Annotated in this window: 57 protein-coding genes and 2 pseudogenes (1 of these 59 running past the window's edge); 21 read left to right on the top strand and 38 right to left on the bottom strand. The window is 73.1% G+C overall.

The window, feature by feature from the left end:
• From JNW98_RS08600 to JNW98_RS08500, 21 genes are all read right to left on the bottom strand, one after another.
• Positions 1 to 121, bottom strand: partial view of a bifunctional DNA primase/polymerase gene (locus JNW98_RS08600; protein ID WP_223767507.1) — the start only. It extends 704 nt beyond the left edge of the window; the window shows 121 of its 825 coding nt (coding positions 1-121); it begins with the start codon at positions 119 to 121; the stop codon falls past the left edge of the window.
• 85 nt (positions 122 to 206) lie between these two features.
• Positions 207 to 674 (bottom strand): single-stranded DNA-binding protein, encoded by a 468-nt coding sequence (gene ssb, locus JNW98_RS08595; protein ID WP_223767506.1) that lies wholly within the window; start codon positions 672 to 674, stop codon positions 207 to 209.
• 19 nt (positions 675 to 693) lie between these two features.
• A complete protein-coding gene (locus JNW98_RS08590; RefSeq protein ID WP_223767505.1) occupies positions 694 to 2,118 on the bottom strand; it encodes a DNA cytosine methyltransferase in 1,425 nt (474 codons plus the stop codon).
• 122 nt (positions 2,119 to 2,240) lie between these two features.
• A complete protein-coding gene (locus JNW98_RS08585; protein WP_223767504.1) occupies positions 2,241 to 2,798 on the bottom strand; it encodes a hypothetical protein in 558 nt (185 codons plus the stop codon).
• A 14-nt stretch (positions 2,799 to 2,812) separates the two neighbouring features.
• Positions 2,813 to 3,154, bottom strand: a complete 342-nt coding sequence (locus JNW98_RS08580; protein WP_223767503.1) for a hypothetical protein — start codon at positions 3,152 to 3,154, stop codon at positions 2,813 to 2,815.
• Between the two features lie 89 nt (positions 3,155 to 3,243).
• Positions 3,244 to 3,414 carry a hypothetical protein gene (locus JNW98_RS08575; RefSeq protein ID WP_223767502.1) on the bottom strand — a complete coding sequence of 57 codons (171 nt, stop codon included), beginning with the start codon at positions 3,412 to 3,414 and terminating at the stop codon, positions 3,244 to 3,246.
• Entirely contained in the window at positions 3,411 to 3,740 is a 330-nt protein-coding gene (locus JNW98_RS08570; RefSeq protein WP_223767501.1) for a hypothetical protein, read from the bottom strand. The genes JNW98_RS08575 and JNW98_RS08570 overlap by 4 nt, the downstream gene beginning before the upstream one ends.
• An 11-nt stretch (positions 3,741 to 3,751) precedes the next feature.
• A complete protein-coding gene (locus JNW98_RS08565; RefSeq protein WP_372459188.1) occupies positions 3,752 to 4,135 on the bottom strand; it encodes a hypothetical protein in 384 nt (127 codons plus the stop codon).
• A 119-nt stretch (positions 4,136 to 4,254) separates the two neighbouring features.
• The gene (locus JNW98_RS08560) at positions 4,255 to 4,458 is read right to left on the bottom strand and encodes a hypothetical protein (RefSeq protein WP_223767499.1); all 204 of its coding nucleotides are present in this window, start codon (positions 4,456 to 4,458) and stop codon (positions 4,255 to 4,257) included.
• 14 nt (positions 4,459 to 4,472) lie between these two features.
• Entirely contained in the window at positions 4,473 to 4,664 is a 192-nt protein-coding gene (locus JNW98_RS08555; protein ID WP_223767498.1) for a hypothetical protein, read from the bottom strand.
• A 234-nt stretch (positions 4,665 to 4,898) separates the two neighbouring features.
• Entirely contained in the window at positions 4,899 to 7,037 is a 2,139-nt protein-coding gene (locus JNW98_RS08550; RefSeq protein WP_223767497.1) for a hypothetical protein, read from the bottom strand.
• 1 nt (position 7,038) lies between these two features.
• On the bottom strand, positions 7,039 to 8,082 hold the full coding sequence (locus JNW98_RS08545) for a hypothetical protein (protein WP_223767496.1): 1,044 nt from the start codon (positions 8,080 to 8,082) through the stop codon (positions 7,039 to 7,041).
• An 882-nt stretch (positions 8,083 to 8,964) separates the two neighbouring features.
• Positions 8,965 to 9,270, bottom strand: a complete 306-nt coding sequence (locus tag JNW98_RS08540) for a hypothetical protein (protein WP_223767495.1) — start codon at positions 9,268 to 9,270, stop codon at positions 8,965 to 8,967.
• 16 nt (positions 9,271 to 9,286) lie between these two features.
• Complete coding sequence (locus JNW98_RS08535) at positions 9,287 to 9,826, bottom strand: hypothetical protein (protein ID WP_223767494.1); 540 nt, start codon at positions 9,824 to 9,826, stop codon at positions 9,287 to 9,289.
• 74 nt (positions 9,827 to 9,900) lie between these two features.
• A complete protein-coding gene (gene kilB / locus JNW98_RS08530; RefSeq protein ID WP_223767493.1) occupies positions 9,901 to 10,377 on the bottom strand; it encodes a plasmid transfer protein KilB in 477 nt (158 codons plus the stop codon).
• Between the two features lie 22 nt (positions 10,378 to 10,399).
• Complete coding sequence (locus JNW98_RS08525; protein ID WP_223767492.1) at positions 10,400 to 10,759, bottom strand: hypothetical protein; 360 nt, start codon at positions 10,757 to 10,759, stop codon at positions 10,400 to 10,402.
• Positions 10,760 to 10,884: 125 nt separating this feature from the next.
• Positions 10,885 to 11,913, bottom strand: a complete 1,029-nt coding sequence (locus JNW98_RS08520) for a conjugal transfer protein (RefSeq protein WP_223767538.1) — start codon at positions 11,911 to 11,913, stop codon at positions 10,885 to 10,887.
• Positions 11,914 to 11,990: 77 nt separating this feature from the next.
• Positions 11,991 to 12,185 carry a hypothetical protein gene (locus JNW98_RS08515; protein WP_223767491.1) on the bottom strand — a complete coding sequence of 65 codons (195 nt, stop codon included), beginning with the start codon at positions 12,183 to 12,185 and terminating at the stop codon, positions 11,991 to 11,993.
• On the bottom strand, positions 12,185 to 12,523 hold the full coding sequence (locus JNW98_RS08510) for a hypothetical protein (protein ID WP_223767490.1): 339 nt from the start codon (positions 12,521 to 12,523) through the stop codon (positions 12,185 to 12,187). The genes JNW98_RS08515 and JNW98_RS08510 overlap by 1 nt, the downstream gene beginning before the upstream one ends.
• On the bottom strand, positions 12,523 to 12,954 hold the full coding sequence (locus JNW98_RS08505; protein ID WP_223767489.1) for a WhiB family transcriptional regulator: 432 nt from the start codon (positions 12,952 to 12,954) through the stop codon (positions 12,523 to 12,525). The genes JNW98_RS08510 and JNW98_RS08505 overlap by 1 nt, the downstream gene beginning before the upstream one ends.
• A 106-nt stretch (positions 12,955 to 13,060) precedes the next feature.
• Positions 13,061 to 13,351, bottom strand: a complete 291-nt coding sequence (locus JNW98_RS08500) for a hypothetical protein (RefSeq protein ID WP_223767488.1) — start codon at positions 13,349 to 13,351, stop codon at positions 13,061 to 13,063.
• A gap of 795 nt (positions 13,352 to 14,146) precedes the next feature.
• On the opposite strand from JNW98_RS08500, the gene JNW98_RS08495 reads away from it, so the two are divergent.
• Positions 14,147 to 15,271 (top strand): NsdA family TPR-like regulatory protein, encoded by a 1,125-nt coding sequence (locus JNW98_RS08495; RefSeq protein WP_223767487.1) that lies wholly within the window; start codon positions 14,147 to 14,149, stop codon positions 15,269 to 15,271.
• On the opposite strand, the gene JNW98_RS36540 is transcribed toward JNW98_RS08495, so the two are convergent.
• Together JNW98_RS36540 and JNW98_RS08485 are read right to left on the bottom strand one after the other, a co-directional pair.
• Entirely contained in the window at positions 15,263 to 16,282 is a 1,020-nt protein-coding gene (locus JNW98_RS36540; RefSeq protein ID WP_223767486.1) for a GntR family transcriptional regulator, read from the bottom strand. The two genes, JNW98_RS08495 and JNW98_RS36540, sit on opposite strands and share 9 nt — an antisense overlap.
• A gap of 1,352 nt (positions 16,283 to 17,634) precedes the next feature.
• Positions 17,635 to 17,904 (bottom strand): hypothetical protein, encoded by a 270-nt coding sequence (locus tag JNW98_RS08485; protein WP_223767485.1) that lies wholly within the window; start codon positions 17,902 to 17,904, stop codon positions 17,635 to 17,637.
• A 2,247-nt stretch (positions 17,905 to 20,151) separates the two neighbouring features.
• On the opposite strand from JNW98_RS08485, the gene JNW98_RS08480 reads away from it, so the two are divergent.
• Positions 20,152 to 20,373, top strand: a complete 222-nt coding sequence (locus JNW98_RS08480; RefSeq protein ID WP_223767484.1) for a CarD family transcriptional regulator — start codon at positions 20,152 to 20,154, stop codon at positions 20,371 to 20,373.
• A 272-nt stretch (positions 20,374 to 20,645) separates the two neighbouring features.
• On the opposite strand, the gene JNW98_RS08475 is transcribed toward JNW98_RS08480, so the two are convergent.
• Positions 20,646 to 21,143 carry a DUF5994 family protein gene (locus JNW98_RS08475; protein WP_223767483.1) on the bottom strand — a complete coding sequence of 166 codons (498 nt, stop codon included), beginning with the start codon at positions 21,141 to 21,143 and terminating at the stop codon, positions 20,646 to 20,648.
• Positions 21,144 to 21,449: 306 nt separating this feature from the next.
• Here JNW98_RS08475 and JNW98_RS08470 point away from each other — a divergent pair, with 306 nt between their 5' ends.
• Positions 21,450 to 21,995, top strand: coding sequence for a DUF5994 family protein (locus JNW98_RS08470; RefSeq protein WP_223767482.1), 546 nt, complete (start codon positions 21,450 to 21,452; stop codon positions 21,993 to 21,995).
• A gap of 260 nt (positions 21,996 to 22,255) precedes the next feature.
• Positions 22,256 to 22,513: a hypothetical protein gene (locus JNW98_RS08465; RefSeq protein ID WP_223767537.1), complete on the top strand. Its 258-nt coding sequence runs from the start codon at positions 22,256 to 22,258 to the stop codon at positions 22,511 to 22,513.
• 84 nt (positions 22,514 to 22,597) lie between these two features.
• Here the strand turns inward: JNW98_RS08465 and JNW98_RS08460 are convergent, their stop codons facing one another.
• Positions 22,598 to 23,083, bottom strand: a complete 486-nt coding sequence (locus JNW98_RS08460) for a MarR family winged helix-turn-helix transcriptional regulator (protein ID WP_223767481.1) — start codon at positions 23,081 to 23,083, stop codon at positions 22,598 to 22,600.
• Between the two features lie 103 nt (positions 23,084 to 23,186).
• Between JNW98_RS08460 and JNW98_RS08455 the strand changes: the two genes are divergently transcribed.
• Positions 23,187 to 24,647, top strand: coding sequence for an MFS transporter (locus tag JNW98_RS08455; RefSeq protein ID WP_223767480.1), 1,461 nt, complete (start codon positions 23,187 to 23,189; stop codon positions 24,645 to 24,647).
• A 92-nt stretch (positions 24,648 to 24,739) separates the two neighbouring features.
• Here JNW98_RS08455 and JNW98_RS08450 read toward each other — a convergent pair whose 3' ends face one another.
• From JNW98_RS08450 to JNW98_RS08420, 7 genes are all read right to left on the bottom strand, one after another.
• Entirely contained in the window at positions 24,740 to 25,861 is a 1,122-nt protein-coding gene (locus tag JNW98_RS08450; protein ID WP_223767479.1) for an aromatic ring-hydroxylating oxygenase subunit alpha, read from the bottom strand.
• The gene (locus JNW98_RS08445; protein WP_223767478.1) at positions 25,858 to 27,054 is read right to left on the bottom strand and encodes a class I SAM-dependent methyltransferase; all 1,197 of its coding nucleotides are present in this window, start codon (positions 27,052 to 27,054) and stop codon (positions 25,858 to 25,860) included. Before JNW98_RS08445 ends, JNW98_RS08450 begins: the two co-directional genes overlap by 4 nt.
• Positions 27,055 to 27,189: 135 nt before the next feature.
• Positions 27,190 to 28,095 (bottom strand): dTDP-4-dehydrorhamnose reductase, encoded by a 906-nt coding sequence (gene rfbD / locus JNW98_RS08440; protein WP_223767477.1) that lies wholly within the window; start codon positions 28,093 to 28,095, stop codon positions 27,190 to 27,192.
• On the bottom strand, positions 28,092 to 29,207 hold the full coding sequence (gene rfbB / locus JNW98_RS08435; RefSeq protein WP_223767476.1) for a dTDP-glucose 4,6-dehydratase: 1,116 nt from the start codon (positions 29,205 to 29,207) through the stop codon (positions 28,092 to 28,094). Before rfbB ends, rfbD begins: the two co-directional genes overlap by 4 nt.
• A complete protein-coding gene (locus JNW98_RS08430) occupies positions 29,204 to 30,271 on the bottom strand; it encodes a glucose-1-phosphate thymidylyltransferase (protein ID WP_223767475.1) in 1,068 nt (355 codons plus the stop codon). Before JNW98_RS08430 ends, rfbB begins: the two co-directional genes overlap by 4 nt.
• Positions 30,272 to 30,373: 102 nt before the next feature.
• Positions 30,374 to 30,997: a dTDP-4-dehydrorhamnose 3,5-epimerase gene (rfbC, locus tag JNW98_RS08425; RefSeq protein WP_223767474.1), complete on the bottom strand. Its 624-nt coding sequence runs from the start codon at positions 30,995 to 30,997 to the stop codon at positions 30,374 to 30,376.
• 13 nt (positions 30,998 to 31,010) lie between these two features.
• Positions 31,011 to 31,847, bottom strand: coding sequence for an SDR family NAD(P)-dependent oxidoreductase (locus JNW98_RS08420; RefSeq protein ID WP_308015525.1), 837 nt, complete (start codon positions 31,845 to 31,847; stop codon positions 31,011 to 31,013).
• Between the two features lie 155 nt (positions 31,848 to 32,002).
• Here JNW98_RS08420 and JNW98_RS08415 point away from each other — a divergent pair, with 155 nt between their 5' ends.
• Entirely contained in the window at positions 32,003 to 33,523 is a 1,521-nt protein-coding gene (locus tag JNW98_RS08415; RefSeq protein WP_223767473.1) for an FAD-binding oxidoreductase, read from the top strand.
• A gap of 51 nt (positions 33,524 to 33,574) precedes the next feature.
• On the opposite strand, the gene JNW98_RS08410 is transcribed toward JNW98_RS08415, so the two are convergent.
• Positions 33,575 to 33,880, bottom strand: coding sequence for a muconolactone Delta-isomerase family protein (locus tag JNW98_RS08410; RefSeq protein WP_223767472.1), 306 nt, complete (start codon positions 33,878 to 33,880; stop codon positions 33,575 to 33,577).
• Between the two features lie 41 nt (positions 33,881 to 33,921).
• Entirely contained in the window at positions 33,922 to 35,205 is a 1,284-nt protein-coding gene (locus JNW98_RS08405; RefSeq protein WP_223767471.1) for an activator-dependent family glycosyltransferase, read from the bottom strand.
• A 461-nt stretch (positions 35,206 to 35,666) separates the two neighbouring features.
• Between JNW98_RS08405 and JNW98_RS08400 the strand changes: the two genes are divergently transcribed.
• From JNW98_RS08400 to JNW98_RS08385, 4 genes are all read left to right on the top strand, one after another.
• Entirely contained in the window at positions 35,667 to 36,857 is a 1,191-nt protein-coding gene (locus JNW98_RS08400; RefSeq protein WP_223767470.1) for a class I SAM-dependent methyltransferase, read from the top strand.
• Between the two features lie 153 nt (positions 36,858 to 37,010).
• Complete coding sequence (locus tag JNW98_RS08395; RefSeq protein ID WP_223767469.1) at positions 37,011 to 40,067, top strand: DEAD/DEAH box helicase; 3,057 nt, start codon at positions 37,011 to 37,013, stop codon at positions 40,065 to 40,067.
• Complete coding sequence (locus tag JNW98_RS08390; RefSeq protein WP_223767468.1) at positions 40,064 to 40,879, top strand: SWIM zinc finger family protein; 816 nt, start codon at positions 40,064 to 40,066, stop codon at positions 40,877 to 40,879. Before JNW98_RS08395 ends, JNW98_RS08390 begins: the two co-directional genes overlap by 4 nt.
• A 79-nt stretch (positions 40,880 to 40,958) precedes the next feature.
• Positions 40,959 to 41,252: an antibiotic biosynthesis monooxygenase family protein gene (locus JNW98_RS08385; protein WP_223767467.1), complete on the top strand. Its 294-nt coding sequence runs from the start codon at positions 40,959 to 40,961 to the stop codon at positions 41,250 to 41,252.
• A 121-nt stretch (positions 41,253 to 41,373) separates the two neighbouring features.
• Here JNW98_RS08385 and JNW98_RS08380 read toward each other — a convergent pair whose 3' ends face one another.
• Complete coding sequence (locus tag JNW98_RS08380) at positions 41,374 to 42,183, bottom strand: AfsR/SARP family transcriptional regulator (protein ID WP_308015524.1); 810 nt, start codon at positions 42,181 to 42,183, stop codon at positions 41,374 to 41,376.
• Positions 42,184 to 42,442: 259 nt separating this feature from the next.
• Here JNW98_RS08380 and JNW98_RS36535 point away from each other — a divergent pair.
• Positions 42,443 to 43,534: pseudogene (locus JNW98_RS36535) on the top strand (sensor histidine kinase); the annotation flags it as partial.
• A gap of 43 nt (positions 43,535 to 43,577) precedes the next feature.
• On the opposite strand, the gene JNW98_RS08370 reads toward JNW98_RS36535, so the two are convergent.
• Entirely contained in the window at positions 43,578 to 44,225 is a 648-nt protein-coding gene (locus JNW98_RS08370; protein ID WP_223767466.1) for a response regulator transcription factor, read from the bottom strand.
• A 242-nt stretch (positions 44,226 to 44,467) separates the two neighbouring features.
• Between JNW98_RS08370 and JNW98_RS08365 the strand changes: the two genes are divergently transcribed.
• The 5 genes from JNW98_RS08365 to JNW98_RS08345 all read left to right on the top strand — a co-directional run bounded on the left by JNW98_RS08365 (position 44,468) and on the right by JNW98_RS08345 (position 48,973).
• On the top strand, positions 44,468 to 45,238 hold the full coding sequence (locus JNW98_RS08365; protein ID WP_223767465.1) for a cyclase family protein: 771 nt from the start codon (positions 44,468 to 44,470) through the stop codon (positions 45,236 to 45,238).
• Positions 45,235 to 46,014: a thioesterase II family protein gene (locus JNW98_RS08360; RefSeq protein WP_223767464.1), complete on the top strand. Its 780-nt coding sequence runs from the start codon at positions 45,235 to 45,237 to the stop codon at positions 46,012 to 46,014. Before JNW98_RS08365 ends, JNW98_RS08360 begins: the two co-directional genes overlap by 4 nt.
• Before the next feature lie 133 nt (positions 46,015 to 46,147).
• Entirely contained in the window at positions 46,148 to 47,419 is a 1,272-nt protein-coding gene (locus JNW98_RS08355; protein ID WP_223767463.1) for a beta-ketoacyl-[acyl-carrier-protein] synthase family protein, read from the top strand.
• Positions 47,419 to 48,696, top strand: a complete 1,278-nt coding sequence (locus JNW98_RS08350) for a ketosynthase chain-length factor (protein WP_223767462.1) — start codon at positions 47,419 to 47,421, stop codon at positions 48,694 to 48,696. Before JNW98_RS08355 ends, JNW98_RS08350 begins: the two co-directional genes overlap by 1 nt.
• Before the next feature lie 13 nt (positions 48,697 to 48,709).
• Positions 48,710 to 48,973 carry an acyl carrier protein gene (locus tag JNW98_RS08345; RefSeq protein ID WP_223767461.1) on the top strand — a complete coding sequence of 88 codons (264 nt, stop codon included), beginning with the start codon at positions 48,710 to 48,712 and terminating at the stop codon, positions 48,971 to 48,973.
• A gap of 72 nt (positions 48,974 to 49,045) precedes the next feature.
• Here the strand turns inward: JNW98_RS08345 and JNW98_RS08340 are convergent, their stop codons facing one another.
• Positions 49,046 to 49,489 carry a nuclear transport factor 2 family protein gene (locus JNW98_RS08340; protein ID WP_223767460.1) on the bottom strand — a complete coding sequence of 148 codons (444 nt, stop codon included), beginning with the start codon at positions 49,487 to 49,489 and terminating at the stop codon, positions 49,046 to 49,048.
• Positions 49,490 to 49,687: 198 nt separating this feature from the next.
• Here JNW98_RS08340 and JNW98_RS08335 point away from each other — a divergent pair, with 198 nt between their 5' ends.
• From JNW98_RS08335 to JNW98_RS08325, 3 genes are all read left to right on the top strand, one after another.
• Complete coding sequence (locus JNW98_RS08335) at positions 49,688 to 50,473, top strand: SDR family NAD(P)-dependent oxidoreductase (protein WP_223767459.1); 786 nt, start codon at positions 49,688 to 49,690, stop codon at positions 50,471 to 50,473.
• Positions 50,474 to 50,526: 53 nt separating this feature from the next.
• A complete protein-coding gene (locus JNW98_RS08330; RefSeq protein WP_223767458.1) occupies positions 50,527 to 51,468 on the top strand; it encodes an aromatase/cyclase in 942 nt (313 codons plus the stop codon).
• Between the two features lie 68 nt (positions 51,469 to 51,536).
• Entirely contained in the window at positions 51,537 to 52,727 is a 1,191-nt protein-coding gene (locus tag JNW98_RS08325; protein WP_223767457.1) for a cytochrome P450, read from the top strand.
• 44 nt (positions 52,728 to 52,771) lie between these two features.
• Here JNW98_RS08325 and JNW98_RS08320 read toward each other — a convergent pair whose 3' ends face one another.
• Positions 52,772 to 54,469: a serine/threonine-protein kinase gene (locus tag JNW98_RS08320; protein ID WP_223767456.1), complete on the bottom strand. Its 1,698-nt coding sequence runs from the start codon at positions 54,467 to 54,469 to the stop codon at positions 52,772 to 52,774.
• A gap of 240 nt (positions 54,470 to 54,709) precedes the next feature.
• On the opposite strand from JNW98_RS08320, the gene JNW98_RS08315 reads away from it, so the two are divergent.
• Both JNW98_RS08315 and JNW98_RS08310 read left to right on the top strand, forming a co-directional pair.
• Positions 54,710 to 55,588: a metallophosphoesterase family protein gene (locus JNW98_RS08315; protein WP_223767455.1), complete on the top strand. Its 879-nt coding sequence runs from the start codon at positions 54,710 to 54,712 to the stop codon at positions 55,586 to 55,588.
• Positions 55,585 to 55,814 (top strand): annotated as a pseudogene (locus JNW98_RS08310) (4'-phosphopantetheinyl transferase); the annotation flags it as partial. The gene JNW98_RS08315 and the pseudogene JNW98_RS08310, both read left to right, overlap by 4 nt.

The raw sequence follows: 55,814 nt of genomic DNA, 5'->3' as shown, positions 1-55,814 counted from the left end.
ACCGGTTCGCGGTGTGGCCAGCGGGGAGGTCGGTGTCGGGGCGGAGGGGGAAGACGCGCCAGCCGCGCTCGGCCGCCGCGAGAGCCGCGGCCAGGAGCGCCGGGCCGTGGTCACGTGCCATGCTGGGTTCTCCTGTTCTGTGAGGACGGGAAGGGGGCGGCCTCGCGTCTTTGGCGAGAGGGAGGCCGCCCCCGCTCATCGGAGAGTCAGAACGGCGGTTCGTCGTCCGCGGCGGCCGTGGCCGGTCGCTGGGCGGGGCCCGAGGTGCTCCACTGGTCGACGGCGGGGGCGCTGCCGCGCTGGTTGCCCTGGGTGCGCTCCGGGGTGGCGGTGGCGAAGCGCAGGGACGGGCCGACCTCGTCGGCGTCCAGGACGAGCATCGAGCGGTTCTCTCCCTGGTCGGTCTGCCAGTCGAGCTGCCGCAGCCGGCCGGTGACGACCACGCGGTTGCCCTTGGCCAGGCTGGTGGCGACGTTCTCGGCGAGGGAGCGCCAAGCGGTGCAGCGCAGGAACATGGACGTGCCGTCCTTCCACTGCCCGCTGTCCTTGTCGTAGCTGCGCGGGGTGGAGGCGACGGTGAACCGCGCCATCGCGGCGCCGCCGGCCGTGTACTTCAGCTCGGGGTCGGCGGCGAGGTTGCCGACGACGGTGACGGGGGTCTCTCCCACGGACATGCGGTGTCCTTCCTGGTGGTCAGGCGGGGATGTTGGTGAGGTGAAGCTCGTCGCCGGTGATGGCCTCGGTGAGCATCGCGACGAGGTCGCGGGCGGCGGGCGGGGTGACGGCGTTGCCGAGCATGAGCACGCGGGTGCGCTTGTCGCGTGCCAGCAGCAGGTAGCCGTCGGGGAAGCTCATGGCGGCGGCGTACTCGTGGGGTTCGAGCATCCGGAACCGGCACTCCTCCACCGCCGTCACCGTGCCGCCGTAGAGGGCACCGTGGCGTTCGACGGTGGTGACGGTGGGCAGGGGCCGGTCGGCCGGGCGGGCGGTGCCGTTGCTGTAGTACGGCACGACCAGGTCGGGGGCGGTGACCACGCCGTGGTGGTTGCCGCCGGCGGTGACCGTGGCCAGGGGGCGGGTGATGGCCCGGTGGGATGAGCTGCCGCCGCGCAGCTCGACCATGTACGGCGGCAGGGCGAGGGCGGTTTCGTTGCGGGTGGTCACCGTGCGCAGGGGCAGCGAGGCGGGGGCGGCCTTCTTGCCGTCGCGGCCCTCCACCGGCACCGCCAGCGGCTCGGCGAAAGCGGCGAACCCGGCCCGGATGCGGCGCATGGTGTCCTTGGCCAGAGGGCGCTTGCGCTCCCCGATCAGGGCCGCGGGCAGGGACCAGTCGATGGCGTCGGCGGCCGGGCGGACGCCGGGTTCGACGATGGCGTGGCGGCACTGCGACTTCGGGCAGCGCCACACGTACTGGGCGCGGGCGCCATAGCGGCCCCAGCGCCGATCGGGGCGCTTGAACGCCTGCACCGCCCGCACCCGCCCGTGCACCGCGCACTCGGCTGCGGGGCGGGTCCACTTGTCGAAGTCCGGGCGGCGTTCCCCGCGCCGCCACAGCACGACGTACATGCGGTCGCGGGACTGCGGGGCGGGCGGGCCGTAGGCGGCGGCGTGCATGGAGTTCATCCATACGATCCGGTGCTCGTATCCCCAGGAGTCCAGCGCCGCCAGCCATGCCTGGAACGCCGCCCCGGGGGACTGCTCGGGGCCCCACCAGTAGGCGTCGACGACGTTCTCGACGACGATGCCGCGGTAGCGGTGGGCTTCGGCGAAGCGCACCACGTCCCACATCGTCGCCCGGGAGCGGATGGCGGCTTCGTCGGTACCGTCTTCGGCGAACAGCCCGTCCTGGTGCTCCCCATGGCCCCTGCGGCGCCCCTTGGCGATGGAGTGGTTGGTGCACTCCGGGGAGGCCCACAGGATGTCCGTGGCCGGGTAGCGGCGCGGCTCGACCTGGGAGAGGTCGGCGCAGTCGTGATCGGCAGTGGGGTGGTTGGCCTGGTGGGTGTCCACCGCGTGCCGGGCGTGGTTGGCGGCCATCCGCACGGCCACACCCGGGACGGCGACGGCGCCCGTGGAGGAGCCGCCGGCGCCGCAGAAGAGGTCGGTCATGGTCAGCATGCATCAACTCCGTGCTGTGAGCGGGAGCGAGGGATATCCGGGCCGCCGCGCGTCAGGCGAGAGGACGGCGGCCCGGCGGTGGTACCGGTGAGCGCGGCGCGCTCACGCGCTGCCGGGCAGACCTACCGGTCGTGACCCGAGGGGCGCGGGCAGGAGCACTTGCGGCCGGCGCGGACGCAGCCACATGCCATCGCGTACTGCTGGCGGACGTAGCCGCGCGGTTCGGCGTCGACCGCGTGGTCGTACGGTCCCTCCGGTCCGCCGGTGAACGACCCGTAGGTGCGGTCGATGTGGATGAGCCGGTAGGCGGCTTCGAGCGCGAACCGGTCGGCATCACCGAAAGAGCGGTCGTCGTCGGCCAGAGCGAGACGGTCCAGGGCAGCGGCCCTGCGCAGCCAGACGTCCCGCACGTCAGGCGAGAATGTTCCGAAACCGCTACCGATGACGGCTTTCGTCGTCCACTCGATCTCGCTGTGGGCGCTGGGTGCCAGGGCGTAGGCGTCTTCGGGCGTCGGCCAAGACATCGATTCCGGCCGGTGGTCAGCGGTGAGGTACAGCCGCTGGCCGTCGCGGTCACGGCAGGGTCGGCGCCGGACAGCGCTGACGTCGAACTCGTCCTTGAGCCGGGTGAGGACGCGGTCGGTGTCACCGGGGGCGCAGATGATGCGGATCTCGAACACGGTTTTCCTCCGCTTCAGAACGGCGGTTGGTCGTGGGTGTCGGCCGGACGAAAGCCCCCTCGACGTGCCGCGGGGGAGCGGAGGCGGCGCGTCCAGGCCGGGGGCTTGGGGAGCCAGATGTGGGCCAGGGGAAGGAACGGTGCGCAGTCGCAGTCGTCGTAGTCCGGCTCTTCCTGGCCGTAGACGCCGCACATGACCTCTCCTCGGCCGCCGCAGGTGCGGCAGTTCGGGTCGGGGAGTCGGTGCAGGGCGAGGATCGGGCGCGGGCCGGTGTGCCGGCCGGAGCTGCTGGTGGAGCTCCAGCTGGCCCAGTACCGGATGGTCAGGCGCCTGCGGGCGAGGAAGCGGTGGGTCATGCGCTGCCCTCCTCGTAGGCGGTTTCGGTCGCATCGGCCATCTCGTCGAAGTGGAGGAGGAGTTCGCCGAGCTGGCGGTGGGTGAGCAGTCAGGTGTAGTAGTGCTCCCATTCGAGGCGGTCCAGCTCGACGGTCACGACTTCGTCGTCCATGAGGGGCTCCTTGGCAACTGATGGTGTTGTTGACCTGCCCGAACGACGGTCGGCGCTGGGCGTCCGGGCGCTGCAAGCGCAGGCTTGAGCGAAGGACGAGGGATTCACAGGCGGAAGTCCTCGTCGGCCCGGACGGTGGCGAACTCCATGTGCATGGAGTCCGGCCCGAAGCCCGGGTCGAAGGCCGCGTCCATGTGCTTGCCCGCGGCTCGGTGGGCGGCCCTGTGGGCGATGTCGGTCAGGTCGTCGCAGACGAGCCACCCGTCACCGGTCAGGGCCCACCCAGCGGTGGAGTCTCCGTGGGCGGTGGCGTGGGCGATCGCTTCTGCCGCGGTGCCGAGGTGGGGGGCGAAGTCGTCGTCGCCCATGTCCTGCACCGTCCGGCCGCACAGATCACAGACGGCGATGAAACAGATGACTCGGCGGATGGCCATGGTGACCGCTCCTAGCGGTGGTTGATGGTGCCGTTGGCGCGGCCGAAAAGGCCGGTGGCGGTGATGTTCTGGGTGATCTGCGTCGGCTGCTCCTGGGCGGCCCGGCTGCGCGCGGTGCCGAGGAGGGCGGCCGCGGCGAGGGGGGCGGCGATGACGAGGGCGACGACGGCCCACAGGGCGTCACTCATGGCGATCAGTCCCGGTGCGGCGAGGGAGAGCCCGTAGCCGGCCGCGGCCACGCCGCCGCCGACCGTCGGGGCGAGCAGGGCGGTGGTCTTCGCCCAGCCCGGAACCTGCTGAGCGGCGGGGGCGGGCGGCGCGACGGGGGTCGTGGGGGTGGGGTGCTGGGGGTAGGCCAGGACCCGGTTGCCGCCGGGCAGCGTGACGATCTCCACGCCCGGCGGGATGTCGTAGGCGGGCTGCGACGGGCGCCTCGTCCCCGTGGCAGCCGCGTCCTCCGGCGCCGTGAGCCTGGTTAACGTGAACGCCGGTTCTCCATGTGCAGGGCGGGTGTTCATGCGGTGGCCTTGCGGACGTCGGCGAGCAGCTCGGGGAAGCCGCCGCCGAGGACGGCCGCGCGCTCCTCGATCACGCGCCAGGAGTCGGTGTCGATGCTCATCAGAGCGGCGATGACGGCGGGGATGTCGCCACGGCGGTGTGCGGTGAGGGCGTCGCGGAGGGCGCCGACGGCCATGAGGGTGGGGGCCTGCTGGGGCATGACGGTCCTCTCGGTCAGGTGATGTTGGTCAGGGCGTGTGCGACGGCGGTGCACAGGTTGCGGATGGGGCGGTCGGCGCCGGTTCCGGCGGCGAAGAAGCCGAGGAGGAAGAACAAGGTGGCCGCGCCGGCGCCGACGCGGCGGCTGCGCAGGGCGACGACGGCGGCGATCAGGAGCAGGACGACGGCGGAGACGGTGACGGTCACGGGCGGGCCTCCGGGCGGGTTGGGACGAAGGCGTGCGGGACACGTTCGAGGGCCCGCCGGGGCGGTCCCGGCGGGCTGGTGTCGATTACGAGGCGTGACCGTAGTGGTCACTGGCTAGTGGCTACCGGCAAGCAAAGAACGCCTGTTGAGAGGTTCTGCTGGGCGGCAGCGGGGTGTTCTACCGGCTAGTGGCAACTTTCCGGTAGCCAGTAGCCGGTAGCCCTGTGCGAGCGCTCAGGCGTGGTCGGGGTGGACGTAGACCGAGTGCGGACCGTTGTCCCGGTAGGTCAACTCATCCCGCTCGGCGGCGGCTTTGAGGGCGTCGCGGACGGCCTGCCGGCTGCGGCCGACGCGGTCGGCGACGGCGGAGGGTTTCATGCCCGCCGCTCCGGCCGCCTTGATCGCCGCGATGGCGTCCGGCAGCCAGTCCGGCCCGCCGCCGGCCGCGGGCGGCTGCGGCGTGGTCGGGGCGGGCGGGTCGTCGCGCAGGGCGCGCAGGTTCAACCCCGGGTGTCGGGGGCGCTCTTCGGGCGGGGAGGCGTCCGGCTCGGTGGTGGTGCCGAAGCGGGCGTCGATCTCGCGCATGAACTCGCGGGCGAGCCGGTCGGCGTCGCCGCCCTGCGGTTCGGCGGGGTCGCGAAGGGCGCGGAGGTTCAGCCCCGACTGCGTCCCCGGGCCCGCTTCGGCGTCCGGAGCCGGGGTGGTACCGGGATTGGCGAGGACGCCGTCGCGCATCCACCCGGTGCGGGCGGCGTTCCAGCGATCGGCGTAGTCGGGCCCGGCCGCCTCCCGCGAGACGTCGTCCAGAGGGGGGTGCAGGGCGGTGGTGGCGTGGACGATCTCGGTGATCTGGTTGGGCAGGATCCGCCAGGCCTTGAACAGACCCGGGGGCGATTCGGGGGTGCCGAGGAAGCCGGCGCCCTTGTACGGGGCCTGGTCGGTGCGCAGGCCGCGGGTGCCGGGGAACATTTTGCTCAGGTCCATGCCTTCGGTCTCGCCGCCGGTGAGGGCGGCGCGGGTCTTGGCTTCCCGGCGGATCATCAGGTTGCCCAGGACGGACCCGGTGGCTCCGAGGGCGGTGAGCACGGTGCGGATGCCCATGGAGCGCAGCAGCCGGATCACCTCCAGGATGAGGGCTGCCAGGACACGCATCTCCTTGTCGGTGCTGACCAGGATCTCGGCGCCCTCGTCGACCACGATCATGATCTGGGGGATCCTGGGACTGACGGGGAGCAGGTCGGTGTTGGCGTCGGCCATGAGCTGCTGGTAGGCCACCTTGCGGCGTTTGCCGATGGTCACGGCGGTCTCCAGCAGCAGCTTGGCCTCCTCGAAGGAAGAGGCCAGCCAGTCGATCCCGGGGCTGACCTTGTCGCTGAGCTGTCCGTCCGGGCCGAGGGCGGGGCGGACCCAGGGCAGGCCGGCCGAGCCGGCGTTGAGGTCGATGACCCAGGTCAGGACGTCGGTGGCACGGGCGAAGCCGGCCAGGATGGTGTGGAGCATGTTGGTCTTGCCCGAGCCGGTCGGGCCGACCAGCAGCGCGCACTGCTCCCGCAGGAACACCGGCACCTCGCGTCCGTCCGTCCGCAGCCCCCAGGGGATGCCGGTGAGCAGGGACAGCGGCGTGTAATCGGCGGGGTAGGGCTTCTCCTCGGCCAGGACGTTGGTGGTGGTGACGTCGACCAGGACGCGGCCCTGGTCGATGCCGGGCGAAGCGGCGACGGTGCAGCCGTGGGGCAGGCGGGCGTCGGCGGCCAGGCGCGGGCCCTCCTTGGCGATCCGGTCGTAGGTGACGCCTCCGCCGGGGAGTTCGGCGTCGAGGGTGAAGCCGGTGCCGGTGTCCCACTTCTCGACGGCGACGACGCGGGTCAGGCGGACGCCGCAGACCCGCTCGATCCGCTCGGCCCACTCGGCGGCGATGGCGCGGCGGTCGGCGGAAAGCTCCCGGGCGAGTTCCCGGGCGGCCGCGGCGAGGGTTTCCTCTTCGACGGCCTCTTCGTAGAGGGCGGTGGCGCGGGCGGCGGTGCCGTGGGCGATGCCGAGGGTGGCCAGGGAGCCGAGCGCGGTCCAGGACAGGGGGCCGTTGGCGATGGCCCAGGTGGTCCATCCGGCCCCCAGCAGCCAGGAGGCGGCGCGGGTGGCGATGGTGCGGCCCAGGGCGCGAGCCTTGAGTCCGGCGGCGGTGTGGCCGATGGCTCCGGCGGCGCCGGCGGCCAGGGCCCAGGCGGGCGGCATGCCGGTGGCCGCGCCGGTGGTGGCGACGGCGAGGGCGCCGGTGGTGGCGGACAGGGCGCCGGTCACGGGTCCGTGACCGGCCGCCCAGTCCCACGCCGGCCCCCGCTCCGCGGTCTTCTTCGCGGTAGGAGTGCTGGTCATCTCAGACGTTCCAGCCCTTCTCGGCCTCGGGGCCGTTGCGGGGCTCCTCGTGGCGGGCGATGTCGTGCTCGTGCACCTTGCGGAAGACCGGGCTGAGTTCCTCCGCGGCGGCCACGGCCAGGAGCACGGCCTCGTAGACCTGCTGGAAGCCGTCGGCGACCTCCTTCTCCAGCGGGAACTCGCCGTCGGAGCGCTCGGCGAGGATGCACATCACGTTGGCGATGGACTGCAAGGCGTCCGGCAGGGACTCGATCATCGCAAGGATCTCCATGCAGCCGTCGGGGTCGTAGGAGGCGGCGGCCTGTTCCATCTCGGCCGCGTGCTCGTCGAACTGGAACCCGGACACGGTCTCTCCCTCGGTGAAAGCGGGTGGAGGGGCGGGGGTGAGGTGCTGAGGGCGCGCGGCGGTGTCATCGATCTGCTCGGTGCCGTCTGCGTCCCGGTCGATGGCGGCTTCTTCTTCGGCCAGGGCGGCGCGGATGGCCGCGTCCCGCTTTGCGCGGGCGGCCGCGGCTCCTTCGACGATCCGCCGGTACAGCCGGCGGCCCGGATACATCAGCCAGGGCCAGTTCAGCTTGCGGCCCAGCGGAGTGAGCAGCAGACCGAGCAGCCCGACGGGCAGGGACAGCAGGGCGGCCAGGAGGCGGCGGCCGTGGAACCGGGCGGCGGAGCGCCGGAGCTGCCGGCGAGCGCGGCGGCGGGCGGGGGCCTTGCGCACCGTCATCCGCCGCGCCGCGACCGCCGCGTCCGTACGCCGGTCGCGGGTCTTGCGTAGACGACCTGCCATCGGGTCCCGCAGTCGGCCCAGCGCCCGGACGGCGCGGGCGGCCGCGCGCCGGGCCGGGCCCTTGTTGCTGGTGGCCGCGCTCAGGCGGCGGGCGGCACCGGCTCGCCGGGCGTCGGTTACCGCCCGCCGGGCCGCCGTCGTCTGCTGGCGTGCCTGGCGACGGGTAGGCGCCGCTGTCCGGGCCGCAGCTCGCAACGCCCGCACCTGCCCCAACCGGCCACCCGTACCGCCGCCGAGCCGACCGCCACCACCGAGCATGCTGCTTCCCGTTCGGCGGCCGCTCGACGCGCCCCCGGCGCGAGCGCTGCTGCCCCCCGCGTGGCGACCGCGCCCCGACGCCTTCCCCGGCGCCCCGGCCCGCGCCACTCCCCTGGTGGGGCCCGCAGACGGCTTGAGCAGCGACACCCCGCGCCCGCCACGTACCAGGCCAGGTGCTTTGCCTCCCCGGCTGTTTGCCCGGGACGGCGTGCTGCCCGACGCGCCGCCTGTGGAGGGGCCGTTCAGACGGTGGGCGGAGGCGCGGTGACGGGTCGCGGCCCGCACCCCCTTGCCGCTCTGAGTCAGGGAGCCGATGGCCGAGCGCAGCCGCCCGGCGTGACTCCGCCCGGCGCGGCCGCCGGACGACGCCACGCCCCGACCGCCAGTGCCGCCCGTCTTGCCCGACCGGCGCTGAGAGGGGATGCCCCCTGTGCCCCGGCCGGCCGGCATCCTGGCACCGGCGGTGCTGCGGCCGGTGGAGGCGGGCGCCTTGCCGCCGGACGAACGGCGCTCGACCGCACGTGAGCGGGTGGCGCGGGCCGCGGCTGCCGCTCCGGCGGCTGCGGCACCGGCGGCGGTGACAACGGCGGCTACCGGGCCGCCCGTCAGGGCGGCCGTGGACAAGAGGGTGACGGTGGCGTTGGCGCCGGTCAGGGCGAGCGGCACCGCCGGCAGCCCGCCGGGCATGTGCCGCACCTGCCGCTCCGGTTCCGGCACAGCCGCGGGCGACACGGGCGGGGGTCCGGTCGTGGCCTGTGGTAGGGCTACCGGCTCGGTCACGGTTTCCGTCATGCTGAGCTCACCTTCCTTTCTGGGGAGAGGCGCCCCGGCCGGGCCCTAGGAAAGCGGGCCGGGGCGTCGTGCTGGACAGGCGGTTCCTGGTCACGGGCGGACGAGCCGGTGGGTGGGGTGGGCGGCGGCCGTCTCCTGCCAGCGCCGGTTCTCCGCCGCGTTGACCCCCGTCACCCGCACCCGGAACGCGCATCCGGGCTCGGTGCAGCGGTAGGTGGTCCCGGACAAGAGGCAGGCCAGGTGCTCGGCGCCCAGGTGAACACAGGCGAAGACGGCGAACGCCGAGCTGACCGTCAGCGCCAGCGGCACGTCGTAGGAAGCGAGCTGCCAGCCGTTCGACGTACCCGCCGCCGCCCCGAGGGCGAGCGTCACGACGTGGCTGATCTTGTGTTTCACGTGCGGTTCCCCCAGGTCAGAGACGGTCGGCGAGCGGTTCGAGGGCATACGCCTCAACCTCGTCACGGTCGACGGCACGGTCGGCGGCGCGGCGCGCGGCACGGGACATGGGGACCAGGCCGTATTCGGCGCGGAGCTGGGCGATGCGCTTGGTGCGAGCTCCGGGTCGCGAGAGCTGGACAGCGTGGACGAACTCGTGCACCAGCGTTGTTGTCACCGCGGCCAGGTCGCCGTGGTGGGGGCGGGCGTTGATCAGGACGAGCAGGCCTCCGGGGGCAATGGCGGTGCGGCCGTAGAGTGGGCCGACCGGGCGGCGGGCGTGTGTGGTCAGCCGCCGCCACAGGGTGGGCACTACGTGCGCGGCCTCGCGCTCGGCCCGGGTGCCCATCCTCACGATGCCGAATGTGTCGGTGACGACCACGGACAGGACGCCCTTGATGCGGTGGTTCAGGGCGTCCTCGACCACCGCCAGCGCGTCCGGGGCGATGCGCGCGATGTGCTCGACGGCGGGCTGGTCGGAGATCGGACGGGTGCGGTAGGTGGTGACCTCCGTCAAGGAGTCGGCTCCTTCCAGGAGAAGATCCGGCCGCTTCGCGGGCGGCCGGGTCGTGGGCTGGATGGTGAGGCGCGTCAGCCGGTGGCCGGGGACTGGTGGCCGGCGACGGACCGGGCGGCGGCCTCGACAACGCGCTCGACGGCGGCAAGTGCGTCCTGGCGGCGGGCATCGAGGGTCGGTGCGTCGGGAGCACCTCGAAGAGCAAACGCGGCCTGTGCCGCTTCGCGGGCCGGAACCGCCAGCGCAGGGGCAAGGACGGACAGCCGGACGAGCGGGGCGGTGATCGCGGACCGCGTGGCATGCGATTCGGCTCGGGTCGTAGCGATCTCCTCGGCGGCAGCGCCGCGAAGACGGGCGTCTTCCCGGACCCACATGGCCCTGCGGTGGGCTGCCAAGGCGGTGGCCACGTCCGCGACGGCGTCTACGACGGCCTGATGGCGGGCCTCGGCGCGGTCTTCGGCGCGGGCGGCGGCGGTGACACGGTGTTGCATGACGCCCGTGACCAGACACCCGAGGAGGGTCCCAGCTACGGCAATGATGCTGGTCAACACAGCGAAGTTCCCCTTCCCTGGGTTACTTGCCGGTGGGCTGCTGGAACGCGCGCACGGCCTCAACCGCGGCCTCTTGGGGCACGTTGTGGTCCCACATCAGGGCCTTGACCGGGTCCACGCCGCGCGCGAGGGCCTTGTCGTAGGTGGCGCGGAAGCCCGGGACGCGCTTCTCCAGCGACTTGGTGACCAGCTCCGTGGCCCACTCCTCGCCGCGGACGAAAGACTCCTCGACGGTGCGCTCGTACTCCCTCTGGGCCTCGGCCTCGGGCATCGAGGCAGCGGTGACGAGGAAGATTTCCACGGCGCGGCGGGCGGTGCCTTCGCTGACGCCGTACTCCTTCGTGAAGTCCTTGACGATGTCGGCGAACGCGTCGGTCGACATGGGGCGTCTCCTTGGTTCGGATCGGTCGGGCTGTCCGGCCGCCGTGGCCCCGCACCGGACAGTGGCCGGTGCGGGGCACGGTGAGCGGGCAGAACCGACGAAGAGCGGAGCGGGGTGCGGTTCGATCACCCGGCGGCGGGGTGGCCATCGACGGCCCGCAGGTGCGGGCGGTGCGGTTCTTCCGTGCGGTCGCGGACGGCCAGGATCTGCTTGCGCCCCCAGGACTCGCTCATGCCGTACGCCTCGCCGAGCGCACGTGCGCTTAGCGTGCGGCCGGCCTGCGCGGATTCGAGGTAGGTCCGGCGTGCGTCCTGGCGCAGCCGCTCCCGCCGGGCTTCCTCGAACTGGTCCTCCCATGCCGCCTTCTCCGGCGCGACACGGGGGGCTGTGCGGGCAGTGTGCGGGTCCGTCTTGCGCACGCCGTCCGCACAGGGGGTGGCCTGCGCGGACGGCTTCTCAGCCGCCTCTTGTTCCAGGTGATCGACGGGCGTCCGTGCGGGCGGGAGTGCGGGCCGTGCGGAGCTGTGCGGGCCGAGTGCAGGCGGCGTGCCGTCAGGTTGGCCCGTCTGGCGTTCGTCAGTGACGGTGAACATGGCGAGCAGGGCGCCGTCCGCCCCGTCCATGAGACGTTCCCGCTGGACGTCCAGCAGCCGCGCGCCCAAGGACGCGTCGCCCGTCCCGATCTTCCGAGCCAGCTTCCAGGAGGTGAGTTCCGACTCCTTGCGGACCTTCTCGTCGGGGTGGTTGGCCGCGCGGGCCCGGTGATAGGCCAGCGCTTGGACCACGGCCGCCGCTCGGGCTTCGGCCTCCGCGTCACGGCCGTCGGTATGGACGACGATGCGGCGGGCCAGGAAGGCCATGCCCTCGGCCGCCACGCACATGCCCATCGGCGTCACCGCGTAGATCACGGTCCGGCCCGGGTCTTCTGCGGCCATGGCCGCCATGACCGACGCCGCGGCGGGTAGCAGCCACAGCCCGGCCCGGACCACCAGCGGGGAGGACTGGCCCAGCATGGTCAGGCCCAGGAGCACCAGCGCCAGCACGGCGGTCGCGCCTTCGCCGGCCGCCACCGCGCCGAGCGCGGTGCCGGTGCCGTAGGTCCCGCTGATGTTGCTGAAGGTCCCCAGGCCACCGGCCACGCCGATGGCCAGCATCGGTACGAAGGCCGACGTCAGGACGGTGCGCTGGGTGGAGGTGAGCGGTCGACCGCTAACCTTTGGCAGGCCGGAGGTCACGTCGCCTCCTCCGTGCTCGTCAGAGCGGCCGGGCGGGTGTAGTCGTCGCGAACCAGGTCCGGGTCGAGGTCGAGGAACTGGTGGCGCTGCTCCGCGAGTTCCGGGCCCGGCTGGCAGGCGCGCAGCTCGTCCAGGATCCCGTCCAGGGCCGGTCCGCCGGACGGTCGGGCGGCCATCAACCGTCGCCGCATCACGCCACCCCCTGCCTGGCCACGCCAACCTGGTCGTACACGGCATACACGTGGAACCACAGGCCGTAGGCCGCCGCCCGGAACTCCAACGAGGGCCGGTCCCCGAGGCGCCGCATGACGACCTCCTCGACGGGGACGTCAAGAGCTTCGCGCCACGCCTCCACCGCGACGGGGCCGTCGAGCTGGACGCTCAGCTCCCTGGGGCAGTGCCGGCTGATGCAGAAGTAGGCGCCGGGCAGGCTCGGGTAGCTCACGGCGAGTTCGGCCAGGCGTGCCAGCACGGGGGCCTGCATGGCCAGGGCCTGTCCCTGCTGCGATCCGCTGTCGGTCTGGAACATCACGCCGCCTCCTCCAACTGGCGGGCCAGCGACTTCGCCTTCGCGGCAGCGCGCAGGCGTCGCCGGTACATCCCGTAGCGCTCGGCCGGGGTGGCCCCGCCACGGATGCCGTAGCGGTCGGGGGTCTGGGCGCTGCCCTCCTGGGCCAGCGCCGTCACCAGGCACACCGTCTTCGCCGGACACCAGCCGCAGAAGTCCTTGGCCAAGGCCACCGCCTCGGCCAGGGCGCCCTCCTCGATGGCCTCGGGGTCCGGGAAGAAGACCTCCGGGTCGACGGCCCGGCACAGGGCACGGTGCATGCCCGGCGCCGGCGCCGGCTCGAAGCCCAGCTCGTCGCGGACCTGCGGCGGTACGTTCCGATAGGCCCGGCCGGACGGCGGCAGGGGAACGACTGTCGGCGGACGGCGGCCGCCGGTAACGTCGGGGAACACGGGAACCTCACTCTCTCGTGCAGGTCAGATGCATGCAGAGGGGGTGGAACTCGAAGGCCCCGCCGCCGGTCTCGTACACCGGCGCGGGGCCGTCTCGCGCAGACGGTCAGGCCGCCCGGCGGACGCGGCGGGACTCGGCCTTCGTCGGACGGGTCAGCTCCCGGACACCGAGCAGGTGCGGGGCGTAGGACTCGATCGCCTCCGCCGCGACCGCCGTGACGCGGTCGACCATCTGCGGGTCCTCGGCGAGGATGTCGCGCGCCGCGGCCAGCCGCGCGGCCTGGTCTTCCTCGCTCTCGCCATCCACGCCCAGCCAGAGCTCGGCCGGCGTGCCCAGGGCCAGTTCGAGGACGTCGGCCGCGGTGACGGCCCGACGGCTTCCGATGTACGTACGCACGTGCACTCTCCCGTCGTCAGGGGCGGCCGTCGGGCCGCGCACGAACCAGGAGCCTGATCTCCGGCTCCCCGCGCCCCACCCGTACGCCCTCGCAGCGCAAGGACGGACGGGCGGGAGAGGCAACCGACCGCGGCGTCACCGCCGCGGGGTCAGGAGGGGACCGAGTGGTGCGCTGGCGCTGCCGGCCGGTCCATCACGGCAGCGCCCAACTGCGTCGTCGGTTCACACCGACCTTCCGCAGATCGCAGGGACACGGCTTCGCCGGTACACCGTTGCCACGGCGCACCGGCCCCGAGCCAGGGACGTCGGGTGCGTCATCCTCACTGCTCTGACGCCAGCAGGACGGCGGCGAGCCAGGTGGCAGTCCGGGGTTGACCTCCAGCAATGAAGGGGTGATCCCCAGCACTGTTCTCCAGAGCTGACACGCGGGGCAGGACAGGTTCGCCTGCCGCGAAGGGGCCGTCGCGGCCATCACCCGGGCCGGTGCGGGGACAGGGACTCTCACCCCGCCGATTCGCGCTCTGTTGAGTTCTCAAGGAGCTCTCGCTTCCTTCGAGCCGCACAGGCCCTCCGGGCGCCGTCCGCTTGCATGTGGACGTCTACAGACAGATTACCGGCGACGGACTGCCCGTCAAGCGGTCCGCTGCTTTTTGCGGCGACTTCCTCTCGGCCGCAACACGAGGGTGCGCCTCAACCAGCAGGCGGCGGCAGAGGACTTGAGCGGACACAGGCGGACTGTCCGCCCGGTCTTGACGCACTGACGACAATGAGCAGAAGCGAGTTGGGGGTGCTGGTGTGACCGTGCTTGCCGATCTGAGAGCCGTCCAAGGTTGGAAGAAGATCCGCTTGATCAATGAGCTCAAGCGGGCGGCCCTGGAACGGGGCACAGCCATTGCAACGGACGCGAGCCTGGACCGGATGATCCGCGAATGGGAGACCGGCCGGCGGCCGCTGGTGGGTGACTATCTGACGCTCTTCTGCGATGTTTACGACTGCACACCGGCAGAGTTGGGGGTACTGCCCGAGGACGAGCAGCCCGATCCAGAAGAAGACGAAGCCGCAGCCCTGGCGCGGGAACTCCTGGTCGCGAGCGCCGCCGACGCCGGACTACTCGAACTACTGAAAGGACAAACGGAATACATCCGGCAGATGGACCGCAGGCTCGGTGCCGAAGCCTTACTTCCCCAGAGCAAGGCGCATATCGCACAGATGGAAACCCTGCTTCGACACGGCCTGTCCCCTGGGAGTCGGGAACCCGTCGCTCGCGTCCTGGCCGACGCCGCGGCGCTCGCAGGATGGCAGGCGCTCGATCTGGGGCACTATCGCGAGGCTTGGGCCCTTCACGAGACCGCCAAGGCAGCAGCACGCGAGGCAGACGACGCTGCACTGCTCGCCCATGCGACTGCTCAACAGGCGTACGCCCTCATAGACATCGGACAGCCGGACCAGGCGGTGAGACTGGTTCAGCACGCTCACGAGTCACCGGCCGACCAACTCCCCGCCCTGATGCGTACCTGGCTCTTCGCCGCGGAAGCTGAGGCACACGCGGCGGCAGGTGACGGAGACGCCTGCCGTGCAGCCCTGGATCGCGCCGACAGCCGGCTGCCTGCCGACGCGACGGATCCTGAGCTGCCTTTCCTCTTTCTGGCCGGAGCCCACCTTGCACGCTGGCGGGGGAACTGCCTCGCGCGACTCGGCGCCGAGGAGGCGGTGCTCGACCTCCGTGCCGCCCTGGCCTCTATGGAGAGCGGATTCAACCGCGCGGAGGCAGGTCTGCTCTGCGACCTCGCCCTGGCACTGACCGTGCGCGGAGAACACGAAGAGGCCCAGCAGCACGCCCGTCGAGCCCAGCAGCTGGCGGCGCTCACGAAGTCCCTCCGTCAGCGCCGCCGCATCGATCAACTGCTCCGCTCAGCCTGACTTCTCCGACCTGGTGGAGAGCAGGTAGAGAACCGCTACCAAGGTCCCGGAGTTTGCGATCTTGCCGCTCGCGATCAACTTGGGGATGATCTCCAAAGGGACCCAGGCCGTCCGCTGCGACTCGTTCTTCTCAGTCGGCTCGGTGACGTACTCGACCCCCCGGGCGACGAAGACGTGGTGGGGCGACCTGACGGTACCGATCATCGGCTCGAAGCTTGCGACGTGCTCCAACGCGCCCTTCGGCCGGTACCCGGTCTCCTCCAGGATTTCCCTGGCTGCCGTCTCGGCCGGGGCCTCGCCATCGTCCACGACTCCACCCGGCAGCTCCCAGTTCCAGGTGTCCGACACGAAACGGTGTCGCCACATCATGAACACCCGATCCTGATCGTCCACCATCGCCGTCATCGCAGCCGGCGGCAAGTAGACCTTGTGGTGCTCGAACCGCTCGCCATCGGGCGTCTGGATGTCTGCCAGTGTCACGGTGGCCCAGTAGTTCTCGTAGACACTCCGCTCTCCGAAGACCTTCCACGCCGTGGACCGGTTACCGTCGTCGTCAAAATCAGGCGGCACGGTGACGACCCGTCCACTGCCCTTCTCGGCTCGCGCCAGCCCCGCCCGCTCCAGCTCGGCAAAGGCCTGCCGCGCCGTCGACCGGGACACGTCGAACTCGGCGCACAGCTCCGACTCCGAGGGAAGCGAATCACCGGGCCTCAGCTTCCCGTCAGCGAGGCGCTGACGGAGGATGTCCGCCACACGCTTGTGCTTCGCGATGGCCGGCACCCCCTCGCCCGCGATGAACCGACCCCGACCTCGGACCGTCGTGACAAGGCCGTCCTTCTCCAAGGCCTCAACTGCCCGTCGTGCGGTACCGCGCGCCACGGAGAACTCCTCGGCAAGCGCCGATTCAGACGGAAGCACAGAACCGGGCCCAAAGGCCCCACTACGAATCCGAGATCTCAGCTCGTCCGCGATCTGGTGGTACCCGAAGTGACCGTTGTCCGTGTCGCGCACATGTCTCCTCCCACTGAGGCGGGCCCCGCAGCGGCCCCACCCTCACGTGCGCGGAAACCACAGATGCCCGCGGCAGAACGGCAGGTCCGGCCGGGACCACCCCCGCACGCGCGGGGACGACCCGCTCTCCAGCATGCCCAGCGTGAGCGGCTCGGGGCCACCCCCGCAGGCGCGGGGATGACAATCATCTACCTGGGGTCGGACCTTGCTCCGCAGATCCCCCCCGCGTGCGCGGGGACATGGTTGATCGTATCTGGCGTGCCCTTGTACGAATACGGACCACCCCCGCGTCCGCGGGACCACCGCGCGCAGGGCCCGCACCGGGCACGTGGCCGGGAGGCCACCCCCGCCTGCGCGGGGACCACCACCCCATCGGCATCCGGTTCGGCTGGCGCTGGGGACCACCCCCGCGTGCGCGGGGACCACCTTCCACTTCACGTACCACCGTGTCGCTGATGGGGACCACCCCCGCGTGCGCGGGGACCACTTCACTGCGTTGAGGCCCGCGCCGTACAGGGCGGGACCACCCCCGCGTTCGCGGGGACGACCAGTGGCTGGAGGGGGCCGGAGACGGCACCCGCGGACCACCCCCGCGCCAGCGGGGACGACTCGGACGCCGGCTCCATGGTCAACCACGCGCTCGGACCACCCCCACACGTGCGGGGACGACGTACCTGCCCGAGGCCGCGCCCGTTGACGTCCGGACCACCCCCGCGTGCGCGGAGACCACTTCAGGTCGACGCCGGACTCCAAGTTGAAGACGGGACCACCCCTGCGTGCGCGGGGACCACAGCGCCGCGTTCGCCAAGCGTGTGACCGTGTGGGGCCACCCCCGCGCGCAGGGACCACGAGGCGGTAGGCGCGGCAACCGACAACCCCGAGGGACCACCCCCGCACGCGCGGGGACCACTTTTTGCTGCCGAGCTTGGATTTGGAGCGGTCGGGACCACCCCCGCATGAGCGGGGACCACACGACGACGGTGCGGTGGGTCCACCACACCTCGGGACCACCCCCGCGCGCGGGGACCACTTCTCGATCCGGCGCAGAGTCCGGGGTGGGTCAGGGCCACCCCCGCGCGCACGGGGACCACCGGTCGCACTCCTTGACCCGGGTGTTCGCGACGGGACCACCCCCGCATGCGCGGAGACCACTCCTCGACGACCAGGAGCTCACCCTCGGACAGGGGACCACCCCGCGTGCGCGGGACCACGTGGTTCCGATCACTAAAGCTGTGCTCGTACCTAAGTGTCCCCGCATGCGCGGGGGACGACTGTCCTGCGCCATCGAACCTTGCGCGATGGCCGTCGAAGTTGAACGACGGGGGATGCCGCACCTTTGACGTTGTTCTTGGTCAGTGCCGGTGCTTCCCGTGGCCAGTGCCCAGTCCGGGGTCGTCGGACACGGCACGCAGCATCGCGGCGGTCTGGGCGTCGGTGAGTGCGGCACCGGCGGCGCGGCGGCGCATGTCACGGGCGAGGCCGAGCTCGGCGTCGAGTGCGACCATCGCCGCAGGTGTGTCAGTGGCGGGTGTGCCGTCGACTTTGTGGCCGAGGCAGATGAGCGGCTCCGGCAGGTCACCGCAGCGAGGGCATCGCAGATCGTCGGGGGTGGGCTCGGACATCGCGTCTCCTTGTCCTGCAGTGCTCAACCTTCGCTGACACTAACTCGCGCCCGTCCAGGTTCGTTGGCAAACGGTCAAGGTTCGGTGGCACTGGACAACGCCCGGCTGTCGCGGCTGTACTCCTCGCGGGGCGCGGACCATCCCCGCGTGCGCGGGGACCACAGCCGGGCGTGGACAACGTCCCGTGCTGGGCTGGGACCACCCCCGCGTGCGCGGGAACGACCAGGTCGCGGACCGCAAGAAGTCCCCGTCCGTGGGGACACCCCCGCGCGTGCGAGGACGACGCCGGGTCGCGGTACAGGACGTAGTCGCCGTCCGAACCACCCCCGCGTGCGCGGGGACCATCCGTCCACGTCCACGTCCCAGGCTTCGAAGACCGGGCCACCCCCGCATGCGCGGGGACGACGCCGTGGACGGCCGCGGCCTCGGCCGGGATCTCGGACCACCCACGTGCGGGGACGACGCGATCTGAACCCAGCGCATCGACCCCGCCACCGGATCACCCCCGCGCTTGCGGGGACGACATCTGCTCCAGCACCTCCACCCGGGACGAGAGGGGACCACCCCCGCGTGCGCGGGGACGACGCCGTGGACGGCCGCGGCCTCGGCCGGGATCTCGGACCACCCACGTGCGGGGACGTCGCGATCTGACCCCAGCGCATCGACCCCGCCTCCGGATCACCCCCGCGCGTGCGAGGACGACGTGAAGACGGAGGCGATCTTCCCGCCCACCATCGGACCACCCCCGCGTGCGCGGGGACCACGCGTCGGGCAGCTAGGCCCACTGCCCGTTCGGGGGACCACCCCCGCGTACGCGGGGACCACCTTTCTGTGCTAGCCGCTCGCCCGCCCGTCCGGGGGCCACCCCCGCGTGCGCGGGGACCACGCGTCGGGCAGCTAGGCCCACTGCCCGTTCGGGGGACCACCCCCGCGTACGCGGGGACCACCTTTCTCTGCTAGCCGCTCGCCCGCCCGTCCGGGGGCCACCCGCGCGTGCGCGGGGATCACCTCGGCAACGCCCCGAAGAACTACGAGAAGGCGGGACCACCCCCGCGTGCGCGGGGATCACGTGCAGATGCCGAAGGCCACGGTGATGGAGCGGGGACCACCCCCGCGTGCGCAGGGACCACGCGTGCGGCAAGTCAGACAAGTGGTACCGGATGGCCCCCCCGCGTGCGCGGGGACCACCCCCGCGTGCGCAGGGACCACGCGTGCGGCAAGTCAGACAAGTGCTACCGGTTGGCCCCCCCCGCGTGCGCGGGGACCACCCCCGCGTGCGCAGGGACCACGCGTGCGGCACGTCAGACAAGTGGTACCGGATGGCCCCCCCGCGTGCGCGGGGACCACCGCGGGGAGCTGGTACTGATACGAGCCGAGCATGGACCACCCCCGCGTGCGCGGGGACCACCCCCGCGTGCGCAGGGACCACGCGTGCGGCAAGTCAGACAAGTGCTACCGGTTGGCCCCCCCCGCGTGCGCGGGGACCACCCCCGCGTGCGCAGGGACCACGCGTGCGGCAAGTCAGACAAGTGGTACCGGATGGCCCCCCCGCGTGCGCGGGGACCACCCCCGCGTGCGCAGGGACCACGCGTGCGGCAAGTCAGACAAGTGGTACCGGATGGCCCCCCCGCGAGCGCGGGGACCACCACCTCGCTTTCGTGACCGCCGCGATCACCGCGGGACCACCCCCGCGTGCGCGGGGACCACCGCTGGCGGCCTTGGGGCGTGCGGAACATCCTGGGACCACCCCCGCGTGCGCGGGGATCACAGGCCGCGACCTGCACGTTTGCAAGCGCAGGACACGGTTTTTACTCACTTTCACGGAATCGGACATTTACCTCTCTAGCCACAGGCATGCACCGACCATCCGTCTCCGAACAACCGGACTATACGACCCGGCCCCCTTCGACACAGCAAGTCATGCGGATCACAGCGCGCGAGCCAAGGTGGCGGAATGTCGCCTTCCGGTGGATACGCGGTGGAGTCAATCCGCCCGAGGGGGAAGTGTCGAGAAACCGCCTGGTCAGCCAGTACGTCCAAGCGGACAGCACTGGCCTCTTCTAAGCGCTTGGCCGCAGGTTCGAGTCCTGCCGGGGGCGCATGGCGAGACCCTCCCGATGGGAGGGTCTTTTTGCTGGTCAGGGTGGGTGTGGCGGGGTGGGTGCGGGCCGTCCGTCCGGCGCCTGTGTCGTATCCGACGTGGACGGGCGCAGCGCGGGGGAGGCTCGCGGGCACATACTGGGGGCAATGACAAAGCCTGCTGCACTGAAACGTCATTTGCCCACCAGCCCCTTCGCGGCCCGGGTCACGCCGGTTCCGGAGCGCTTCGCCGTGGGCGACCAGGTGACACACGACATGTACGGCCTCGGCCGGGTGATCGGCATCGAGGACGGGATCGCGGTGCTCGTGGATTTCGGCTCGGCGCAAGAGCGGATCCTGAGCCCGTACGCCAAGATGACCAAGCTGTAGGACCTCTGTGCCCGGTTCGGGGCACACCAGGCCCCTCCGGGGACCTGCCACGAAAGGGAGTTCTCCCATCGATTCGACCTCGCTGTTCTCCGCCCCGGAAGGGGCCATCCGCAGCTCTGCCACGGCATCACCGCCTCCGGTGACCGACCCGTTCCAGGCCCCGGACTTCGGGGAGGAGGAGGGCGTCGCGGGCGAGGACGCCCCAGGGTCCGTTCCGGGCCGGGGTGCGCTCTGACCCCAGCGGTCTCGGGGCCGTCCGGCTCCGGGGCCGTTCAGCTCCGGCCGGTGGTGCCGGTGTCGATGCCGGTGGTGCCGGTGTCGATGAGGATCTGTTCGGCCTGGGCGGTGTTGTCGGCCCGTACCGCTCTGGCCATGGCGGCCCGTGCCGCCTCCGGTCCCATGTCGGGCGGTACCACCAGGAGGGCGAAGTGGTCGTTGTCGCCTCGGGTGATGAGGACCGTGTCGTCGCCGACCGGGAAGGAGTCGAGGTGCACCACCCGGTCGCCGACGGTCAGGCGGGTGGGGAGTTCTTCCCAGGCGGCCGCGTCCAGGCCGACGCGGGTGATGGGGCCGAGGTGCTCGGTCAAGGCGGCGACCAGCCCGGGCAGTTCGGCGGCGATGTCGCGGGAGCGCGGCCACCAGGCACCGTCGAGGATTCCCTCGCGGGTCCGGGTGGTCTCCAGCCGCAGTAGCGCCGTCCCGGGCCGCGCGGCGCGATGGGCCGCGTCCGGCAGGAGACCGGGTGTGCGTGCCGTGTCGGAATCGGCCATGGTGTTCAGCCCGTCTCTTGCGGATTCGGCTTCCTCCGTTCACCGTTCCGCCGTGCTCGGCGGCGGGGGGCGAAGCGTCCGCGATGATCCCAGCCTACTCCAGGCGGGTGACCCGCCGGCCTGCACGGAGGGTCACCGAACGTTCGTGCCCTGCGGCTCCTCGGCCGTTCCGGGCCCGGCCTTCCGGGGGCCGGAGTAGGCTGAGAGCACCGGGAGCACTTCGTACACCGGCCGCCACGCGGGTGTCGTTTCCGGTGAGTCACCATGCCGGGCCGTCGCAGACGAGCCCGGGGACAGGTCGGCATCATGACCGTGACCCTTGGCCGCACGACCGCCGATCCGCACGTCCCCCCACCGCCCGCCCGTCTCTCCCTGACACCGGGGGCGGCCCCCTGTCTGCTGGACGGCGCCTGGTGGCCCCGCTCGCGCGACCTCGGCCGGGAACTCCCCGCGCTGCTGGAACGGTTGGAGCGGCGCTGGGGGCGGATCGCCAGGGTGACGGTGCAGCCGGCCTTCTGGTCCGCCCTGCCCCGCGAGGTGCCCGTCGCCGCGCACGCGGTGCGCGTCGGACGGTTCGCCGCCGGGCGCGACCGGTACAAGCTGCTGCTCCTCTCCCCCGCGGGCCGCTGGGACCTGCTGATCGTCCCGCCGGAGACCGGTCCGGCCGCGGCCGGACGGCTGTTGTCCGCCGCGTCCCTCCCGGGGGGCCTGCTCACAGCGGGCGAGCTGATGGACGACGAGCGTGCGGCGGCCGACGTGGACCGGCCCGGGGCCGGTGAGGAGTCCTGGGAGTCGGAGGGCGGGGCACCGCCCGCCCCGGCCGGGCGTCCCGCCACCGCCCGAGGGAGGTGAGGGCCGTGGAGCTCGCCCTCGTCCTGGCCGCCGTCCTCGGGGTGCTCGCCGCGGGGGCCGTCCTGGCCGACCGGCTCACCGGACGCGTCGCGAGCCCTCGCGGCAGCGCGGCACCCGCCCGGTCCTCCGCCCGTACCGCCCTGGGCCGCTTCCGGCCGTCGGCCGCCGGGGCCCTCGTGCGCGACACCGTCCGCCCTCCGGCCGCCGGCCACCTCGCGGCATCCGCCGGTACGGCCCGTACGCCGGCCGCCCGCACCCCGGTGGAACCCACGCCCCCGCCGGGACGCGCCGACATCCGCATCGTCGCCGCGTCCCCGGAGACCGCCCGCCGCGTGGCGGAGGTTCTCCGACGCTGCTTCGACTCCACCGAGCAGCGCAGCTACCCGGCCGGCCGCGAGGGCGGCACCCGGTTGCACCTCGCCGTGGACACCACGCGACCCGCCGAGCCGGCCCGATCCTGGCTCGAGACCAGCCGGCCCCCGACACCGGACCACCGCCGACGGCACTCCGAGGGCTGAGCCCCGCGGGCTCACGCACGGACCCGGCGCCCCTTCCGATACCCGACGTCACGACGTCAACGGAGGGGGCGTTCCGCATCGTTCTCACTCCCTCAGCGCCTCCGACTCCGCCGACGCGTCGTCCCGGCTTGCCGTCAGGAAGCGGAGGATGGCGTCGAGTTCCGCGGGCGAGTAGCCCGAGAGCAGCGCGCGGCTGCGGGCGTCGAGGCCCTTGTAGTAGGCGGCGATGCGGTGGAGACCCTCGGGGGCCGCTTCGACGATGACGCGGCGGCGGTCGTCGGGGTGGGGGCGGCGGTGGACGTAGCCGCCCTTTTCGAGGCGGTCGAGCATGTGGGTGACCGCGCCGGTGGTGCGGCCCAGGCGGGTGCTGAGGGTGCCGGCCGTGGTGGGGCCCTCGCGGTTGAGGGTGTGGAGGCAGAGCAGGTCCGTGGGGGCCATGTTCAGCTGCTGGGCGATCTGGTCGTGGAGCCGGCCGAGGGCGCCGGCCAGGTCGGTCATGGCCAGCATGATGCGGTCCGCGAGCGCGTCCGTCATGACGTCCGCTTCCCCACCCGTCGGTTTGACACTCATCGCCGTCTCCCTTTAGCTTCGCAATTAAGATACTTAGTTATGCAGCTATTCTAGCCGTACCGCGCGTACCGCTTACTCCACGAACACGAACTGGAGGTTCCGGGTGTCCACCGACACGTCTGCTCCACCCGCCACCACCACCGCGTCCGGCCGGGCGCGGACGGTGGCGCTCGTCGTGATTCTCATCGCGAGCTTCATGGATCTGCTCGACGCCACCATCCTGAACGTCACCCTCCCCTCCATCCGGGAGGACCTGGACGCCTCCTCCGCGCAGTTGCAGTGGCTGCTGGCCGGGTACACGCTGGCGTTCGCGCTCGGCATCATCACCGGGGCGCGCCTCGGTGACCTGTACGGGTACCGGCGGGTGTTCCTCGTCGGCGTCGCCGGGTTCACCCTGGCCTCCGCGCTGTGCGCCGCCGCGCCCAACGCCGAGCTGCTGGTGGCGACCCGCGTGGTCCAGGGCGTCTTCGCCGCGGCGATGGTCCCGCAGGTGCTGTCGCAGATCCAGCTGATGTACGCGCCCCAGGAGCGCGGCGGTGCGATGGCCGCGTTCTCGTCGCTGAACGGGCTCGCCTCCGCCGTCGGCCCCATTCTCGGTGCCGCCCTGCTCGAAGCCGACCTGTTCGGGCAGAGCTGGCGGGTGGTCTTCTGGCTGAACGTTCCCATCGGTGTCGTGGCGCTCGTCGTCGCCTCCCGGGTGCTGCCCGAGGGGCGTGCCGAGCAGCGGCCCAGGCTGGACCCCATGGGCATGCTCATCTCCGGGGCCGGGCTCGTGCTGGTGCTGTACCCGCTGATCGCCGGGAGCGAGGAACGGCCCTGGCCCGCATGGACCTACGTCTGCCTCGGCCTCGGCGTCGTCGTCCTCTTCCTCTTCTACCGGTACGAGAAGGGGCTCTCCGGCTCCGGGAAGACGCCGCTCATCGAGATGTCGCTGTTCCGGCTGCGCTCCGTCGGCGGCGGGCTGCTGCTCCAGTTCCTGTTCTTCCTGCCGGTCATGGGCTTCTTCCTCACCTTCATGCAGATGCTCCAGGCCGGCCTGGACATGAGCCCGATGGCCGCCGGCGTCGCGATCCTGCCCTGGCCGATCGCCACCACCATCGGCGCCGGCCTCGGTGCCGCCGTCCTCCTGCCGAAGATCGGGCGCGCCACCGTGCAGCTCGGCCTCGTCGTGCTCGCCGTCGGCTTCCTGCTGCTCACCTTCACCGCCCGGTCGGCCGACCCCGACATGACCTGGCTCGACTTCCTGCCCGGCGTCGCCGTCGGCGGCCTCGGCCTCGGCCTCACCGTCGCGCCGCTCGCCGCGCTCACCCTGGAGAACATCCCCGGCGAGCACGCCAGCTCCGGATCCGGCCTGTTCAACACCGTCGCCCAGATCGCCGCCTCGGTCGGTGTCGCCGTCATGGGCACGATCTTCTTCGCCGTCCGCGACTCCCACGCCGACGGGCGCGCCCACGGCTTCGCCCCCGGTTTCATCACCACCATGTGGGCCAGCCTCGGCTTCGTCGCCGTCTGCTTCGTCGTCAGCTTCATGCTGCCGAAGAAGTCCGCGCCCAAGTCCTGGTAAGCCACAGGCCGAAGAAGCCTCCCGTCCCCGGGTTTCCGGGGCGGGAGGCTTCGGCGTGTACGGGAGAATCAGCGAGAGAATCAGCGGGAGAATCAGCCCAGCAGCGCGTGCGCCAGCGAGCGGTAGAACGCCAGCACTCCCTGCTCCTTCGGGCTCAGATGTCCCCGCCGCGTGTACCGCGACGTCACCGCGCGCTGCACCGCCTCCAGGCCCTCGCGGTCCTCGGTGTTCACCCGGGCCGTGAACCCCTCAAGACCCGGCCGGATGTTCTCCAGCCCCACCTGCTCCACCAGCCGCCGCGGCATCAGCGAGCCGCCGCGCACGATCGTCCGGTCGGCGGCGACCGGGACGAAGGTGAGCCAGGCGATCGTCTCGCCGAAGGTGGCCACGCTGCCGCCGGGGAAGACCCGGAAGCTGTACAGCACCTTGCACTCGTCCTCGGTGAGCGGCAGCACCGCCGGCTCGACCGGCTGACCGGCCGGGCTCAGCAGCCGGCACACCACCGGCGAGTCGTAGTGCACGTCCATGTCGATGCCGCCGGTCATCAGCGGACGCACGGTGTCGGGGTGGAAGCCGATGGCGTGGTAGTTCTCGTGGCCGTTCTCGACGGCCACCTTCCAGTTGCACGCCCAGTCCTCGGTCCAGCTCGACACCAGGACCATGTCGTCCAACTGGTAATTTGCCATCTCCCGCTCGACGACGGAGAGTTCCGGCGCCAGCGGGGACGGGTTCCCGGCCAGGCTGACGAAGACGAAGCCGTGCCACACCTCGACCGCGAAACCCGGCAGCCGGCACGTCGCCGGGTCGAACTCCGTGTTGCCGCGCATGTGCGTGGCCGCGATCAGCTTGCCGTCGAGCCCGTACCGCCAGAGGTGGTAGGGGCAGGTGAAGTCGGCGGTGTTGCCGGCGCCCTCGCCGACCAGGGGCATCATGCGGTGCCGGCAGACCGGCGACATGGCGTTCAGCGCGCCGTCACGGCCCCGGGTGACGACGACGGGCTCGCCCGCGATGTCCAGGGAGAGGTAGTCGCCGGGCTCGGCGAGCTGGTCGGCGTGGCAGACCAGCACCCAGCCGCGGTGGAAGATCCGCTCGCGCTCCAGCTCGTACACCTCGGGCGAGGCGAACAGGGCCGGCGGGAGGCTGAGCTGCGGCGGCGTCGGGGAGAGGTACGCCCGCAGTTCGTCCAGGAGCTCGGGAACGGTCGCCGTCGTCATCGGGCGTCGCCCTTCGCGCGGCCCTCTTCCGGCGTGATCGCGCCGAGCGCCTTCCACGCCTCGTCGTCCATCCAGGCGGGGATGCTGGTCTCCCCGTTGACGCCCTTCTCGATGAACGCGATGTTGTGGTAGGTGTGCACGCCGATGACCTCGCTCTGGGTGAGCGTCGGCTCGCCCGGCTTGGGGTCGAACTCCCGGTAGTGCAGGTCGTCCTGGAGCCGCTTGAGCAGCCCGACGGACGTGTCGGGGCCGGTCACCGGGCCCGACGTGCCGCCGAAGCGCGGCCAGTACGCCGTCTGGAGGTCCTCGATGACGTAGAGGCCGCCGGGGCGGACGTACGGGAAGAGGGCGTCGAAGGAGACGCGGACGTGCTCGTTCTCGTGGCTGCCGTCGTCGATGATGATGTCGAACGGGCCGTACTTCTCGGCCACTTCGCGCAGGGTCTCCGCGTTGCCCTGGTCGCCGGTGAGGGCGGTGAGGCGGTCCTGGTTCAGGGCGGACTTGTCGAAGAGGTCCAGGCCGTAGACCAGGCCGCGGTGGAAGTAGCGCTTCCACATCTTCAGGGACGGGCCGCCCAGGTCGCCCTCGTAGCCACCGATGCCGATCTCCAGGACGCGCACCGGGCGGTCGCGGTAGGCGGCGAAGTGCTTCTCGTAGTGCTGGGTGTACCAGTGGAAGCTCGCCCATTTGTCCGAGCCGTACTTCACGGACAGCGGGCCCAGCCCCGGGCCCTCCGCCGTGCAGCCGCTGAGCAGCGTCCCGCCGGCCTGGTGGGTGGCCTCCAGGATGCCCCGCAGCTCGCTCAGGTCGGCGGGCCGGTTGGGGAGGAAGACGTCGGTGAAGTCGCCGCTGTGCTGCGGCCGCAGCGGCCCGTACAGCCGACGGACCAGGTCGGTGAGGGATATCCGCAGGTGGCGGCGGATGGTCGGGGGGTCGACGTCGCCGTCGACGACCCGGACCGGCTCCCCGGCGGCCATCCACAGGACGGTGCGGTGCTCCTCCCCGCCGTGCAGCACCTCCAGCGCGACGTGGACGGGCGTGGTGTTCACGGGCGCGTCGCAGCGGAACAGCACCTCGTCGACCAGGACGGCGACGAGCCGTGCCAGCCCCGCCTCCTTGGCCAGGGCGGAGATCTCGGAGTCGGGTGCTGTGCCGCACAGGGTGAGGCGCTCGACAAGGCTGGCCTGGGTCATAGGGCGGTTACCTTCTCCTGCGGTGGGACGGGGTGGGACGGGGTCGGGGTGGGACGGGCGGATCCGGACGACCGCGACCGGTGCGGGCGGATCCAGCGTGTGCCGCGACCGTAGGAGCCGCGGCTAGAAGAGGGGTCAATCGGAACTCGGGCGCACCAGGACCCGTTCGGCCCGCAAAAGCGCCGGGACGGCCACCGCCAGCCGCTCCCGCCAGTCGCCGATCGGTCGGATCCCCGCCCGCCGCCAGCCGTCGTGCCCGAGCACGCTGTACGCGGGCCGGGGCGCGGGCCGGTCGAGGGCGGCGGAGGAGACCGGACGCACCCGGTCCGGGTCGGCGCCCAGCAGCCGGAACGTCTCGCGGGCCAGGCCGTACCAGCTCGTCGCGCCGGCGCTCGTGCCGTGGTAGACACCGGGCGGGGCGGTGCCCCGCTCGGCGGCCCGGCCCAGCCGGACGAGGAGTCCGGCCAGGTCGGCGGTCCAGGTCGGCTGGCCGTACTGGTCGTCGACGACGTCGACGGTCTCGCGCTCCCGCTCCAGGCCCGCCATCGTGCGGACGAAGCTGCGCCCGTGGGCCCCGTACAGCCAGGCCGTACGGACGACGTACCCGTGGCCGGGCAGCGCCGCCAGCACCGCCCGCTCCCCGGCGAGCTTCGAACGGCCGTACACGGTACGGGGACCCGTGAGGTCGTCCTCCGCGTACGGGGTCCGGCCGTCGCCCGGGAAGACGTAGTCGGTGGACGGCTGGAGGAGGCGGGCGCCCGCCGCGGCGCACGCCTCGGCCAGCAGGCGGGGGCCCTCCGCGTTGTGCAGGAAGGCCGCGGCGGGGTGCTCCTCGGCGGCGTCGACGGCCGTCCAGGCGGCGCAGTTGACGACGGTGGCGGGCCGGTGCGTGCGCACCGCGGCGCGCACGGCCGGCCCGTCGGTGACGTCCAGGTCCGCCCGGCGGAGCGCGACCGCCGGGACGCGGGCGGCGGCCAGCACGGCGAGCAGGTCGCGCGCCAGCATGCCGCCCGCGCCGGTGACCAGCCAGGGCCGGGTCACGCGGGCCCGTCCCCGGGCGGGGGCGGGAGCAGGGCCGCGCGCTGCTTGAGCGGCTCCCACCAGGCGCGGTTGTCCCGGTACCAGGCGACCGTCTCGGCCAGCGCCTCCTCGAAGCGGCGGACCGGCCGGTAGCCGAGCTCGTCGCGGATCTTGCTCCAGTCGAGGGAGTAGCGGCGGTCGTGGCCCTTGCGGTCCTCGACGTGCCGGACGAGCCTCGGGTCGGCGCCGACCGCCTCCACCAGCATCCCGGTGAGCTCGCGGTTGCTCAACTCCGCGCCGCCGCCGATGTGATAGACCTCGCCGGCCCGGCCGCCGGTGCGGACGAGTTCGATGCCGCGGATGTGGTCGTCGATGTGCAGCCAGTCGCGGATGTTGCCCCCGTCCCCGTAGAGCGGCACCTCCAGGCCGTCCATCAGGTTGGTGACGAACAGCGGTATCAGCTTCTCGGGGAAGTGGTGGTGGCCGTAGTTGTTGGAGCAGCGGGTGACGCGGACGTCGAGGCCGTGGGTGTGGTGGCAGGCGAGGGCGAACAGGTCGCTGGACGCCTTGGCCGCCGCATAGGGCGAGTTGGGGGCGAGCGGCGACTCCTCGGTCCAGGAGCCGTGGTCGATGGAGCCGTAGACCTCGTCGGTGGAGATGTGCACGAAGACGCTGACACCGTTGTGCAGGGCCGCGTCGAGGAGCCGCTGGGTGCCCAGCACGTTGGTGCGGACGAAGGCGTCCGCCTCCCGTACGGAGCGGTCGACGTGCGACTCGGCGGCGAAGTGGACGATCTGGTCGTGCTCGGCGGCCAGCCGGTCGACCAGTTCGACGTCGCAGATGTCGCCGTGGACGAAACGGAAGCGGTCGGAGTGGCGGACGGGGTCGAGGTTGGCGGGGACGCCGGCGTAGGTGAGCTTGTCGAGGACGGTGACGTACGGACGGTCCTGCCCGGCCCCGTTCCCGCTCCCGTCGCCGTTCCCGTCCCCGCTCCCGTCCTTGGACAGCAGGGTGCGGACGTAGTGGGAGCCGATGAAGCCGGCCCCGCCGGTGACGAGGATGCGGGTGGCGGGGGCCCGGGTGGCGGCGGCGGTCGCGGGCGCGGGCGCGTCGGTGCGCTTCTCAGTGCTCATGAGGACAGCTCTACCGTGCTGTGATCGCCCAGTACCAGGCGATGGACATGGGGAGTTCGCGGCGACGGCGTCACGCGGGCGTACCGTCCGATGAGCGACGCCTGCATCCGGCCGGTGCCTTCGAGGGCGGCGCCGCGCAGGACGATGGAGTACTCCAGCTCGCTGCCGGTGATCCGGCAGTCCTCGGCGACGGAGGTGAACGGGCCGACGTAGGAGTCCGTGACCTCCGTCCCGTCGCCGATCACGACGGGTCCGACGATACGGGAGCGGCGCACCCGGGCGCCCTTCGCGATCCTGACCGAACCGATGATCTCACTGGTCTCGTCCACATCGCCGTCCAACTGCGGAGTGACGGACTCCAGAACCGTGCGGTTGACCTCCAGCATGTCGGTGACGTTGCCGGTGTCCTTCCAGTAGCCGGAGATCTCCACGGACCGCACCTCGCGGCCGGCGTCGATCAGCCACTGGATCGCGTCGGTGATCTCCAGTTCGCCGCGTCCGGAGGGGCTGATGGCGCGGACCGCCTCGTGCACGGCGGGGGTGAAGAGGTAGACGCCGACGAGGGCGAGGTCGCTGCGCGGCCGGCTCGGCTTCTCCTCCAGCCGGACGATCCGGCCGTCCGGGCCGAGCTCGGCCACGCCGAACGCGGACGGGTTGCGGACGGCGGTCAGCATCACCTGGGCGTCGGGGCGCCGGGCGCGGAAGTCGTCCACGAGGGCGGTGATGCCGCCGATGACGAAGTTGTCGCCGAGGTACATCACGAAGTCGTCGTCGCCGAGGAGTTCGCGGGCGACGAGGACGGCGTGGGCGAGGCCGAGCGGCCGGTCCTGCCGGACGTAGCGGACCCGCAGCCCGAAGCGGTGGCCGTCGCCGACGGCGGCTTCGATCTCGTCCGCCGTGTCACCGACCACGACGACGACGTCCTCGATGCCCGCCGCCGCGATGGACTCCAGTCCGTAGAAGAGGACGGGCTTGTTGGCCACGGGGACCAGTTGCTTGGCGGAGGTGTGGGTGATCGGCCGGAGGCGGGTTCCCGTGCCTCCGGCGAGTACGAGAGCTTTCACGAGACGGGCTCCCCGTCGGTCGGTGAGGAACGGCGGCGCCGGGCCGCGCCCGCCGGCCGCCGGGCGCGGTCGGCCGCGCCCCCGCCAGCCTCGTACCGGGCCCTAGGCGGCCCCTAGGGCCGGTCTGGAGCGCGGCTCGCCCGGTTGGCCGGGCAGCCGCCCGCAGCTCTCGTACGACGGCAGGATCCCCTGCTCACGGGCCTCGGCGAGCGTCGGGGCCCGCCGGTCCTTCTCCGACAGGACGGGCTCCGCCCCCGCCGGCCACGCGATGCCCAGCGCCGGGTCGAGCGGGTGCACGGCGTGCTCGCGCTCGGGGGCGTAGCCGGTGGAGCAGAGGTAGACGACGGTCGCCTGGTCGGTGAGGGCGGCGAAGCCGTGGCCCAGGCCCTCGGACAGGAAGACCGCGCGGTGCTCGGCGTCGTCCAGCCGGACGGCCTCCCACTCCCCGAAGGTCGGGGATCCGGTGCGCAGGTCCACGACGACGTCGAGGACCGCGCCCCGGACGCACCGCACGTACTTGGCCTGGCCGGGCGGTACGTCGCTGAAGTGGACGCCGCGCACGACCCCGCGGCGCGACACCGACATGTTGGCCTGGGCGAGCTCCAGCCGCCGACTGGTGGCCGCCTCGAACGCGTCGGCCTTGAACCACTCGTGGAAGCTGCCCCGGTCGTCGCCGAAGACCGTCGGCTCGTCGGTCCAGGCCCCCTCGATCCGCAGCGGTCGCATCACCTGTTCCCCCTCACTGCACGGAGAGGGCGCCGTCGACCGCCAGCACGGTGCCGTTGGCGTAGCTGCCCTCGGGGTCGGCGAGGCGGGCGATCCACCAGGCGATCTCCTCCGGGCGGCCGACCCGGCCGGAGGGCACGCGCCCGGCGATGCCCTCGATGAACGCCCGGTAGTCGGCCTCGCCGGTGCCGTTGCGGGTGGCCATGCCGGTGTCGATGACACCGGGGGCGACGGCCACGACGCGGACGCCGCGCGGCGCGAACTCGACGGCCCAGGTCCGGGTGAGGAAGTCGAGGGCGGCCTTCGACGCGCCGTAGACGGACATGCCCGGCCAGGCGCGGCGGCCCAGGGAGCCGGCCGTGCTGACGTTCACGACCGTGCCCGAGGTCTCCGTCAGCGCGTCGAGCGCCCGCCGGGTGAGGAGCATCGGGGCGCGGAGGTTCGTCGCCAACTGGGCGTCCAGCACCTCCGGTTCCAGATCCGCCAACTCCCCCGGCACGCCCTGGGCCGCGTTGTTGACCAGCACGTCCAGCCGGCCGTACCGCTCCAGGGCGGCGGTGACGACGGCGTCGGGCCCGTCGGGGTCGGTGATGTCCACGGCCAGGGTGCTGACCGACGGATGCCCGTCGGCGGTCCCGGCCAGCGTCTCGGCGCTGCGCCCGACGACGAGGACCCGCGCCCCCTCGTCGGCGAACCGCCGGGCGGTGGCCCGCCCGATGCCGGTGCCGCCGCCGGTGATGACGACGGTCCTGGGTCCCGCGCCGCGGCGCTCGGCGGTGTTCGTCGTGGTGGACGTCGTGGTGCTCGCCTGTTCGGTCTTCGTCCGCTCGGTCTTCGTCTGCTCGGTCACGGCCCGGACGGTAGGGCGGGCCGCTCGAAGGACACTCGACGCGCCCGGCACCGAGGACGCTCCACCGCCGTTCGAGCCGCGCCGTGTGTCGTGGCGGACCGGACGGGTCCGCCGGGCCGTCCGCCCCACCGACCACCGACCGGAAGAGGTACGACATGACCGACGGCGCGAGCCGCCCCCCGCTGGGACCGGTCCGCATCGACGCGGCGGACCCCCGCTACGGCGACCTGATCAAGGGGGTCAACCACCGGTTCACCGGCAGCCCCGACCACATCCGGATCGTGGGGTCGGCCGAGCAGACCGTCCGGGCCGTGCAGGACGCCGTGGACGCCGGGCAGCGGATCGCCGTACGCAGCGGCGGGCACTGCCTGGAGGACTTCGTCGACGGTCCGCGGACCCGCTTCCTGATCGACCTGTCCGAGCTGGACGACGTCTTCTTCGACCCGGAGCGGAACGCCTTCGCCATCGGTCCCGGCGCGCAGCTGAGCACGGTCTACCGGGCCCTGTACAAGGGCTGGGGCGTGACGATCCCCGGCGGCTCCTGCCCGTCGGTGGCGGCCGGCGGGCACATCCTCGGCGGCGGCTACGGCCCGCTGACCCGGCTGCACGGCTGCGTCGTCGACTACCTGTACGGGGTGGAGGTCGTGGTCGTGGACGCGTCGGGCTCCGCGCGGAAGGTGGTGGCGACGCGGGACGACGAGGGCGCGCTCCAGGACCTGTGGTGGGCCCACACCGGCGGCGGGGGCGGCAACTTCGGCGTGGTCACCCGCTACTGGCTGCGCTCTCCCGAGGGCTCCCACGAGGACAGCCCCGAGCCCTCCGAGCTGCTGCCGAAGCCGCCCGCCACGGTCCTCGACAGCCTGGTCACCTGGTCCTGGGACGACCTGACCCGGGACCGCTTCCGCCGGCTGATGCGCAACCACGCCGAGTGGCACGAGCGCAACAGCGCCCCCGACTCGCCGTACGCGAGCCTGTTCAGCGTGGTGGGTGCCTTCCACCGGGCGTCCGGCGCCTTCATCATGAGCACGCAGATGGACGCCGGGGTGCCGGACGCCGAGCGGCTCCTCCAGGAGTACCTCGACGCGCTCGACGAGGGCGTCGGCCTGCGCCCGCAGCACATGGTGCGGACCCGGCCGTGGCTGGAGTCGATGCTCCACCCGACGCTCCCCGACACCGTCACCGGCATGCGCTCCAAGGGCAAGGCGGCCTACCTGCTCAAGGGCTACACCGACGGGCAACTGGACGTGCTGTACGACGGGTTGACCGACGGGCACGGGCACATGGGCGCCGGCGTGCTGTTCATGTCGTACGGCGGCAAGGTGGGCACCGTCCCGCCGGACCGCACGGCGACGGCCCAGCGCACCGCGGTGATCAAGGCGTTCTACGTGGACCTGTGGCAGAACCCGGCGGAGGACGAGGAGCACCTGCGCTGGATCCGGGAGCTGTACCGGGACGTGTACGCGCACAGCGGCGGGGTGCCCGTACCGGACGACGCGAGCGACGGGACGTACATCAACTACCCGGACGGCGACCTCGCGGACCCCGTGTGGAACACGTCGGGCGTGCCTTGGCACCACCTCTACTACAAGGACAACTACCCGCGCCTCCAGCGGGCGAAGGCGGCGTGGGACCCGAAGGACGTGTTCCGGCACACCCTGTCGGTCGAGCTGCCGTAGGGGACGAGGGAGGGGGGTGGACGGATCCCGGCCACCCCCCTCCCACGCGTCTCAGGCGTCCCGCTTCTCCTGGTACGCCGTCGAGTCGAAGGAACCCGGCACGGCCAGCGGGATGACCTCGAACTTCAGGTGCGGGCTCATCGGGTTGTCGTAGAGGTGGGCGAGCAGCTCCTCGTGGCTCCCCACGTCGTAGATGAGGAGGCCGCCGGCGGCGCCGACCCGGACCCAGCTGTGTTTGATCACGCCCTTGTCGGCCAGGGCCTTGGTGTAGGCGAAGCCTTCGGGCAGCCGCGCCCGGAACTCGTCGGCGCTGATGCCCGCGGGGTTCTGGGTGGCCAGAACGGCGAAGAGGGCCATGGGGTTTCCGTTCTCCTGGTGGTGTGCGGGTATGGGTGGGGTCAGGCGCGGTGGAGCGCCGCCAGCCGCTCCAGCTCGGGCACGACGTCGTTGGGGCTGGGCTCGGCGAGCATCTCCTGTCGCAGCGCCTCCGCCCCGGCCTTGAACGCGGGCTCGGTCAGCAGCCGTTCGAGGGCCGTGCGCAGCCCGGCGGGGGTCAGGCCGCCGGGCGGCAGGGAGAGTCCGGCCCCGACCTCCTCCGTGCGGCGCGCCCGGTGCACGTTGTCCCACATGGAGGCCAGGACGATCTGCGGGACGCCGTGGACGGCGGCGGTCGACCAGGTCCCGGCGCCGCCGTGGTGCACGAGGGCGGCGCAGGTGGGCATCAGGGCGTGCAGCGGGACGTGGTCCACGACCCGGGTGTTGTCCGGCACCGAGGTCAGCCGGTCGCGTTCGGCGTCGTCGAGGATGGCGACGACCTCGGCGTCCAGGCCGGCGACGGCCTCGAAGAAGTCCTCGGTGGTGACGGCGCGCCCGTCGGGCGAGTCGATGGTGCGGACGCTCAGGCCCTTGGTCAGGCAGACGCGCGGCCGCTCGGGCGCCGTGCGCAGCCAGTCCGGCACGACGGCCGGGACGGGGCCGTTGTAGGGCACGTACCGCATGGTGACGGTGGGCTGTCCGGGGGCGAGCCGCATGCTCGCGGGCATCTGGTCGACGCGCCACTGCCCCTGGACGACCTCCTCCGTGAACGGCCGGTCGTAGCGCGCGAGGTGCCCGGTCAGCCAGTGCCTGACAGGGTCGGCCTCGGGGGTGCGGGCGGCGTCGACGCCGTCGCGCTCGTGGTGGGCCAGCAGGGTACGGCGCATCTGGAGGAAGAGGTCGGGGCCCCAGAGCAGCCGGGCGTGCGGCGTGCCGGTTACGTGGGCCGCGAGGGCGCCGGCGAAGGTGAAGGTCTCCCAGAGGACCAGGTCGGGCCGCCAGGCGCGGCAGAACGCCACGAGGTCGTCGACGGTCTCCTCGCTGTTGATCCGGGAGTAGAACGCCTCGGTGAGCAGCTCGCCGCTGGTGCGCAGGAAGTCGGCGGAGACGGGCCGGTCCGCGCTGCCCATGAGGTCCAGGCCCTGGTGGTGGGCGTAGATCCGGGGCCCGGCCGTGGCCATCACGCGGGCGAGCTCCGGGTCGGAGCCGACGGGGACGGCGGTGAGTCCGGCCGAGGTGATCCCGGCCGTCAGCGGGGGCTGGCTCGCCACCCGCACCTCGTGCCCCGCTGTCCGCAGCGCCCACGCCAGCGGCACGCAGCCGTTGAAGTGGGCGTCGAGAGCGGGTGCGGCGATCAGAACGCGCATCGGCTGCCTCTCCGGCCGGGTCCAGTGACCGGGACAGGCTTCCGTCCGGCACTAGAGCCGCTCTCGATCCGGGTGCGCACGGGCGGGCGAATCCCCCGCACGGGAATTCGGGAGGGCGGGCGCGGCGCCGCCGGGACAGCGCGTTTGACATCTCTGGAATTCCTGCTCTCGAAATGCCTTCCGGATGATTTGACATTGACGGGTAAATGCGGCTCTGAATTACCCCGGCGAAATATCCGGCCGAAAAGGGGCGGGATGGCCGGATTTCGCCGGGCCGCCATCGGACCGCCACCGGATCGCCATCGGACCACCGTCGGGCCGCCGCCGGTCCGGCCCCGCCTCCCCGGGCAGGTCGAGCCGCCCTCAAGGGGCCGTTCCTAGCGTGGCGGCGACCCCGTCACCGAGAGGCCGTCGCATCCCCGGCCCCCGGCCCCCGACCCGCCAGCCCAAGGAGCGCCCGCATGCCGACACCCGCCATCAGCCTGGAGACCCGCCTCATCGCCCTGGCCGACCGGTCCGACGCGGAGGCCGCCGCGGGCCTCGCCGAGCTGGGCGCCCGGCCCGCGGCCGAGGCCCTGCTGCGCGAGGCGGCCTCCCGCGCCCCGCTCTTCCCCGAGCCGCCGGTCAAGACGGCCGTCCGGGTGGTCCTGCGGCTGGGCGGGGAGCGGCTGGAGTACACCGTCACGCTGGGCGGCGGGGCCGCCGACGTGGCGCCGGGCCCGGCCGAGGGCGCCCGCGCGTACCTGGCCCAGGACCTCGTCGAGCTGCTCCGCGCCCTGTACGGCACCGCGCCCGGCCGCCACCAAGCCACCCGCGAGCTGCGGATCACCGAGCCCGAGCGGCCGAGCTTCGACCCGGCCGACCCCGAGCACGCCGAGCGCGCCGCGGCCGTCACCGCCCTGCACCAGCTCGCCGGCGCGCTGTCCCGGCCCGAGCGCTCGCTGGACGAGCTGGCGGTGCGCTTCGGCTCCGACAAGTGGGGCGGCCACTGGTACACCCCGCACTACGACCGCTACTTCGCGCCGCTGCGGAACGACCCCGTCACCCTGCTGGAGATCGGCATCGGCGGCTATGACGCCCCCGACCAGGGCGGCGCCTCACTCCGCATGTGGAAGCACTACTTCCGCCGGGGCACGGTGTACGGCCTGGACATCTACGAGAAGCACGGCATCGCCGAGCCCCGGCTGCATCCGCTCCGCGGCGACCAGGGCGACCCCGCGTACCTGGAGGGCCTGGCCGCCGAGACCGGCCCGTTCGACATCGTCATCGACGACGGCAGCCACCTCAACCACCACGTCCTCACCTCCTTCGGGAGCCTCTTCCGGCACCTCCGCCCGGGCGGCCTCTACGTCATCGAGGACACCCAGACCGCCTACTGGCCGGGCTGGGGCGGCAACGCCGCCGACCTCACCGACGCCGGCACCTCCATGGGCTTCGTCAAGACCCTGCTGGACGGCCTGAACCACCAGGAGCGCCCGGAGACCCCCGGGCAGGAGCCCTCATACACCGACCGCCACATCGCCGCGGTACACGTCCACCACAACCTGGTGGTGATCGAGAAGGCCCTCAACGCCGAGCAGGGCGCTCCGTCCTGGGTGCCGCGGGACGTCGACCCGTACAGCTGGTACACGGCGGCGGCGGACGGCGAATAATCCCGTCCGGGAGTGCCCGGGAACGCTCCCGGAACACCTCACTCCGCCCCTCGGAAATACGCCCTCCACCGGCTCCATGTGAAATTCCGGCATTGCCTGGTTATGCTGTCCGCCTTCCTGGAGTCCGTATTTCCGAACAGATGGGAACGCTGTATGGGCACGCCGGAGTTTCCCGGCCGCTTGCAGGCGACGTTCGTTCCGGATCCCGACGTGCCGGGCGACGGGGCCATGGCCTTCTGGGGCACCCCGGAGCCCGCGGCGGAGGCGGCGGCCCTGGGCCTGCCCGCCGCCCGCGCCGCCGCCGGCACCCGGCTCCCCACCCTCCTGCCGCACGGCGGCTCCCTCGTGGACGCGGACGTCCCCGCGCTGCTGGTGCCGGTCGGCGAGGCGGTCGGGGCGCTGGCCGCCCTGGCCGCCGCCCGCGATGAGGACGATGGGGACGAGGAGGACGAGGAGGACGAGGAAGGCGCCGAAGAGGCCCACGCCGTCCCCGAACACCTCTGGGACCACTCCGTCCGCGCCTGGGCCGTCGCCGCCCGGCTCGCCCTGGAGCACGTCACCGCGGGCCACCTGGTCCCCGCCCTGAGCGAGGCCGGCGAGGGCCGGGTCCGCGCCCACTGGCGGGCGGAGACCGGCGGCGACCCCCGACTGGCGGCCCTCGCCCAAGCGCTGCCCGCCGCCGCCCACGCCCTGCGCACCACCGCCCCCTCCCCCGACGGCACCCCCGGGGAGGCGCGGGTCTGGTCCCCGCTCGCCCTGCTCACCGCGTTCTGCGACGCCGTCGCCGACGCCTGCGCCCGCGCCCAGTCCCCCGCCGCCCCGGCGGACTCCTGGACGGCCGCGCTCGCCGGCGCCACCGACGTGTCCGCCCCCGCCGGACTCACCCCCGAGCGGCTCGCGGAGTGGGCGGAGGCCGGCGGCGGCGAACGGGCCGCCGCCCGGCTCTGCCTCCGCCTCGGCACGCCCGCCGGGCCGGACGCGCTCTGGCCGCTGACCTTCCACGTCGAAGCGGTGGACGAGCCCGGCACCCTGGTCTCCGCCGAGCGGGTCTGGGACTCCGGCTCCGGCACCCTCGCCGTCGCCGGCCGCGTCCTCGCCGGGCCGCAGGAGGCGCTGACCGAGGGACTGGGCCGCGCGGCCCGCGTGTTCCGGCCGCTCGCCGCCGCCCTGGAGGAGAGCCGGCCCGTCCGCGTCCTCCTCAACCCCTTCCAGGCCGCCGAGTTGTTCGGCGACACCGCGACCGCCCTGCACACCGCGGGCATCGGCCTCGCCGTCCCGGACGCGCTGAGCGGCGGCCACGACAAGCACGGCGAGAACGGCGGGCACGGCAACGTGCTCGCCCCCCGCCTCCGCGTCGGCACCCGCAGGACCGCGCGCAAGAACGCCGGCGCGCCCCCCGGCCGTACCGTCACCTACCGCTGGGAGGCCGTCGTCGGCGACGAGCCGGCGACCCCCGACGAGGTCGCCCTCCTCGCCTCCCGCGGCGAACCCCTCGCCCCCTGGCGGGACACCTGGGTCCGGCTCGACCCGGACCGGATCGACGACCTGGCCGGGCTGGTCGGCAAGACCGGCCGGCTCTCCACCGCCGAGGCGCTCTCCATCGCGCTGTGCGGCCGCCACCGCACCGACGAGTTCGGCGACGTCCCGGCCGTGGCCGACGGCTCGGTCGCCGACCTCGTCGCCCGGCTGCGCGAGGCGGGCCGGCGCACCGAACCCGACCTGACCGGCGTGCACGCCGACCTCCGCGACTACCAGCGGCGCGGCGTCGCCTGGCTGCAGTCCCTCACCGACCTGGGCTTCGGCGCGCTGCTCGCCGACGACATGGGCCTCGGCAAGACCCTCCAGACCATCGCGCTGCTCGCCGGACGCACCGGCGACCGCCCCCGGCTCGTCGTCTGCCCGACGTCCGTGGTGAGCAACTGGGAACGCGAACTCGCCCGGTTCGCACCGGGCTTGACCGTCGTGCGGCACCACGGCACCCGGCGGGCCACCGACCCCGCCGCGTTCGCCCCGGGCGCGGTCGTCGTCACCAGCTACGCGCTGCTGCGCCTGGACGCCGACCTGCTCGCCTCCGTCGACTGGGACCTCGTCGTCCTGGACGAAGCGCAACAGATCAAGAACCACACCGCCCAGACGGCCCGCGCGGCCATGCGCCTGGAGGCCAGGTCCCGGGTCGCGCTCACCGGCACCCCGGTCGAGAACCGGCTGTCGGAGCTGTGGTCCATCACCCACTTCGCCAACCCCGGACTGCTCGGCTCACACCGGCGGTTCAAGGAGCAGTTCGCCGGGCCGATCGAGCGCGACGGCGACAAGGAGGCGGCCGAGCGGCTGCGAGCCGTCGTCACGCCGTTCGTGCTGCGACGGCTGAAGAGCGCGGTGGTGGACGAGCTGCCGGCCAAGATGGAGTCCACGGTTCCCTGCGACCTCACCGCCGAGCAGGCCCGGCTCTACCGCGCGGCCGTCGCGGACGCGCTCGACGGCGACGAGGGGCTCGGCACCGGCAGCCGGCGGCAGGGCAACGTCCTGCGGCTACTCACCCACCTCAAGCAGATCTGCAACCACCCGGTCCAGTACCTGCACGAGGAGGAGACGACGGCGACCGGCTCGCTCGCGGGCCGCTCCGGGAAGCTGATGCGGGCCACCGAGATGCTCGGCGAGGCCGTGGCGGCGGGCGACCGGGCGCTGGTCTTCACCCAGTACCGCGTCATGGGCGACCTGCTGTCCCGCCACCTGGCCGCCGAACTCGGCCTGGACGATGTACCGTTCCTGCACGGCGGCACCCCGCCCGAGCGGCGCGACGCGATGGTCGACGCGTTCCAGCACGACGACACGGCGTCCCCGATCCTCATCATCAGCCTCAAGGCGGGCGGCTTCGGCCTCAACCTCACCCGCGCCTCGCACGTCCTGCACTACGACCGCTGGTGGAACCCCGCCGTCGAGGACCAGGCCACCGACCGCGCCCACCGCCTCGGCCAGACCAAGACCGTGCACGTGCACAAGCTGGTCACCGCCGACACCTTCGAGGAACGCATCGCCGCGCTCCTGGAGAGCAAACGCTCCCTCGCGGACGCCGTCGTCGGCACGAGCGAGACCTGGCTGGCCGAGCTCGACGACGACGCCCTGCGCGCCCTCGTCCGCCTCGCCGACTCGGAGGAGTCCACGGGCGCGGGCGACCCGACCCTTTCGGCAGCCACAGGAGAGACGGCATGAGCACCGCCACCCGCCGCAGCACGGCCACCCGCGAGAAGCCTGCCGCCCTGGGGAGCACCTGGTGGAGCAGGCGCTGGATCCGCGCCCTGGAGTCGCTGGGCGCCACCTACCCCAATCCCCGCCTGCCGCGCGGCCGTACGCTGGCCCGCAACGGCGCGGTGCAGGGGCTGACGGTCCGCCCCGGCGAGGTCACCGCCCGGGTGGAGCTGCCCAAGAGCAGCTGCGAGGTGACGCTCCACCTGCCCGTTTTCAGCGACAGCGAGTGGACGGCCGGCGTCCGGGTCCTCGCCGGGCAGCTCCAGCACGCGGCGTCCCTGCTGGAGGGCCGCATGCCGGAGAACATCGACGACACCTTCGGCAAGGCCGGGCTCACCCTGTTCCCGCGGCGCGGCGAGCTGTCCTCCCGCTGCGACTGCCGGGACACCGGCGACCCGTGCGCCCACGGCGCCGCCGTGCACTACACGTTCGCCAACTCCCTGGAGGACAACCCGTTCCTGCTGCCCACCCTGCGCGGGCGCAGCCGGGAGAAGCTGCTGACCGAGCTGCGGGCCGCCCGCTCCGGCGGCGGCGCGGAGGCGGCGGCGGGCCCGGAGAGCGTCCCCGCGTCCGAACTCCCCTCGGCAGACGGCTATTTCACCGGCGGCGACCTGTCCGCCGTCCCACTGCACCCGCAGCCGCCCGCCGACCCCGCCCGCCGGCTGCGCCGCCTGGGCCCGCCGCCGGGCGGTACCCCGGGGGACGCCGAGTGGCTGGCCGGCGCGGTGGAGCGGGCCGCGGCGCACGCGTGGCGGACCGCCGGGGGCGGCGCCTGAGGCGTTCGAGCACCCGTCGAGCGGGCGGCGCCAGCATGGCGGGGACGAGAGTCCCCGCCACCACCGAGAGGCAACCGCTGTGATCACGTTCGTCAACCGTTTCCAGGTCCACGGCTCCACCGAGGAGTTCGAGCGGGCCTTCGACGAGACCTCGGCGTTCTTCGCCGCCCAGCCCGGCTTCCTGCGCCACCGCCTCGTCCGCCACGCCGACCTGCCGGGCGCGTACGTCAACGTCGCCGAGTGGGAGAGCCGGGAGCACTTCGACGCGGCGCTGAAGCAGCCGGCGTTCGTCCCGCACGCCACGGCGCTGCGCGCGCTCGCCACCAGCGAGCCGAACGTCTACGTCCCGGTCCTGGAGCGGGACGCCGCCTGACGCCCCGAGACGGACGGCGCGGGGCCGGCCGCGGGAGGAATCCCCGCGCCCGGCCCCGCTCCCGTACCTCCGGCCCGCCACCGCCTCCGCCCGGCGACCGGCCGGCATGCCGTCGTCCGTACTAGCCGGCGAGCAACTGCCCCTGCCCTGCCGCCTCGAACTCACCCTCCCCGCTCAGGATCGAGCGATGCAGCCGCTGGAGCCGCGGCGTCGGCTCGATGCCGAGCTCCCGGCTGAGGCTGTCGCGCAGCCGCCGGAACTCCTCCAGCGCCCGCCAGGTGCTGCCCGAGCGGTAGAAGGCAACCATCAGCTGGGCGCTGATGTTCTCGTTCAGCGGGTGCTGCGCGGTGAGCATCCGCAGCTCGGCGATGAGCGACGAGTGCCGGCCGAGCCGGAGTTCGGCCTCGATGCGCTGTTCCAGCACCTGGGTCCTGGCCTCCTCCATGCCGATGGCCTGGAGTTCGAGGACGACGCCGCGCGGTACGTCCTCCAGGGCCGGGCCGCGCCACAGGTCCAGGGCGCGGCGCAGGATGTCCGCCGCGTTGCGTGCGTCGCCCGCCTCCAGCGCGGTGCCGCCGCGCAGCGCCAGCTCCTGGAACTCGGCGAAGTCGTGGGCCCTGACCGGCGCCGTGAGCCGGTAGCCCCCGAAGGACATGGACAGGATCTCCTTGGGGCCCGCGGTGGAGCCGGCCGGGAGGGACGCGGCGATGTGCCGCCGGAGTTGGAGGATGTACGTCTGGAGGGTGGTGGCGGCGCTGCGCGGCACGCCGTCCCCCCAGAGCTCCTCCATGAGGGTGGCCACCGGCACCGCACGGCCGGCGCGCAGGGCGAGGAGGGTGAGGATCTGCCGCGGTTTCCCGGCGGTCGGAACGATGGACTTGCCGTTGTGGGAGACGGAGAGGGGGCCGAGGACCCCGATCTTCAACTGCACGGTCAACCCTTCGATCGGTCGCGACTTGAAGCCGTGAACCGAGGGTTCCATTCCGGTGCCGCCCTCTCCAGGGCGTTCCGCACGAGGGGGCCTGTGATTCTTGCACATGCCCTCTTGTGCATCCCTCATATACTCCGCGGCCATGAGCGCGGAAGGGGCCCGGGAATGAGCCGGTCGAAGCTGTTACCTCGCCCATACGCTGCGGCAACGTCCGTGCTTACGATGTGGATCGACAGCGGAACAGGCATCGGGGGAGCCAATGAGCTGGTGGAGGAAGAACCACGCCTCGGCGTGGACCACGGTGGGTGTGATCACCACCTTCCAGTGCGGGGTCGGGCTGACCGGCCTGTACGCGCTGCTGGCGTCCGGTGCCCCACCGGACGCCCTCGTCGCATGGGGGCTGTCGTTCCCCGTGCTGGTCGTCCTGCAGGTGCTGCACACCCTTCCGGCGGCGGGCCGGCCGCGCTGCGAGCGGCTGTTGTTCACCCTGGCCCTGCAGACCGTCCTGACCTACCTGCCGGTCTTCGCGTTCTCCGTCGAATGGCCCGGGATGGCCGGGTTCGCGGCGGGCTCGGCTCTGGCACTGGTCCCGGGCTGGCGGGGCAGGAGCGCGTTCGCCGTGCTGGTGGCCGGCGCCTGGGTGATGGGCCGGCACAGCGACCTGCCGTTCGACCAGACGCTCACGGTCACCGCGGTCACCCTGGCCATCGGGCTGAGCGTGGCGGCACTGATGCGCATGGTGCGGCAGTTGTCGCGGATGCGGCACGCGCAGGCCAGCGCCGTGCGGGGCGCGGCCCAGGACGAACGGGTGCGCATCGCGCGCGACCTGCACGACCTGCTGGCGACGCGGCTGACCATGGCGGCGATCCGCGGCGAGATGGCGGACCGGTACCTCGGGACGCAGAACGAGCGGGCGCGGTCGGAGCTCCGGGGCCTGATGGGCATCACCCGGGAGGCGCTGAGCAACCTGCGGTCCATGGCCCACGGCTTCCAGGACCTCACCTTCCACGGGGAGGTGGAGAACGCCCGCTCGCTGCTGGACAGCGCGGGCGTCACGGCCACCGTCGGCTTCGACCCCGGCGTGGCCCTCACGGCCGAGACCGAGGACGTGTTCGCCATCGCGCTCCGCGAGGCGGTGACCAACCTGCTGCGGCACAGCGAGGCGTCCCGGTGCCGGATCCTCTTACGGAGCCGGGAGGACGGCGTGGAGCTCCAGGTGGGCAACGACGGCGTACGCCGCCCGCCGCGGCGGCCCGAGGAACGCGTACCGGACCCCGCGCACCCCACGGACGGCACGTCGCCCGGCGGCCACGGACTGCGGAACCTCGCGGCGCGGGTGTCGGCCGTGGGCGGCCGGTGCACGGTACGGAACACCACCGACGGATGGTTCCTGCTCACGGTGACGTGTCCTGGGAAGGGGCGCGGCCAGGGGCCGGGATCAGCCACCCCGCCTCCCTCGCGAGACGCACGGCGTCCAGGCGGCTCCGTGCCCCCAGCTTGGCTATGCTACTGCTCAGATAGTTCCTGACCGTACCGGGCGAGAGCTGCGCGGCGGCGGCGATGTCGCGGACGGCCCGCCCCTCGGAAGCCCAGCGCAGGATCTCCGTCTCGCGGGGCGTCAGCGGATTGGTGCGGCTCTCCCACGCGGCCAGCATCAGTTCGGGCGCGATCACGCGGTGGCCGGCGGCCACCTTCCGGATGGCCTCGGCGAGCGCGCCGGGGGCCGCGTCCTTCAACAGGTAGCCGTTGACGCCCCGTTCGATGGCCTGCCGCACGGTGCCGGGCGTGCCGAGGCTGGTCAGCATCATCACTCGGCAGGACGGGACGTGCCGGTGCAGCTGCTCGGCGACGTCGAGGCCGGACACGTCCAGCAGGTTGACGTCCAGGACGGCGACGTCCGGCTGGTGCTCCAGCGCGAGCGGGAGCACCTCGTCGCCCCGGCCCGTGTCCGCGACGACCCGGAGGTCGAACTCCTCGCCCAGCAGCACCGTGAGCGCGCCGCGTATCAAGTGCTCGTCCTCGGCGAGGAGAACGCTGATCATCGGGCCCCCTTTGGCACATACCGTCGGAACCGTACCCTATGCGGTCCCGATTCCCCGTGTCACCGCGCCGTCTCCCCGACCCTGCGCCGCGCGCCTCGGGCCGGACTGGATCGCCGGTCAACCACCGCCGCCCGTACGGCCGGTGGGGCGCCCTCGATCCGTCCTCTAGGGGGGACGCGCACAGTGATCCGCGTTCCGCCGCGACCGCGGCCGGGACCGGAACCCACTGCCAGGGGGGCGACTTGCGCATCATCGACCTGTCCCAGCCCGTCGACGCGGACGGCTGGGAGCCCGACCCCGTCCGCCACGAGGTCATGACGCCCGCCGAGGGCGCCCGGCACATGAGCGAGGAGATGAGGAAGCACTTCGGTCTGGAGCTGGACCCGGCCGAACTCCCGGGCGGCGAGCTGCTCTCACTGGACACGCTGACCCTCACCAGCCATACCGGTACGCACGTGGACGCGCCGTCCCACTACGGCTCCACGGGCACCTACGGCCGGCCGCGGAACATCGACGAGATGCCGCTCGACTGGTTCCTGCGCCCGGGGATGCTGCTGGACGTGTCGGACGCCGGCACCGGCGTCATCGGCGTCGACCGGATCGAGCGGGAGCTGAAGCGGCTGGGCCGGCAGCCGGATCCGCTCGACATCGTCCTGCTGCGCACCGGCGCCTCCCGGCACGCCGGCACCCCGCGCTACTTCACCGACTTCGCCGGGCTCGACGGGCCGGCCACCGACTACCTGCTGGACCTCGGCGTACGGGTCATCGGCACGGACGCGTGGAGCCTCGACGCGCCGTTCACCCACATGATCAAGGCGTACCAGGAGACCGGCGACCCGTCGGTGCTCTGGCCCGCCCACTTCGCCGGCCGCCGCCGCGAGTACTGCCAGATCGAGCGGCTCCGGCTGGAGGACCTGCCGGCGCCGACCGGATTCCAGGTGTCCTGCTTCCCCGTGAAGATCAAGGGCGGCGGGGCCGGCTGGACGCGTGCCGTGGCGCTGGTGGACGGGTGACCGGCCGGCACCCGGCCCGGGCCCGGCTGTTCTGCTTCCACCACGCGGGCGCCGGCGTCTCCTGCTTCGCCCGCTGGCAGCGCGTCTGGGGGGACGCCGCGGAGGTCGTGCCCGTCCTGCTGCCCGGCCGGGAGAGCCGGGCCAGGGAACCGCGCGTCACCGCCCCCGGGCCGCTCCTCGCCCACCTCGTGGAGCGGCTGGACCCGCTGCTCGACCGGCCGTTCGCGTTCTACGGGCACAGCCTCGGCGGACTCGTCGCGGCGGCGCTCGCCGAGGAGCTGCGCGCGTCCGGCCGGCGGCTCCCCGAGCGCCTGGTGCTGGGCGCCGTACCGCCCCCGCACCGGCCCGGGCCGCTGGCGCCGGGCGAGGCCGCGCGGCTGCCCGAACCGGTGCTGCTGGAACGGCTCCGCACCCTCGGCATGCTCCCCGGCCTCGCCCTCGACGCCCGCGCCGGCGCCCTCTGGCGGCGCACCGTCCTGCCGGTCCTGCGCGACGACTTCCGGCTCGCCGAGGCGCTGCGGGCCCGTCCCGCCGGGCCGCTGCCCGTCCCGGTGCTCGCGCTGGCCGGCCGGGCCGACGCCGTGGTGCCCGTCCCGTGGGCCGGCGAGTGGCAGCGCTACGCCCCCGAGGGCTTCACGCTGCGCACGGTCCCCGGCGACCACTTCTTCGTCCGCGAACCGGCCCTCCCCCGGCTGCTGCTGGCCGAACTCGCCGCGCTGCTGCGGGAGCCGGCGGCCGCGGCGGGCGGGCTCCGCTCCGGGTCGAGCAGGGTTTGAGGGCTCTGCCGGACCGTCGGAGCCACCGCAAGGCATCAGCACAGGACAGAGAGGAAGCGCCCGTGAAGACAGAGCGCGCCCGTCATCCCCTCCGGGCGGCCCGGCCCGGTACGGCACGGGCAGGTGGTCCGCGATGAGCAGGCGTGTGGTCATCACCGGCATCGGCGTGGTGGCCCCCGGGAGCGGCGGCGGCACCAAGCCGTTCTGGTCGCTGCTGACCGAGGGCCGGACCGCCACCCGGGCCATCTCCCTGTTCGACGCGTCCTCGTTCCGCTCCCGGGTCGCCGCCGAGGTGGACTTCGACCCGGCCGCCTCCGGGCTGCGCCCCCAGGAGATCCGGCGCATGGACCGGGCCGCCCAATTCGCCGTGGTCGCCGCCCGCGAGGCCGTCGCAGACAGCGGCCTGGAGCCCGAGGCCCTGGACCCGCACCGGCTCGGCGTCACCATCGGCAGCGCCGTGGGCGCCACCATGGGCCTGGACACCGAGTACAACGTGGTGAGCGACGGCGGCTCCGGCTGGCTGGTGGACCACGCGTACGCCGTCCCGCACCTCTTCGGCCACTTCGTCCCCAGTTCGTTCGCCGCCGAGGTGGCCTGGACCGTGGGCGCCCAGGGGCCGACCGCCGTCGTCTCCACCGGCTGCACCTCGGGCCTCGACTCCGTGGGGCACGCGGTGGAGCTGATCCGGGAGGGCAGCGCGGACGTCATGGTGGCCGGGGCCACGGACGCCCCGATCTCCCCGATCTCCGTCGCCTGCTTCGACGCCATCAAGGCCACCACCCCGCGCAACGACGACGCCGAGCACGCCTCGCGCCCCTTCGACCGCACCCGCAACGGGTTCGTGCTGGGCGAGGGTTCGGCCGTCTTCGTCCTGGAGGAGCTGGCGGCCGCCCGCGCCCGCGGGGCGCACGTCTACGCCGAGATCTCCGGCTTCGCCTCGCGCAGCAACGCGTACCACATGACCGGGCTGCGCACCGACGGCGTGGAGATGGCGGAGGCCATCCGCGTCGCCCTCGACGAGGCCCGCACCGACGCCACGGCGGTCGACTACATCAACGCGCACGGCTCCGGCACCAAGCAGAACGACCGCCACGAGACGGCCGCGTTCAAGCGGAGCCTCGGGCAGCACGCCTACGCGACGCCCGTCAGCTCGATCAAGTCGATGATCGGGCACTCGCTGGGCGCCATCGGCGCCCTGGAGATCGCCGCCTGTGCGCTCGCCGTCGAGCACGGCGTCATCCCGCCGACCGCCAACCTGCACGAGCCGGACCCGGAGTGCGACTTGGACTACACCCCCCTCACCGCCCGCGAGGCCCGGGTCGACACCGTGCTGAGCGTCGGCAGCGGCTTCGGCGGCTTCCAGAGCGCCATGGTGCTCGCCCGGCCGGAGCGGAGGGCCGTCTGATGACCACCGCGACCCGGGAGGCGCCCGCCTCCGCCGGACGTCCCGCCACCGCGCGGGCCGTGTTCACCGGCATCGGCGTCACCGCCCCCAACGGCCTGGGCACCGAAGCCTGGTGGGCGGCGACGCTCGCCGGCCGGCCCGGCATCCGCCCGGTGACCCGTTTCGACGCCTCCGGCTACCCGGCGACCCTCGCCGGCGAGGTCCCCGGCTTCGAGCCCAAGGACCACATCCCCAGCCGGCTGCTGCCGCAGACCGACCACATGACCCGGCTCGCCCTCACCGCCGCCGACGAGGCGCTCGCCGACGCGGGCGTCGACACCGCCGCCCTCCCCGACTTCGCGGGCGGCGTGGTGACCGCGGCCTCCGCGGGCGGCTTCGAGTTCGGCCAGCGCGAGCTCCAGGCGCTGTGGAGCAAGGGCGGCCAGTACGTCAGCGCGTACCAGTCCTTCGCCTGGTTCTACGCCGTCAACACCGGCCAGATCTCCATCCGCAACGGACTGCGCGGCCCCAGCGGCGTCCTGGTCAGCGAGCAGGCCGGCGGCCTGGACGCGCTGGCCCAGGCCCGCCGCCAACTGCGGCGCGGCAGCGCCCTGATGGTCACCGGCGGCGTGGACGGCGCGATCTGCCCCTGGGGCTGGACCGCCCTGCTCTCCGGCGGCCGGATCAGCACCGCCACCGACCCCGCGCGCGCCTACCTGCCGTTCAGTGCCGACGCCCGGGGCCACGTGCCCGGCGAGGGCGGCGCGATCCTCATCCTGGAGGACGCCGGCTCGGCCCGGGACCGCGACGCCCGCGTCTACGGCGAACTCGCCGCATACGCCGCCACGTTCGACCCAGCGCCCGGCCACGACGGCGAGCCGGGACTGGGCCGCGCCGCCGAACTCGCCCTCGCCGAGGCCGGGATCGCCCCCGCCGGCGTCGACGTCGTCTTCGCGGACGCGGCCGGCGTCCCCGAGCTCGACCGGCAGGAGGCCGACGCGCTGCGCCGCCTCTTCGGCCCGCGCGGCGTCCCGGTGACCGCGCCGAAGACGATGACCGGCCGGCTCTCGGCGGGCGGCGCGTCGCTCGACGTGGCCGCCGCCCTGCTGGCGGTCCGGGACGCGGTGATCCCGCCGACCGTCCACGTCGCCGAACCGGCCGCGGAGTACGCCCTCGACCTGGTCACCGACGCCCGGCCCGGACCCGTCCGTACCGCGCTCGTCCTCGCCCGCGGCCAGGGCGGCTTCAACGCCGCCGCCGTGATCACGGGCGACGCGCGCCCCCGCACCCACCACTGAAAGGTTGCCTGCCATGGCCGAGATGACCATCGAACAGCTCACCCGCCTGCTCCGTGACTGCGCCGGCGAGGAGGAGGGCGTGGACCTGGAGGGCGACGTGCTGGACGTCCCCTTCACCGACCTCGGGTACGACTCCCTCGCCGTCCTCCAGGCCGCCGGCTGCGTGGAGCGCGACTACGGGATCACCCTCCCCGACGAGACCGTCGCCGAGGCCACCACCCCGCGCCTGCTGCTCACGTACGTCAACGAGCGGCTGAGCACGCCGGCCGCGAACTGACGCGCCACGAATACGACGGACGCCGTCCGCCGGGAGCAGCGCTCCGGGCGGACGGCGTCTTCCGTGAATGTGTCAGCCCAGGTCGTCCCGGCGCACCTGCCGGTCCTTGACCAGCCAGCGGCCGTCCCGCCGCACCAGCACGTCGTCGCAGCTGGTGCTGGCCCGCAGCTCGGGCCGGCCGCCGCGCCCGGTCTCGACGACCAGGGCGTAGCAGGAGGCGGCCACCTCGCCGTCGCCGCGCTCGGTGACCGAGACCATGCCGAGCCAGTGCCGGCGCTGGATGCCGCGCGCCACGTAGTCGTCCACGGCCTTGCGGGCCGCCGCCGCGATGACGGACCGGCCGGCGGCGGGCTCGGGGTGGGCGTTGGCGGCGAAGACGCCGTCCTCGGTGAAGGTCTCCGCCCACTCCTCCGCCCGGCCGGTGTCCAGCAGGTGCATCTGCTCCGCGTAGAACTGCTGGACCTGCTGGTAGAGCGCGGCGAAGCCGGCGGCCGTGGTGGTGTCGGTGACGGTCATGGCGTTCCTTCCGGTGGGCGCGGTCGGTCCTTCGTGGACCCGGTGCGGTCTCCCGCCCGCGCGACGGGGCGCGGGCGGACGCACATGCTGGCCGAGCGTCCTCGACGGCCGCTGGAGCCGCCCGTCCAGCACTGTTCGACCTCGATTCGAGTCCGGCCGGTCACGGTGAACGCCACGATGCCGGAGGGAGTGCACAGCATGGGGAACGGTGAACGGCGGGTCGCCCTGGTCACGGGCGGCACCAGCGGAATCGGCCTGGCGGTCGTCCGGGACATGGCGAGGAACGGCCTGGCGGTCTTCCTCTGCGCCCGGGACGCCGACGCCGTCAAGCGGACCGCGGAGGAGCTGCGCTCCGAGGGCCTGGAGGTGGACGGCGCCGCGGCGGACGTCCGCGACGTCGCCTCGGTCCGCGCCCTCGTGGCGGCCGCGGTCGAGCGGTACGGGCGGATCGACGTCCTGGTCAACAACGCCGGCCGGAACGGCGGCGGCGTGACCGCCGACCTCGCCGACGAGCTCTGGTACGACGTGATCGACACCAACCTCAACAGCGTCTTCCTGGTCACCCGCGAGGTCCTCAACCACTCCGGGATGCGCGACCGCGGCTGGGGCCGGATCATCAACATCGCCTCCACCGGGGGCAAGCAGGGCGTGGTCCTCGCCGCCCCCTACTCGGCGTCCAAGCACGGCGTGATCGGCTTCTCCAAGGCCGTCGGCAAGGAGCTGGCCCCCAGCGGCATCACCGTGAACGCGGTCTGCCCGGGCTACGTCGAGACGCCGATGGCCCAGCGGGTGCGCTCGGGCTACGCGGCCGCCTGGAAGACCACCGAGGACGACATCCTGGAGCAGTTCCAGGCGAAGATCCCGCTGGGCCGCTACTCCACCCCCGAGGAGGTCGCCGGGCTCGTCGGCCACCTGGTCACGGACACCGCCGCGTCGATCACCGCGCAGGCGCTCAACGTCTGCGGCGGACTCGGCAACTACTGAGCACCGGACGGCCGTTGCAACCACCCCGACAGAGCACCGAAGAGAGGTCCGAGGTGTCCGAGAGGCATCACACCCTGCACACGACGGAGATCGACGCGCCCGCCGCGACGGTCTACGGCATCATCGCCGACGTGACGCGGTGGCCGCAGTTCTTCACCCCCAACGTCCACGTGGAACACCTGGAGCAGGGCCCGGGTACCGAGCGCATCCGGATCTGGGCGACCGCCAACGACGAGGTGAAGTCCTGGGTCTCGCGGCGCGAGCTGGACGAGGCGAAGCTGACCGTCACCTTCCGCCAGGAGGTGTCCGCGGCGCCGGTGGCCTCGATGGGCGGGACCTGGGTGGTCACCCCGGCCGGCGACGACCGCTCGGTGCTGAAGCTGCACCACGACTTCACCGTCGTCGACGACGCCCCCGACGGCGAGTCCTGGATCCGCACGGCGCTCGACCGCAACAGCGACGCCGAACTCGCCGGCATCAAGCGGATCGCCGAGGAGCACGACCGGCTCGGCGAGCTGATGTTCGCGTTCGAGGACACCGTCCACATCGCCGCCGACGGCAAGGACGTCTTCGACTTCCTCGACCGCGCCGACCTGTGGCCCGAACGGCTCCCCCACGTCGCCCGGCTCGACTTCACCGACGAGGACGGCGTCCAGACCCTCGCCATGGACACCCGCGCGGCGGACGGCTCCACGCACACCACCGAGTCGGTGCGGGTCGTCTTCGGCACCGACCGGATCGTCTACAAGCAGACCACCGTGCCCGCCCTGATGACCGCGCACACCGGCCGCTGGACCGTCGTGCCCGCGGGCGACGGGGTGGACGTCACCTCGCAGCACACCGTCATCCTCCGCCCCGACGCCGTGGAGCGCGTCCTCGGCAAGGGCAAGACCGTGGCCGACTCCCGCGCCTATGTGCAGCACGCGCTGAGCACCAACAGCCGCGCCACGCTCGGCCACGCCAAGGAGTACGCGGAAGCCCGCCGCGCCGCCTGAGCCGGTCCCCCGCAGCCCGTCCCCCACCGCACGCCGAACAGCACGTCATGACACGAGGAGAGAAGCCCATGGGTGGTCCGCACGTTTCGGAGGAGATGCGCAGGACGCTCGACTGGTACGCGCGCATGCGCCGGGACGAGCCGGTCAGCCACGACCCCGCCTCCGGGCGGTGGCAGGTCTTCCGCTACGCCGACGGGCTGCGGGTCATGCAGGACCACGAGGTGTTCTCCAACGACATGAGCGAGTTCATGCCGGACGTCGAGGAGCTCACCGCGTTCCAGGCGGGCAACTTCCAGAACATGGACATGCCGCGCCACCGCGACCTGCGCGGCCTGGTCAGCCAGGCGTTCACCCCGCGCTTCGTCGAGGGCCTGGAGCAGCGCATCCGGGAGGTCACCCGCGAGCTGCTGGACGCCGTGGACGAGCGCGGCGACACCCTCGACGTCGTCGCCGACCTCGCGCACCCGCTGCCCGTCACCGTGATCGCCGAGGTGATGGGCCTGCCCAAGGAGGACCACCCCCTCTTCCGCAAGTGGGCCTACGCGATCCTCGTCGACAACGGCGTGGACGCCGTCCGCAGCGAGGAGGGCGTCGCGGCCATGGCCCCCGCCATCCGCGAGATGAACGCCTACCTCGTCGACCTCGTCCGCCGGAGCCGGGCGACGCCCCGCGAGGGCCTGATCGACGACCTCATCCGGGCCGACACCGACGGCCGCCGGCTGGACGACCAGGAGATCGTCGGCTTCCTCGGGCTGCTGCTCATCGCCGGCTTCCTCACCACCAGCGCGCTCATCGGCAACGCCCTGCTCTGCCTGGACGAGCACCCGGAGGCCACCGCGCGGATCCGCGCCGACGGGAAGCTGCTGCCGACCGCCATCGAGGAGGTGCTGCGCTACCGCTCGCCGCTCATCTGGCTGGACCGCAGGGCCGCCCGGGACGTCGAGCTCAGCGGCCACACCATCCCGCAGGGCGCGCTGGTCAGCGTCGCCCTGGTGTCGGCGGCCCGGGACGGCGAGGCGTTCCCCGACCCGGACACCTTCGACATCACCCGGCGCCCCAACCGCCACCTCTCCTTCGGCAAGGGCGCGCACGTCTGCCTCGGCGCCCCGCTGGCCCGGCTGGAGGCGCGCGTCGCCCTCACCGAACTGCTCGGCCGCTACAAGGAGTTCCGGGTGCCCGAGGAGACCCCGGTGGAGTTCCTCGACCCGACGGGCTTCTTCGCGGCGAGCCGGCTCCCGTTGCGCCTGGTGCGGGCCTGAGACCGTGCGGCCGGGGGCGGCCCCCCACGGCCCCCGGCCGCACCTCACTTCTCCTTGAGCTTGAGGTAGCGCAGGACTTCCTTGTAGAGCTTGTCCCCGTCGGTCCGCGCCTTGCCCTTCTCGGGCATGGTCACCTCCAGGTACCAGGCGGTGTCCTTGGCCTTGTTGACGATGACGCGGGTGCGGCGGACGAACTTGGGTTCCTGCTCCCCGGCACCGGTCTTCCGGTAGGTCGTCGTCATCTCCACCGACTCACGACCGTCGAAGGTCGACAGGGAGTCGACCAGCACCCGGGCGTCGGAGACGTCGCTGACGGCGGCCTTCTCGAAGGCCGCCTTGCGCTGGGCGGCCTCTTCGCGGGCCGAATCGACCCGTTCGGCGTCGGCGGACGGGGTGGAGCCGGCGGCCGGATCGGTCTCGATCCACAGCGAGACGCGGTACACCCCGCCGGGATCGTTGAACAGCACCCACTTCTCGTCGGGCTTGACGTCCTTGACGTAGTCCTCCGGCACTGCCACCGACGCCTTGACGATCTCCGGCTCGTCGACGACCTTCCAGTGCAGCGGCGTCGCCGGCCCGTAGCCGAACGGGTTGATCGCGAGCAGCGCGACGGCCGCGCCCACCACGACGACGCCGATGCCCAGGGACCACTGCGTCTTCCGCTTGTGGTGCAGCACCGGCGGGATCCACCGGCTGCCGGTGGCCGCGGCCGCCGGTGCCGTCACCACGGGCGCCACGGGCGCCGGCCGGGCCACCTCTTCCAGCGCCGCGCGCACCTCGGACGTCGTCGGCCGGGCGGACGGCTCCTTGCGCAGCAGGCGCATCACGATGTCGGTGAAGCCGTCCGGCCCCCGGGTCGGCCGCGGCGGCTCGGCGGAGAGCACGGCCTGCATCGTCGCGTTCGTGTTGGAGCGGCGGAACGGGGACATGCCCTCGACGGCCGCGTACAGCACGACGCCCAGCGACCACAGGTCGGAGGCGGGACCGGGCCGCTGCCCCAACGCCCGTTCCGGCGCGACGAACTCGGCCGAGCCGATGAACCCGCCGGTCTCCGTGAGGCCCTGCTCACCCTCGATCTGCGCGATGCCGAAGTCGGTGAGCACCACCCGGTCGTGCCGCCCGAGCAGCACGTTGTCCGGCTTGACGTCCCGGTGCAGCACCCCGGCCTCGTGCGCGGCCTCCAGTGCTCCCAGCACCGCCAGGCCGATCCGCGCGGCCTCGCGCGCGTCCAGCGTCCCCTCGTTCAGCCGGTCGCCCAGCGACTGGCCCTTGACCAGCTCCATGACGATCCAGGGCCGGCCCTCCTCCACCACCACGTCGTGCACGGCGACGACGGACGGGTGCGCGACGCGGGCCGCGGCCCGGGCCTCGCGCTGCATCCGAAGGTGGATGTTCTGCCGCATCGACTCCGGGACGTGGTCGGGGACGCGCGGCTCCTTGATCGCGACCTCGCGGTCCACCACCTCGTCGTGCGCCCGCCACACCGTGCCCATGCCGCCGTGGCCGAGCCGCGAGCGGAGCAGGTACCGGCCGCCCACCCGGCGGCCCGCGCCCGGGTCCCCCACGGCCGTCACCGGTCCCCCGGCTGGTCCCGCCGCGGCGCCGGGCGCGTCGGACAGCGCGGCCGGGTCCTGGGTCACCGGCGGCGCCGCCGGGTCCGCGTACGGGTTCGGCCAGGCCGTGGCGGGTGGCCGCAGGTCGTAACTGGTGGGCTGATTCGCCCTTCCCCCGTCGTTGGTCATGCCCCCATCATCGGCCACGCGCGGCGGGTCCACCGCGACCCCCTCCGCGCTCCCTGCCTCCCTTCCTCCCTTCCGTCCGGCCGGACCGCCGTATTAGCGTGGGGGGCCGGGCGCGGGACACGGGCCTGGAGCCGCCGGACCAGCGGTGAACCCACCGGGAAGCCACCAGCAGTTCACGCAGCAGTTCACGCGTACGAGACGAGACGCGTACGACGCGAGAAGCGAAAAGGACGTCAGACCGTGCCCCACCCGCAAGCCTCGCCCCACCCGTCCGGACGGCTCCTCGCCGTCAGCGACCTCCACATCGCCCACGCCGAGAACCGCGCCCTCACCGAGACCCTCCGCCCCACCCACGACGACGACTGGCTGATCGTCGCCGGCGACGTCGCCGAGAAGTACGCCGACGTCGAGTGGGCGCTGCGGCTGCTCGCCGGCCGCTTCGCCAAGGTGATCTGGGCGCCCGGCAACCACGAGCTGTGGACCCCGCCCAAGGACCCCTGCGACCTGCGCGGCGAGAAGCGCTACCTGAGCCTGGTGGAGCTCTGCCGCGAACTCGGCGTCGCCACGCCCGAGGACCCCTACCCGGTGTGGGAGGGCGACGGCGGCCCGGTGGCCGTGGCGCCGCTGTTCACGCTCTACGACTACACCTTCCGCGTCGAAGGCGCGGACACCAAGGAGGAGTCGCTGCGCCGGGCCTACGAGGCGGGCGTCGTCTGCACCGACGAGCACTTCCTGCACCCCGACCCGTACGCCACCCGTGACGACTGGTGCCGGGCGCGCGTCGCCTACACCGAGCGCCGGCTCGCGGAGCTCGGCCCCGACACGCGGACGGTCCTCGTCAGCCACTGGCCGCTGGTCCGCGAACCCACCCGGATCCTGCGCTACCCGGACTTCGCCCAGTGGTGCGGCACCGAGCTCACCGCCGACTGGCACGTCCGCTTCCGCGCCGCCGCCGCGGTCTACGGCCACCTGCACATCCCCCGCGTCACGCACTACGACGGGGTGCGCTTCGAGGAGGTGTCGGTCGGCTACCCGCGCGAGTGGCGGCCCCGGCCGCCCCGCGAGCCGCTCCGGCAGATCCTGCCCCAGCCCGTCGACGCGCCCGGAGCCGTCTGGTGATCGCCGCCCTCCTGCCCGCCTCCGTCGTCACCGAACACGCCTTCACCGACGCCCCGGACGACCCGGTGAGCCTCCTCTACCCCGAGGAGGCCGCGCACGTCGCCCGGGCCGTCCCCAAGCGCCTGCACGAGTTCGCGACCGTCCGGGTGTGCGCCCGCGCCGCCCTCGGCCGGCTGGGCTTCCCGCCCGGGCCGCTGCTGCCCGGCCGGCGGGGCGCGCCGCGCTG

The sequence above is a fragment of the Streptomyces huiliensis genome (genome assembly GCF_020037025.1).
GTDB lineage: Bacteria > Actinomycetota > Actinomycetes > Streptomycetales > Streptomycetaceae > Streptomyces > Streptomyces huiliensis.
The sequence above is the reverse complement of the archived record's forward strand: the minus strand, read 5'-3'. Positions and strand labels throughout refer to the sequence as shown.

Bases quoted from the DNA above. Each gene is read 5' to 3' on its own strand.
- JNW98_RS08515 (WP_223767491.1), bottom strand. From the start codon at position 12,185: ATGCGGCGACGGTTGATGGCCGCCCGACCGTCCGGCGGACCGGCCCTG.
- JNW98_RS08580 (WP_223767503.1), bottom strand. From the start codon at position 3,154: ATGACCCACCGCTTCCTCGCCCGCAGGCGCCTGACCATCCGGTACTGG.
- ssb (WP_223767506.1), bottom strand. From the start codon at position 674: ATGTCCGTGGGAGAGACCCCCGTCACCGTCGTCGGCAACCTCGCCGCC.
- JNW98_RS08520 (WP_223767538.1), bottom strand. From the start codon at position 11,913: ATGCTGGCCATCGGCGTGGCCGGTGGCCTGGGGACCTTCAGCAACATC.
- JNW98_RS08560 (WP_223767499.1), bottom strand. From the start codon at position 4,458: ATGCCCCAGCAGGCCCCCACCCTCATGGCCGTCGGCGCCCTCCGCGAC.
- JNW98_RS08450 (WP_223767479.1), bottom strand. From the start codon at position 25,861: ATGACGACGGCGACCGTTCCCGAGCTCCTGGACGAACTGCGGGCGTAC.
- JNW98_RS08550 (WP_223767497.1), bottom strand. From the start codon at position 7,037: ATGACCAGCACTCCTACCGCGAAGAAGACCGCGGAGCGGGGGCCGGCG.
- JNW98_RS08415 (WP_223767473.1), top strand. From the start codon at position 32,003: ATGACCGACGGCGCGAGCCGCCCCCCGCTGGGACCGGTCCGCATCGAC.
- JNW98_RS08590 (WP_223767505.1), bottom strand. From the start codon at position 2,118: ATGCTGACCATGACCGACCTCTTCTGCGGCGCCGGCGGCTCCTCCACG.
- JNW98_RS08460 (WP_223767481.1), bottom strand. From the start codon at position 23,083: ATGAGTGTCAAACCGACGGGTGGGGAAGCGGACGTCATGACGGACGCG.
- JNW98_RS08525 (WP_223767492.1), bottom strand. From the start codon at position 10,759: ATGTCGACCGACGCGTTCGCCGACATCGTCAAGGACTTCACGAAGGAG.
- rfbB (WP_223767476.1), bottom strand. From the start codon at position 29,207: ATGAGCACTGAGAAGCGCACCGACGCGCCCGCGCCCGCGACCGCCGCC.
- JNW98_RS08445 (WP_223767478.1), bottom strand. From the start codon at position 27,054: ATGACCCAGGCCAGCCTTGTCGAGCGCCTCACCCTGTGCGGCACAGCA.
- JNW98_RS08345 (WP_223767461.1), top strand. From the start codon at position 48,710: ATGGCCGAGATGACCATCGAACAGCTCACCCGCCTGCTCCGTGACTGC.
- JNW98_RS08410 (WP_223767472.1), bottom strand. From the start codon at position 33,880: ATGGCCCTCTTCGCCGTTCTGGCCACCCAGAACCCCGCGGGCATCAGC.
- JNW98_RS08475 (WP_223767483.1), bottom strand. From the start codon at position 21,143: ATGGCCGATTCCGACACGGCACGCACACCCGGTCTCCTGCCGGACGCG.
- rfbC (WP_223767474.1), bottom strand. From the start codon at position 30,997: ATGCGACCGCTGCGGATCGAGGGGGCCTGGACCGACGAGCCGACGGTC.
- JNW98_RS08350 (WP_223767462.1), top strand. From the start codon at position 47,419: ATGACCACCGCGACCCGGGAGGCGCCCGCCTCCGCCGGACGTCCCGCC.
- JNW98_RS08485 (WP_223767485.1), bottom strand. From the start codon at position 17,904: ATGTCCGAGCCCACCCCCGACGATCTGCGATGCCCTCGCTGCGGTGAC.
- JNW98_RS08335 (WP_223767459.1), top strand. From the start codon at position 49,688: ATGGGGAACGGTGAACGGCGGGTCGCCCTGGTCACGGGCGGCACCAGC.
- JNW98_RS08480 (WP_223767484.1), top strand. From the start codon at position 20,152: ATGACAAAGCCTGCTGCACTGAAACGTCATTTGCCCACCAGCCCCTTC.
- JNW98_RS08390 (WP_223767468.1), top strand. From the start codon at position 40,064: ATGAGCACCGCCACCCGCCGCAGCACGGCCACCCGCGAGAAGCCTGCC.
- JNW98_RS08325 (WP_223767457.1), top strand. From the start codon at position 51,537: ATGGGTGGTCCGCACGTTTCGGAGGAGATGCGCAGGACGCTCGACTGG.
- JNW98_RS08340 (WP_223767460.1), bottom strand. From the start codon at position 49,489: ATGACCGTCACCGACACCACCACGGCCGCCGGCTTCGCCGCGCTCTAC.
- JNW98_RS08320 (WP_223767456.1), bottom strand. From the start codon at position 54,469: ATGACCAACGACGGGGGAAGGGCGAATCAGCCCACCAGTTACGACCTG.
- JNW98_RS08545 (WP_223767496.1), bottom strand. From the start codon at position 8,082: ATGCTCGGTGGTGGCGGTCGGCTCGGCGGCGGTACGGGTGGCCGGTTG.
- JNW98_RS08510 (WP_223767490.1), bottom strand. From the start codon at position 12,523: ATGTTCCAGACCGACAGCGGATCGCAGCAGGGACAGGCCCTGGCCATG.
- JNW98_RS08570 (WP_223767501.1), bottom strand. From the start codon at position 3,740: ATGGCCATCCGCCGAGTCATCTGTTTCATCGCCGTCTGTGATCTGTGC.
- JNW98_RS08405 (WP_223767471.1), bottom strand. From the start codon at position 35,205: ATGCGCGTTCTGATCGCCGCACCCGCTCTCGACGCCCACTTCAACGGC.
- JNW98_RS08400 (WP_223767470.1), top strand. From the start codon at position 35,667: ATGCCGACACCCGCCATCAGCCTGGAGACCCGCCTCATCGCCCTGGCC.
- JNW98_RS08395 (WP_223767469.1), top strand. From the start codon at position 37,011: ATGGGCACGCCGGAGTTTCCCGGCCGCTTGCAGGCGACGTTCGTTCCG.
- JNW98_RS08470 (WP_223767482.1), top strand. From the start codon at position 21,450: ATGACCGTGACCCTTGGCCGCACGACCGCCGATCCGCACGTCCCCCCA.
- JNW98_RS08355 (WP_223767463.1), top strand. From the start codon at position 46,148: ATGAGCAGGCGTGTGGTCATCACCGGCATCGGCGTGGTGGCCCCCGGG.
- JNW98_RS08370 (WP_223767466.1), bottom strand. From the start codon at position 44,225: ATGATCAGCGTTCTCCTCGCCGAGGACGAGCACTTGATACGCGGCGCG.